The 57,254-nt window shown below is 60.7% G+C and carries 52 protein-coding genes (1 of these 52 running past the window's edge); 19 read left to right on the plus strand and 33 right to left on the minus strand.

The window, feature by feature from the left end:
* Positions 1-92: 92 nt before the first annotated feature.
* Positions 93-440 (minus strand): HNH endonuclease, encoded by a 348-nt coding sequence (locus EGN72_RS06460; protein ID WP_158623150.1) that lies wholly within the window; start codon positions 438-440, stop codon positions 93-95.
* Positions 441-795: 355 nt separating this feature from the next.
* Positions 796-2,226, minus strand: a complete 1,431-nt coding sequence (locus tag EGN72_RS06465) for an amidase (RefSeq protein ID WP_199743713.1) — start codon at positions 2,224-2,226, stop codon at positions 796-798.
* Between the two features lie 192 nt (positions 2,227-2,418).
* Here EGN72_RS06465 and EGN72_RS06470 point away from each other — a divergent pair, with 192 nt between their 5' ends.
* Positions 2,419-3,810 carry an IS1182 family transposase gene (locus tag EGN72_RS06470; protein ID WP_127045848.1) on the plus strand — a complete coding sequence of 464 codons (1,392 nt, stop codon included), beginning with the start codon at positions 2,419-2,421 and terminating at the stop codon, positions 3,808-3,810.
* Positions 3,811-4,227: 417 nt separating this feature from the next.
* Here EGN72_RS06470 and EGN72_RS06475 read toward each other — a convergent pair whose 3' ends face one another.
* Entirely contained in the window at positions 4,228-4,908 is a 681-nt protein-coding gene (locus tag EGN72_RS06475; protein WP_127045849.1) for a Crp/Fnr family transcriptional regulator, read from the minus strand.
* Between the two features lie 181 nt (positions 4,909-5,089).
* On the opposite strand from EGN72_RS06475, the gene EGN72_RS06480 reads away from it, so the two are divergent.
* Together EGN72_RS06480 and EGN72_RS06485 are read left to right on the plus strand one after the other, a co-directional pair.
* On the plus strand, positions 5,090-6,520 hold the full coding sequence (locus EGN72_RS06480) for a cytochrome P450 (protein WP_127045850.1): 1,431 nt from the start codon (positions 5,090-5,092) through the stop codon (positions 6,518-6,520).
* Positions 6,510-7,655 carry an alkane 1-monooxygenase gene (locus EGN72_RS06485; protein ID WP_127045851.1) on the plus strand — a complete coding sequence of 382 codons (1,146 nt, stop codon included), beginning with the start codon at positions 6,510-6,512 and terminating at the stop codon, positions 7,653-7,655. Before EGN72_RS06480 ends, EGN72_RS06485 begins: the two co-directional genes overlap by 11 nt.
* Before the next feature lie 46 nt (positions 7,656-7,701).
* On the opposite strand, the gene EGN72_RS06490 is transcribed toward EGN72_RS06485, so the two are convergent.
* From EGN72_RS06490 to EGN72_RS06520, 7 genes are all read right to left on the minus strand, one after another.
* Positions 7,702-8,604, minus strand: a complete 903-nt coding sequence (locus EGN72_RS06490) for a U32 family peptidase (protein WP_127045852.1) — start codon at positions 8,602-8,604, stop codon at positions 7,702-7,704.
* Positions 8,605-8,608: 4 nt separating this feature from the next.
* Positions 8,609-9,586 carry a peptidase U32 family protein gene (locus EGN72_RS06495; protein ID WP_127045853.1) on the minus strand — a complete coding sequence of 326 codons (978 nt, stop codon included), beginning with the start codon at positions 9,584-9,586 and terminating at the stop codon, positions 8,609-8,611.
* On the minus strand, positions 9,586-10,128 hold the full coding sequence (locus EGN72_RS06500) for an SCP2 domain-containing protein (protein ID WP_127045854.1): 543 nt from the start codon (positions 10,126-10,128) through the stop codon (positions 9,586-9,588). Before EGN72_RS06500 ends, EGN72_RS06495 begins: the two co-directional genes overlap by 1 nt.
* Before the next feature lie 67 nt (positions 10,129-10,195).
* Complete coding sequence (locus EGN72_RS06505) at positions 10,196-11,404, minus strand: NnrS family protein (protein WP_127045855.1); 1,209 nt, start codon at positions 11,402-11,404, stop codon at positions 10,196-10,198.
* A complete protein-coding gene (gene ric, locus EGN72_RS06510) occupies positions 11,334-12,005 on the minus strand; it encodes an iron-sulfur cluster repair di-iron protein (protein ID WP_199743714.1) in 672 nt (223 codons plus the stop codon). Before ric ends, EGN72_RS06505 begins: the two co-directional genes overlap by 71 nt.
* The gene (locus tag EGN72_RS06515; RefSeq protein ID WP_127045857.1) at positions 12,002-12,577 is read right to left on the minus strand and encodes a UbiX family flavin prenyltransferase; all 576 of its coding nucleotides are present in this window, start codon (positions 12,575-12,577) and stop codon (positions 12,002-12,004) included. The genes ric and EGN72_RS06515 overlap by 4 nt, the downstream gene beginning before the upstream one ends.
* Positions 12,574-14,070 (minus strand): UbiD family decarboxylase, encoded by a 1,497-nt coding sequence (locus EGN72_RS06520; RefSeq protein WP_127045966.1) that lies wholly within the window; start codon positions 14,068-14,070, stop codon positions 12,574-12,576. Before EGN72_RS06520 ends, EGN72_RS06515 begins: the two co-directional genes overlap by 4 nt.
* A 675-nt stretch (positions 14,071-14,745) precedes the next feature.
* Between EGN72_RS06520 and EGN72_RS06525 the strand changes: the two genes are divergently transcribed.
* Together EGN72_RS06525 and EGN72_RS06530 are read left to right on the plus strand one after the other, a co-directional pair.
* Entirely contained in the window at positions 14,746-15,144 is a 399-nt protein-coding gene (locus EGN72_RS06525) for a helix-turn-helix transcriptional regulator (protein WP_127045858.1), read from the plus strand.
* Between the two features lie 372 nt (positions 15,145-15,516).
* Complete coding sequence (locus EGN72_RS06530; RefSeq protein ID WP_127045859.1) at positions 15,517-16,548, plus strand: GSU2403 family nucleotidyltransferase fold protein; 1,032 nt, start codon at positions 15,517-15,519, stop codon at positions 16,546-16,548.
* A gap of 555 nt (positions 16,549-17,103) precedes the next feature.
* On the opposite strand, the gene EGN72_RS06535 is transcribed toward EGN72_RS06530, so the two are convergent.
* From EGN72_RS06535 to EGN72_RS19460, 7 genes are all read right to left on the minus strand, one after another.
* Positions 17,104-17,529, minus strand: a complete 426-nt coding sequence (locus EGN72_RS06535) for a phasin family protein (protein WP_127045860.1) — start codon at positions 17,527-17,529, stop codon at positions 17,104-17,106.
* Positions 17,530-17,534: 5 nt separating this feature from the next.
* Positions 17,535-17,948 (minus strand): cytochrome c, encoded by a 414-nt coding sequence (locus tag EGN72_RS06540; RefSeq protein ID WP_233587052.1) that lies wholly within the window; start codon positions 17,946-17,948, stop codon positions 17,535-17,537.
* Between the two features lie 116 nt (positions 17,949-18,064).
* Complete coding sequence (locus tag EGN72_RS06545) at positions 18,065-20,125, minus strand: TRAP transporter fused permease subunit (RefSeq protein WP_233587053.1); 2,061 nt, start codon at positions 20,123-20,125, stop codon at positions 18,065-18,067.
* A 54-nt stretch (positions 20,126-20,179) separates the two neighbouring features.
* Positions 20,180-21,184 (minus strand): TAXI family TRAP transporter solute-binding subunit, encoded by a 1,005-nt coding sequence (locus EGN72_RS06550; RefSeq protein ID WP_127045861.1) that lies wholly within the window; start codon positions 21,182-21,184, stop codon positions 20,180-20,182.
* A 186-nt stretch (positions 21,185-21,370) separates the two neighbouring features.
* The gene (locus EGN72_RS06555) at positions 21,371-21,925 is read right to left on the minus strand and encodes a CIA30 family protein (protein WP_127045862.1); all 555 of its coding nucleotides are present in this window, start codon (positions 21,923-21,925) and stop codon (positions 21,371-21,373) included.
* Positions 21,926-22,023: 98 nt separating this feature from the next.
* A complete protein-coding gene (locus tag EGN72_RS06560; protein WP_127045863.1) occupies positions 22,024-23,241 on the minus strand; it encodes an FAD-binding domain-containing protein in 1,218 nt (405 codons plus the stop codon).
* 273 nt (positions 23,242-23,514) lie between these two features.
* Positions 23,515-23,769: a hypothetical protein gene (locus EGN72_RS19460; protein ID WP_233587054.1), complete on the minus strand. Its 255-nt coding sequence runs from the start codon at positions 23,767-23,769 to the stop codon at positions 23,515-23,517.
* On the opposite strand from EGN72_RS19460, the gene EGN72_RS06565 reads away from it, so the two are divergent.
* Positions 23,770-24,351, plus strand: a complete 582-nt coding sequence (locus EGN72_RS06565; RefSeq protein WP_127045973.1) for a rhomboid family intramembrane serine protease — start codon at positions 23,770-23,772, stop codon at positions 24,349-24,351. It abuts the gene before it with no gap.
* Positions 24,352-24,542: 191 nt separating this feature from the next.
* Here EGN72_RS06565 and EGN72_RS06570 read toward each other — a convergent pair whose 3' ends face one another.
* The 8 genes from EGN72_RS06570 to EGN72_RS06605 form a co-directional block, all read right to left on the minus strand.
* Positions 24,543-24,938, minus strand: a complete 396-nt coding sequence (locus tag EGN72_RS06570; RefSeq protein ID WP_127045864.1) for a CBS domain-containing protein — start codon at positions 24,936-24,938, stop codon at positions 24,543-24,545.
* Between the two features lie 174 nt (positions 24,939-25,112).
* The gene (locus tag EGN72_RS06575; protein ID WP_127045975.1) at positions 25,113-26,090 is read right to left on the minus strand and encodes an FAD:protein FMN transferase; all 978 of its coding nucleotides are present in this window, start codon (positions 26,088-26,090) and stop codon (positions 25,113-25,115) included.
* 15 nt (positions 26,091-26,105) lie between these two features.
* On the minus strand, positions 26,106-27,326 hold the full coding sequence (gene nqrF, locus EGN72_RS06580) for an NADH:ubiquinone reductase (Na(+)-transporting) subunit F (protein WP_127045865.1): 1,221 nt from the start codon (positions 27,324-27,326) through the stop codon (positions 26,106-26,108).
* Positions 27,323-27,934 (minus strand): NADH:ubiquinone reductase (Na(+)-transporting) subunit E, encoded by a 612-nt coding sequence (gene nqrE, locus EGN72_RS06585; RefSeq protein ID WP_127045866.1) that lies wholly within the window; start codon positions 27,932-27,934, stop codon positions 27,323-27,325. The genes nqrF and nqrE overlap by 4 nt, the downstream gene beginning before the upstream one ends.
* The gene (locus EGN72_RS06590) at positions 27,931-28,596 is read right to left on the minus strand and encodes an NADH:ubiquinone reductase (Na(+)-transporting) subunit D (protein ID WP_127045867.1); all 666 of its coding nucleotides are present in this window, start codon (positions 28,594-28,596) and stop codon (positions 27,931-27,933) included. Before EGN72_RS06590 ends, nqrE begins: the two co-directional genes overlap by 4 nt.
* A gap of 3 nt (positions 28,597-28,599) precedes the next feature.
* The gene (locus EGN72_RS06595; protein WP_127045868.1) at positions 28,600-29,400 is read right to left on the minus strand and encodes a Na+-translocating NADH-quinone reductase subunit C; all 801 of its coding nucleotides are present in this window, start codon (positions 29,398-29,400) and stop codon (positions 28,600-28,602) included.
* Positions 29,393-30,169 carry an RnfABCDGE type electron transport complex subunit D gene (locus EGN72_RS06600; RefSeq protein ID WP_127045869.1) on the minus strand — a complete coding sequence of 259 codons (777 nt, stop codon included), beginning with the start codon at positions 30,167-30,169 and terminating at the stop codon, positions 29,393-29,395. The genes EGN72_RS06595 and EGN72_RS06600 overlap by 8 nt, the downstream gene beginning before the upstream one ends.
* On the minus strand, positions 30,166-31,440 hold the full coding sequence (locus EGN72_RS06605; protein ID WP_127045870.1) for a Na(+)-translocating NADH-quinone reductase subunit A: 1,275 nt from the start codon (positions 31,438-31,440) through the stop codon (positions 30,166-30,168). Before EGN72_RS06605 ends, EGN72_RS06600 begins: the two co-directional genes overlap by 4 nt.
* A 190-nt stretch (positions 31,441-31,630) precedes the next feature.
* On the opposite strand from EGN72_RS06605, the gene EGN72_RS06610 reads away from it, so the two are divergent.
* Positions 31,631-32,770, plus strand: a complete 1,140-nt coding sequence (locus tag EGN72_RS06610; RefSeq protein ID WP_233587055.1) for a cytochrome c3 family protein — start codon at positions 31,631-31,633, stop codon at positions 32,768-32,770.
* A gap of 588 nt (positions 32,771-33,358) precedes the next feature.
* Here EGN72_RS06610 and EGN72_RS06615 read toward each other — a convergent pair.
* The gene (locus EGN72_RS06615) at positions 33,359-36,322 is read right to left on the minus strand and encodes a hypothetical protein (protein WP_127045871.1); all 2,964 of its coding nucleotides are present in this window, start codon (positions 36,320-36,322) and stop codon (positions 33,359-33,361) included.
* Positions 36,323-36,478: 156 nt separating this feature from the next.
* Here EGN72_RS06615 and EGN72_RS06620 point away from each other — a divergent pair, with 156 nt between their 5' ends.
* Together EGN72_RS06620 and EGN72_RS06625 are read left to right on the plus strand one after the other, a co-directional pair.
* On the plus strand, positions 36,479-38,929 hold the full coding sequence (locus tag EGN72_RS06620; protein ID WP_127045872.1) for a hypothetical protein: 2,451 nt from the start codon (positions 36,479-36,481) through the stop codon (positions 38,927-38,929).
* Complete coding sequence (locus EGN72_RS06625; protein WP_127045873.1) at positions 38,926-41,079, plus strand: hypothetical protein; 2,154 nt, start codon at positions 38,926-38,928, stop codon at positions 41,077-41,079. The genes EGN72_RS06620 and EGN72_RS06625 overlap by 4 nt, the downstream gene beginning before the upstream one ends.
* 114 nt (positions 41,080-41,193) lie before the next feature.
* Here EGN72_RS06625 and EGN72_RS19145 read toward each other — a convergent pair whose 3' ends face one another.
* Both EGN72_RS19145 and EGN72_RS06630 read right to left on the minus strand, forming a co-directional pair.
* The gene (locus tag EGN72_RS19145; protein ID WP_158623152.1) at positions 41,194-41,451 is read right to left on the minus strand and encodes a hypothetical protein; all 258 of its coding nucleotides are present in this window, start codon (positions 41,449-41,451) and stop codon (positions 41,194-41,196) included.
* Between the two features lie 58 nt (positions 41,452-41,509).
* Complete coding sequence (locus EGN72_RS06630) at positions 41,510-42,403, minus strand: LysR family transcriptional regulator (protein WP_127045874.1); 894 nt, start codon at positions 42,401-42,403, stop codon at positions 41,510-41,512.
* Positions 42,404-42,506: 103 nt separating this feature from the next.
* Between EGN72_RS06630 and EGN72_RS06635 the strand changes: the two genes are divergently transcribed.
* The 6 genes from EGN72_RS06635 to EGN72_RS06660 all read left to right on the plus strand — a co-directional run bounded on the left by EGN72_RS06635 (position 42,507) and on the right by EGN72_RS06660 (position 48,003).
* Positions 42,507-42,758 carry a pirin-like C-terminal cupin domain-containing protein gene (locus EGN72_RS06635; RefSeq protein WP_127045875.1) on the plus strand — a complete coding sequence of 84 codons (252 nt, stop codon included), beginning with the start codon at positions 42,507-42,509 and terminating at the stop codon, positions 42,756-42,758.
* A 36-nt stretch (positions 42,759-42,794) separates the two neighbouring features.
* Complete coding sequence (locus EGN72_RS06640) at positions 42,795-43,883, plus strand: NAD(P)/FAD-dependent oxidoreductase (protein WP_127045876.1); 1,089 nt, start codon at positions 42,795-42,797, stop codon at positions 43,881-43,883.
* 63 nt (positions 43,884-43,946) lie between these two features.
* On the plus strand, positions 43,947-45,092 hold the full coding sequence (locus EGN72_RS06645) for a hypothetical protein (protein ID WP_233587056.1): 1,146 nt from the start codon (positions 43,947-43,949) through the stop codon (positions 45,090-45,092).
* Between the two features lie 48 nt (positions 45,093-45,140).
* Positions 45,141-45,761, plus strand: coding sequence for a hypothetical protein (locus EGN72_RS19465; RefSeq protein ID WP_127045878.1), 621 nt, complete (start codon positions 45,141-45,143; stop codon positions 45,759-45,761).
* Positions 45,762-45,839: 78 nt separating this feature from the next.
* Entirely contained in the window at positions 45,840-47,132 is a 1,293-nt protein-coding gene (locus EGN72_RS06655; RefSeq protein ID WP_127045879.1) for a sulfatase-like hydrolase/transferase, read from the plus strand.
* 25 nt (positions 47,133-47,157) lie between these two features.
* The gene (locus EGN72_RS06660) at positions 47,158-48,003 is read left to right on the plus strand and encodes a hypothetical protein (RefSeq protein ID WP_127045880.1); all 846 of its coding nucleotides are present in this window, start codon (positions 47,158-47,160) and stop codon (positions 48,001-48,003) included.
* Between the two features lie 815 nt (positions 48,004-48,818).
* Here EGN72_RS06660 and EGN72_RS06665 read toward each other — a convergent pair.
* On the minus strand, positions 48,819-51,080 hold the full coding sequence (locus tag EGN72_RS06665; protein ID WP_127045881.1) for an adenosylcobalamin-dependent ribonucleoside-diphosphate reductase: 2,262 nt from the start codon (positions 51,078-51,080) through the stop codon (positions 48,819-48,821).
* A gap of 154 nt (positions 51,081-51,234) precedes the next feature.
* Here EGN72_RS06665 and EGN72_RS06670 point away from each other — a divergent pair, with 154 nt between their 5' ends.
* Entirely contained in the window at positions 51,235-51,666 is a 432-nt protein-coding gene (locus EGN72_RS06670; protein WP_127045882.1) for a DUF1489 family protein, read from the plus strand.
* Between the two features lie 114 nt (positions 51,667-51,780).
* Here EGN72_RS06670 and hisG read toward each other — a convergent pair whose 3' ends face one another.
* The 3 genes from hisG to hisS are packed head-to-tail and all read right to left on the minus strand — an operon-like array spanning position 51,781 to position 55,066.
* Entirely contained in the window at positions 51,781-52,485 is a 705-nt protein-coding gene (hisG, locus tag EGN72_RS06675) for an ATP phosphoribosyltransferase (protein ID WP_127045883.1), read from the minus strand.
* The gene (locus EGN72_RS06680) at positions 52,482-53,582 is read right to left on the minus strand and encodes an ATP phosphoribosyltransferase regulatory subunit (RefSeq protein WP_127045884.1); all 1,101 of its coding nucleotides are present in this window, start codon (positions 53,580-53,582) and stop codon (positions 52,482-52,484) included. The genes hisG and EGN72_RS06680 overlap by 4 nt, the downstream gene beginning before the upstream one ends.
* On the minus strand, positions 53,579-55,066 hold the full coding sequence (gene hisS, locus EGN72_RS06685) for a histidine--tRNA ligase (RefSeq protein WP_127045885.1): 1,488 nt from the start codon (positions 55,064-55,066) through the stop codon (positions 53,579-53,581). The genes EGN72_RS06680 and hisS overlap by 4 nt, the downstream gene beginning before the upstream one ends.
* A gap of 71 nt (positions 55,067-55,137) precedes the next feature.
* Here hisS and EGN72_RS06690 point away from each other — a divergent pair, with 71 nt between their 5' ends.
* The 3 genes from EGN72_RS06690 to EGN72_RS06700 all read left to right on the plus strand — a co-directional run bounded on the left by EGN72_RS06690 (position 55,138) and on the right by EGN72_RS06700 (position 56,930).
* On the plus strand, positions 55,138-55,335 hold the full coding sequence (locus tag EGN72_RS06690) for a SlyX family protein (protein WP_199743715.1): 198 nt from the start codon (positions 55,138-55,140) through the stop codon (positions 55,333-55,335).
* A 6-nt stretch (positions 55,336-55,341) separates the two neighbouring features.
* A complete protein-coding gene (locus EGN72_RS06695; RefSeq protein ID WP_127045886.1) occupies positions 55,342-55,782 on the plus strand; it encodes a hypothetical protein in 441 nt (146 codons plus the stop codon).
* Positions 55,783-55,850: 68 nt separating this feature from the next.
* The gene (locus tag EGN72_RS06700; protein ID WP_127045887.1) at positions 55,851-56,930 is read left to right on the plus strand and encodes an AbrB family transcriptional regulator; all 1,080 of its coding nucleotides are present in this window, start codon (positions 55,851-55,853) and stop codon (positions 56,928-56,930) included.
* Between the two features lie 8 nt (positions 56,931-56,938).
* On the opposite strand, the gene dnaE is transcribed toward EGN72_RS06700, so the two are convergent.
* Positions 56,939-57,254: the final stretch of a DNA polymerase III subunit alpha gene (dnaE, locus tag EGN72_RS06705; RefSeq protein ID WP_127045888.1), read on the minus strand. 3,137 nt of this gene lie beyond the right edge of the window; only the last 316 of its 3,453 coding nucleotides appear in the window; the start codon falls outside the window, past its right edge; its stop codon occupies positions 56,939-56,941.

Here is a 57,254-nt window from a genome sequence, read left to right on the forward strand (position 1 = left end):
AACGGAAGGAAACACCAGCATTGACGCCATCATGACACGCAGAACATAACCACTGGGTGGGTCAGTTCTCGGTGACAATGCCGGGTCAATTCTCAGTGGCAATCAACAGCCCAAACGCCATCTAAGTTTGTTTCACGCCGCTGAGGACCACGATAGCCCGACTTTTGCATCCGATCGCTTGATCGCAGGTTGCACCAGCGGTTGTTTCTACGGTCCCCATCGATATGCTTGATATTTGTTTCCGGCATCGCGCCTGTCATCCACAACCATGCCAGCCGGTGCATGAGATAGCGCCGACCATCGATGCTGACTTTCAGAAACCCTCGATCATCGTGAAGCGTCCCTGCGACTGTTCCTTTCTTGGGATCTCGCGTCCAAGTGAAAATTCCCGTTTTGGGGTCATACTTCAGAACAGCGCGCAGGCGTTTTTGGGTCAGCATGTTTCGTCTCCGACAAGTATCAAGCATATACTGAGCTCTTAGGACGATAGGGCTGTTTTGTTTGTTGGGATGGACATATTTCGAGAATATTCAAATCGGCCAAGTTAACCGCGATGGATGGCCAGAAGACAAATCTAGTTTCTTCCCCGCCAATATGTGAAAACGGCCCTTACCGGCCATTGACTCTGTGTCGCGTCGCCGCGATGCAGCTTCCCCGAAACGGACATTGATCGTTCGCGCAGCATTTTGGCGGAGCCAAGGTCTGCTCAGTGGACGTAGCCGCCGTTCAGATTTTTGCAGACTTTGCGACTGATATCGGCATTCTGCCCTGATCAATCACGGTAGCTATTCTGGGTCAGACCGATGGCGTTGACCAACCGCTTTGCGGAAAAAGCTTCTCTACAATGGCGCTAAGACTAAGGACGCCCTTGTCGTCCAGGTGGCGTCCCATGATCTGCAGTCCAATCGGTCGGCCATCCTGGGAAAACCCAATCGGCACCGAGGCGGCAGGCAACCCGGTGAAGTTGGCGAGCGCGGAGAACGGAACCCATGACGACGGTGACACCATCTGCCCTGCGATCTTGTCAGGGCCGTAGGTATCAATCGGAAAGGCGGCGCTTGCGGTTGTGGGGGTCAACAGAAAATCAAAATCGCGCATGAAGGCCGCAGTGAGGTTTGCGATGCGCTTGCGTTCCATGATGGCGGCTGTGAACTGGTCGCCGGTCCAGGTTCGTTCCAAGATGCTTCCGATCCAGCCATCCAACTCGATACCCTGTTCCGCAGTCATGGCTTTCAGACCAGCCCGATCCGTCTCAAGCGCAACAAGCGTATCGAGCAATCCTTCAGTATTTCCAACGGCAGGATAAGCACACTCGACATGGCCGATTGTCGTCCTCAGGCGCTCGATCGCCCGCTCAAAAACAGAGCGCACTTCCGAATCCACAATCGCAAACCCGAGGTCGCCCGAATAGGCGATGCGGACGTTTACCATTGTGTCCAAGCCACCCAGAACCCAGTCACCACTCTCCGACGGAACAGAATGACGGTCGTAGGCCGAGGGACCAGATATCGCGGAAAACGCGAGAGCTGCATCGGCTGCGTTTCGGGTCATGGGGCCGATGTGTTCCAGGCTCTCCCAACCGGATTGTCCGGGGAAACGTGGGTCGCGGCAGCTTGGATATAACGGCACACGTCCCCACGATGGTTTCATGCCGAAGACGCCGCAAAGTGATGCCGGGATGCGTATCGAACCACCGCCATCGCTGCCCAGGGCCAATGGAACCATGCCAGTGGAAACAGCAACCGCCGAACCGGCGCTCGACCCCCCTGGCGTCAGTGCTACATTCCAGGGATTGCGAGTTGTGGGGAAAACATGATTGTGACCAACGCCACCATAGCCGAATTCAGACGTGTTTGTTTTTCCGATGATTGTCGCACCAGCTTTCCTCAGGCGTTCGACAACTATGTCATCCTGCTCAGGAACAAAATCCGCATAAAGGCGTGATCCAAAAGTTGTTCTCATACCTCGGGTGCAAATCAGGTCTTTCACGGCAACCGGAACGCCCGCCAGTGGTCCCACGGGTAAACAGGCGGAAAGGCGACGGTCGGTTTCATCGGCCTGCTCTAAGGCCGTATCATCCAATGTGCAAAAGGCATGCAAGCTGTGATCAAGGTCCTCGATCCGAGAAAGCGATGCTTCTGCAATCTCGCGAGCGGTCCACTGACGCTGTGTGACTGCGTGAGCCAACTCAAGCAGGTTCAGATTTAATGGCGTGTTCTTTGACAACCGATCAAGTCCCTTGTCTGGGCCAGAGCCATGGATTTCTCCACCTTCTTTCGGTCGGTATAAGCGAGAAGTGGATGAACTGCAGCCCCGAATATGAACGTCCGCAAGGGGCTTATTCTGTTGAAAAACTCTGCTTGATTGGCTTTTTAATCGCTGATTCACTTTCGGTAGGATTAGCGGAGGTGAACGGCGATGATGGGACCGCGGCAAGAGGCGCAAGGTGCGCTGTTCTACGAGTTCTCGATCGAAGGGCATGTCCCGCCAGATCACATCCTTCGCTCGGTCGAGAGGTTTGTTGATCTCGCCGGCCTGCGTCAGCACCTCGCACCCTTCTACAGCTCGACGGGACGGCCATCGATCGATCCGGAACTGATGATCAGGATGCTTCTTGTCGGCTATATTATGGGGATCCGGTCCGAGCGGCGGCTTTGCGAAGAGGTCCATCTCAATCTCGCGTATCGCTGGTTTTGTCGCCTGGATCTGAACAAGCAAGTTCCCGACCACTCGACCTTTTCAAAAAACCGGCACGGCCGTTTCCGCGACAGCGATCTTCTACGGCATTTGTTCGAGGCGGTCGTCGCACGCTGCATCGCTGAAGGGCTGGCGAGCGGCCAGCGTTTGGCGGCAGATGCTAGCCTGATCCAGGTCGATGCTAACCGCCAGAACTCAACACCACAGACGGATTGGCATCCTACGAGCATCAATCCCGAGGACGCGCCTCGGGCCGTCCGGGAGTATCTTGCCACCCTCGATGATGCGGCTTTTGGGGCGGCCAGCCCGGTCGAGCCAAAGTTCACCTCACATTCCGATCCGGCGTCGCAATGGACCGGGGCAAGGGGCGGCCCTGCCTATTTTGCCTATTCCACCAATTATTTGATCGACACCGATAACGGCGTGATCCTCGATGTGGAGGCCACACGTTCGATCCGTCAGGCCGAGGTTGGATCGGTGCGGACGATGATCGACCGGGTGAACGATACGTTTGGCATAAAGCCAGAACGCCTGATCGCGGACACAGCCTATGGTAAGGGCGAGATGCTCGACTGGCTGGTTCAGAAGCGCGGGATCGCGCCGCATATTCCGGTGATCGACAAATCAGCGCGCAAGGACGGCACATTCGAGCGCGCCGAGTTCGCTTATGATGCCGTGGAGGATATTTACACCTGTCCGGGCGGCAAAGAGCTGAAGCAAAGCCGCCGGGTATTTACAACGCCCAGAGAGACGAAACCCGATGAAGATGGCATGCTCCGTTACAGAGCCAGCAAGGGCAATTGTGATGGTTGTGCCTTGAAACCACGCTGCTGTCCGAAAGAACCTTCACGCAAAGTGACAAGGTCGATTTACGAGCCATCCCGCGATGTGGCTCGCGCGATAGCTCAAACGAAGCAATACGCAATCTCCTGCAAGCTCCGTAAGAAGGTCGAGATGCTGTTTGCTCACCTGAAGCGGATCCTTGGCCTGAACCGACTTCGATTGCGCGGACCATACGGCGCACATGATGAATTCCACCTCGCCGCCACCGCCCAGAACCTCAGGAAGCTCGCAAAGCTCCTCCCGACACCACCAGCCGCCCGACCAGCATAATCGAGAGAACGCGCGCCCGATGAAGAGGCCATGCCAGCCCGGCTGACACATCGAGTTTTTCAACAGAATAGGCTCAAACCGGACCTCGGATGCGGCGCAGCATCTGCCACTTCTCGATACGCTGTAGAAGCAAGGACGGCCCAAACCTGCCGTTTGACCCGCGTTCCTGATGCTGCGGTGCGGCCCGCAATTGCGGACATTCATGCGTCTTGCAGCATTCTTGCTGGTATAACGAACCGCGCATCAAGATGTCCATTGGTGGTCGAAGCCCAATCGAATACCATAAAAGCCTCGGCCTTATGCGTGAAAACACTCAAAGTTTTTGTCCGCGTCCCCATCGGCTCGGTTTTGCGTGAAAACCAACACCCCTTGCTAAGAGCACGACCGCCTGAAACGATTCCGCAGGATTGGCCGGCCTCACGCCTTTATCAAGACCTCGCGCCCGCTTATCGTGTAGGGGCCATCGCTGACCAATCGGGCGACGACGCGCGACAAGGTTTCGGGCCTGATGCCCAGCAAATCGGCAAGGTCGATGCGTGAGATTGGCAGCGTCATCCGCCTGCCCTCTGCGCTCTGCTCTCCATGGATCTGCATCAGGCGTTCCAGCAAGTCAGACAGCCTTTCGGTGTTGGACCGGGTTGCAGCGGCAATGATATGGGCGTGGCTGCGGTCGATTTCCTGAAGGCAGCGATCTGCCAAGCGGCCAAGCAATTCGGGCGTGCGGTCCATGATCTGCCGGACCGTGTGGCGCGGCACCATGCAAACCCGCGACGGCACCAGCGCTTGCGCCTCTGTTTGATGGGGCTGCCCCGCCATGAAGGACCGAAAGCCAATAACCTCCCCCGGATAGGCAAGCCGCAACAGCGTCGACTTACCGTCACCTTGGCGGCTCCGAATACCGATCAAACCTTTGGATACGCAATAAATCCCGGAATTCTCTTCGCCCTGCTCAAACAATACTTGTCCGCTGGAAAGTGGCAATCGGTCAAATCCGCGGGTGAGCATCGGCAAGGCAGCCCCGCTCACCGGTTGCCAAACACTTTGATCGCGGAAACCGCAGTTGCCACAGGGATGTTTCAGGTCGCTGTAATCACGCATGGGCGGGCCCTTTCCGATAGGGATGTATACGACAGCACACAAAGCTGCGCCACGCGGCAAGGCTGCGACCCATAGTATCAGCCAGCGACGAACAGGTTGTCTTGACGACCGTCAATGACTTTGCGCACCGCGCAAATCATTCTTGCAAAACCCGCCCCCTAGCCGAAAAGCCAAGCGCCCGATGCAAGACAATGCCGCGACGTCATGCCCCTACCGCGTGTCGGCCTTACCGCCAAAACCCAAAGGGCGCGAAGGGCGCGTGGGCGTGCTGGCCTATTTCCGAATGTTCCGGCACGATATTCTGTCGGCGCAGCCCCGGCATTTGTTCCGCGCCTGGATGGCCGAAATGCGCACGCCGTTCTTTCGGTCATATCTGTGCAATGACCCTGCGTTGGTCGATCTGGTGCTGAAACAGCGCCCGCTGGATTTCCCGAAATCCGAACGCTTGCGGGTGGGGTTAAAACCCTTGCTGGGGGAGTCGATCTTTATCAGCAATGGCGCGCTTTGGGCACGGCAGCGCCGCATCATTGACCCCGCGTTTGAAGGCGGGCGCCTGCGCTTCATCTTTCCCGCGATGTGGGACAGTGCAACCGCCGCCGTTGCCCGGTTGCTGCCCGTGGCAGATGGCCGTGCGGTCGAGGTTGAGGCAATAGCCAGCCATCTGGCGATGGATGTCATTTTCCGCACCTTGTTTTCGGTGCCGATTGAAAATGAAATTGCGAGTGCCGCCTTTGCCGCCTTTCGCGCGCATCAGCAGGCGCAACCGCTTGCCAATATCGCCGCTGTTTTGCCATTTCCGCGCTGGGTTCCGCGATTCCATTCGCGCAAGACCCGCCAGACCGCGCGCCTTATCCGCGATCTGATGGCGAAACTTGTGGGCCAGCGCGCGGCGCAGATTGCGACAGGCACCGCCCCAGATGATCTGGCGACCAAAATCATGACCACGCCCGATCCCGAAACCGGCAAGCGCTTCACCCGCGATGAAATGGTGGATCAGGTGGCGATCTTCTTTCTGGCCGGGCATGAAACATCGGCGGCGGCACTGTCCTGGGCGCTCTATCTGCTGGCGCTGTATCCTGACTGGCAAGAGAGCGTGGCCGATGAGGCCCGCGCCGAGATTGACCCCGACCGCATCTATTTCTCCGCCCTTTCAAAGCTGCGCCAGTCCCGTGCGGTGTTTCGCGAAACCTTGCGGCTGTATCCGCCTGTGCCGATGTATGTGCGCGAGGCGGCCCGGCCCGAGGTATTTCGCGCCCGCCCAATTCGGCGCGGTGCGCAGGTCATCCTTAGCCCTTGGCATCTACATCGGCATGAACGGCTTTGGGCCAACCCGGATGGGTTTGACCCGACCCGCTTTGACACAGCCGAAGGCAAGCAAAGCCAACGCGATGCCTATATTCCGTTTTCAGCAGGGGCGCGGGTTTGTCCCGGCTCGGCCTTTGCAATGGCCGAGGGCACTTTGTTGCTGTCGATGCTGGTGCGCGCCTTCCGGTTTGAACCAGTCCCGGACCGCGTGCCCGTGCCGGTGGCACAGCTCACTCTGCGGGCCAAGGATGGCATTCATCTGAAACTGACCCCCCGCGTGCAACAGGAAAGACCGCATGACAGCTAATACCTCACCCCCCGCCCAGCCTTTGCGGGCCTGGCCCTATTGGATAACGATCACCTTTGTGCCGCTGGTCTATTTGGCGGTGACGCAGGGCGGTTGGGCCGTGCTGTTGATCCCGGCCTATGGTTGGGTGTTGATGCCGCTGCTCGATACTGTTCTGGGGCGCAATCTGCGCAACCCCGACCCGAACACCCCCGAGGCGGCGCTCTTCTGGTTCCGCCTGCTGACATGGATATGGTTCCCGGTTCAGTTTGTTCTGGTGTTCGGCACGCTTTGGTATCTGACCCGGATCGGCACCTATGGCGCGGCAGAGAACCTTGCGATCATGTTTGGCATCGGGGTGACAACCGGCACCGTGGGCATCGTTTATGCCCACGAACTGATGCACAAACCGCAGAAGTTTGAACGCAATCTGGCCGATTTGCTGTTGGCTCCTGTGCTGTATGGCCATTTCCGCACCGAACATCTGCTGGTGCATCACCCCCATGTCGGCACACCGCGAGACACCGTGACGGCCCGCTATAACGAAGGGTTCTTGCACGCTTTTCTGCGGATTCTGGCAACCGGCCCTACGTCTGCGTGGCGGGCCGAGCGGGCAAAGCTGGCGCGGGCCGGGCGCAGCCCCTGGCATGGCTCCAACCCGATCTGGAAATATGCAGCACTGCAACTGGGGTTTCTGGCTTTGGCTTGGGCCATCGGTGGATGGCAGGCTGTTGGCCTGTTTGCGTTTCAGGCCTTTATCGCTGTCTGGCAGTTGGAGCTAACCAACTATGTTGAACATTATGGCCTGACCCGCCGCCATCTGGGGGGCGGTGAATATGAGCCGGTGCAGCCGCATCATTCCTGGGATTCGGCGCATCGGGTTTCGGGGGCGCTGTTGAGCAACCTGCAACGCCATGCCGATCATCACCTGCACCCGATGCGGCGCTTTCCGCTGTTACAGATTTATGATGCGACGCAAGTGCCGCAACTGCCAACCAGCTATCCGCCGATGACCGCGCTGGCGATGGTGCCTCCGCTGTGGCGGCGCATGTTCAACCCCAGGGTCCGTGCCTGGCGCAAGCAGTTCTACCCCGACATTACCGATTGGGCAGCCTATAAAAACGCCACAAATCCTGCCCCCAAAGGTGCTGGCTAGGCTGTTCATTCCCCTTTGCCCCAAAGCCGGGGCAAAGGGGAGAAGTTCAGGCAACAACCGCCCCCGACCAATCGGCCCCGCGCGCGCCGCGCACAAACCCATCCGACAGGCGCGGCCTTGGGGTTTGTGCCGTCAGGGCGGCGGCCACTTCGGCCCCGGCAATCCGCCCATCCAGCAGATCGCGGAACAGCAGGCAAACCTGCCCGAAATCGCCCGTATGCGGCGACAGGCGCAGCGTTGTGACCCCTGCTTGCGCCAAGGCGTCGGCCTGCAATGCCATGCAGGCATAGGAGTCTGCCAAGGTTTGCACGCCGTTCATCGCCAGAAACGGCTGGCCTTCGCGGGTCGCGATTGACAGGCCATCGGGATCATCCTCGCAGGCGAATTGGCAGTTATCCTTGGGGCGCGCATGCAGGCGGGCGTGATAGCAGCGCCCCGAAATCGCCAGCGGCACGCGGCCATAGCCCCAGACCTCTATTTCCACCCCCAGTTCTCTCGCGGTGGCGGCCAAGGTGGCAATCGGGTCCAGCGGCAGTTCCGGCGGCAAACACAGCCGCACAGCCCCGCGCCCGGCAAGCCAGCGCAGGGTGCTTTCATTATACACATTGACCAAAGGCCCAACGCTAAACGGGGTGCCTGCCGGAAGATGCGCCAACGCTGTCAGGTCATTCACCTCGATCTCTACGCCCATTTCGGCCAGCTCTGCCGTCATCTTGCGTTCGCGCTTCAGCGTGACCAGCGCCAGACTGCTAAGCGCGACCGTCTTGCCCGCCGCTTGCAGCACCGCGAGCGCGTCGGCAATCCGGTCCTGATAGAATGGCATGCGTTTGGAACACACCATCTCGCCCAGGCTGACGTGATCCACCGGGGCCTTGGCAACCCCGTCATAAAACGCAGCCCAGGCATCGGCTTTCCAAAAGAACTGGTTGGGGCCAACGGTCAGTTTCATAGGTTCACCTCCATGTTTTCTTGTAGGCACCGGTGGTGCTGGCCTGTCCCTCCGACAACCGCGCCAAAAGTCCCGCAGGCATCGGGCGCCCGGCGGCAAGGGCATCAACGGCGGCGCGGAAATTCTGCACCACCTGTGCCACATAAGAGGCAGAGCGTTGCCGCCCCTCAATCTTCAGCGCCGTCACCCCGGCTTTTTGCAGTTGCGGGATAAGCTGTTCGGCGTTCAGGCTGACCGGGTCTTCGAACAAATAGCCGCTTTGATCGCCTGCGGTAAAACAGCCCTTGCACAGGGTTGGATAGGGCGCGGGCTCCCCCTTTGCGGCGCTGTGGATCAGATAGCCACCCAGACGCGCCTTCAACTCTCCGGCTTCCTCGCGGTAATCGACATGGCTGGGAGGCGAACAGACGCCGTACATATTGGGCGATTTTCCGGTGGCATAGGACGACAGCGAACACCGCCCCTCGGCCATGACACACAGGCCGCCGAACACGAACACCTCTGTCTCCACCTTGGTTTCGGCATTGATCGCGGCGATTTCGGGCACCGAAAGCACCCGCGGTAAAACCACCCGTTTGACCCCAAATGTCGCAGCGTAAAAGTTGATCATATCGGCATTGGCCGCAGCCGCCTGCACCGACAGGTGCCGCCGCAGGCCGGGGTGCTTTTGGGCGGCATGGTCCAGCAAGCCCAGATCGGCCAGAATCACCGCATCGGCCTCCAAGGTGGCGGCGTCTGAAATGGCGCTGTGCCAGATGGCTTCGGCGCCTGCACGGGGAAAGGTGTTAATGGCGATCAGCACTTTTGCACCGTGCCGATGGGCAAAGGCGATGCCGTCCCGCATTTCCGCCCGGTCAAAATTCAGGCCCGGAAAGTTGCGCGCATTGGTTTCATCGGCAAAGCCGCAATAGATCGTATGCGCCCCGGCCTTGACCGCGGCCCGCAAAGACGCGGGGGTTCCCGCTGGGCAAACAATTTCCATCAGATCCACTCTCCTTGGTCTGGCCGGGTCAGGCACAACCCTGTGCGGGCCTGCGCCACGGAAATGGCCTGCCCCATCACCCCTGCAAAGGGGCCGGACAGCGCTTGCAGCTCTGCCCCGATGTCCAACTCGGCATCATCAATTGCATTGCGCAGCGCCAGCGCCGCCTCTGTATTGCCTTCGATCACCAGATCGCGCGAAAAGAACAGCGCATCGCCGTCAAAGGCCCCATGCACCAGCCCCAGCAAGGCCGCCAAGGGCCCGGCGATTTTGGTATCGCCCTGTTGTGCGCGGCGATGCAGGGCGACTTGCGGCTTGGCAGCATCTGGCAGCAGGCAGATCACGAAAGGCAGATCGGTCGGGTCCAAGACGAAACGCGCGGTTGAATAGGGGCCAAGCCTGCGAAACAGCGAGGGGTGCCGCGCCGCCACGCTGCGGGTCAGGGCCGTCAGCGCGGCCGAAAGCAGCGGCAGGGGCAAAGGGCGCAGGGCAATGGCCAAAAGCGGCGGGGCTGTTCTGATCGCCAAAGGCGCGGGCTGCATGGGGTGTCCTTTGCTCGGGTCTTGCGCCCCGTCTAGCAAAGCCGAAGCCGAAAGGAATTGACGCCCGTCAAGCCGATAGCCGCTTAGCCCCCAGAACCGGGTGCGGCGATGGCTGCGCCAAACCGCGCAGTAGCGGCAGAAGGTAGCAGGCCCAACCAAGGCTCCACGCCATAACCGACCAGTGCAGCCCCGTCAGCCCCATTGCCTCGGCGGTGGGGAACGCCAATCGCAACACCGCCGCGATTGAGATCAGTGCGATTGCGGCAGCATGGGCAGGGCTGGCAAGCAGCCGCCCCGGCGCGCGGGTCATGAAGGCGCGGGCGGTGACAGCCATGATCATGGCACCCATCGCACCCAGGGTCAGACCATGCAGCATCGTCGCTGGTGTGCCAGCATCCCCCAACCACAGCGCACGCCCCAGCAGCAACAATCCAAGGACAAGCCAACCCCAGGCCAGATAGAGCATCAACAGGTCAAACTGGGCGATCACGCCCCAGCGCGCCCAGACCATCATGCGCAGACCTTGCAATGCCCCAGCCAACAGCAACGCAGCCCCCGCCAGATCAGCCCGCTGCGCGATCACCGCGCCAAGTGACAGGGCAATGGCCCCGCTGGCCAGCACCCCGATGGCACGCAATTGCAACACCGGTTGGCCGCCCGCCGCAAAGCGGCTGTTGAAAAACGCGGGCAATGCACGCCCGCCAACCACGGATAGCAGCAGGGCAAAGCCCAGAACCAGCGCCAGCCCGATGGGGTGACCATTCCCGCCTTGTGTTGCCAACCAGACCACATCTGCCACGGCCAAAGCCACAGGCACCGCAGCCAAAGGCAGTTTGCGCCAAACGCGCGCGCGCCACAGCGGCGGCAGCATCAGCGCGGCCAATCCCAGCGGGTAAAGCACAACGCTGCCCCATAGACCCAACCCTTGCGCGCCCGACAGTATCGCGGCACGTCCAAGGCCCCAAGCCAAAAGCAAAAGGGCCAGTGACGGATACCCGATCCGGTGGCGATGGTTCGGCCCCGTCCAGCTTGGCAAGGCGATCAGCAAATAGCCGCCCAGCGCCGCGACTGCCACGCCAAAGATCAGCTCATGCGCGTGCCAAAAGGCAGGGTCCGGCACCAACTCCGGCCAGATCCAGACCCAAGGCACGAGCATTGCCCAGACCCCCATAGCCAAGAACAACGGCTTATGGGCGGCGGCGGGCCTAGGCGCTTTGCGGTTCAAAGCGCGGGAACAACACAGTTTCCTCCAGATGGATATGCGCAACAAGATCATCCCCCAATTTGCGCAGGCCGGTATACAGCGCGGTCCACGACCCACAGGCCTCTTCGGGCAGGGTCAATCCATGGCTGGCATGTTCAATCCCGCGCAACAGGTCGGTGGCGGCGTGATGATCGTCGCGCATCACCGCCAGTGGTGCAGCCAATGCGGCGGTATTACCAGCCCGCATCAAGGGGAACAGGACACGCTCTTCCTTCATCATATGGCTGTCCAACTCATCATGCAGGGCAATCAGCGCCGCCGTTAGCCCCAACGGGGCCTCCTCGTGGTCGCCATGCACGGTTTCAACCCTTTGGGCCAAGGGGATCAGGCTTTCCAGCTCGCGGCGATGGGTTTCGTGATAGCGATCCAACACATGGTCGATCAGCGCCAAAGTCTCGGTCGGGGCGTCGCGGTTCGCGGCCTCTTGCAGCGCGAAAAGCTGCGCCAGCACAGCGTCGGGGTCCAGCCCTTGCGCCTTTGCCGCCTCGGCCAAGGGCAGTTTGCCGCCACAACAAAAGCTGATACCGGCTTGGCGGAACAGTTCGGCCGCTCCGGGCATTTCGGCGGCAATATCGCGAACTTGGGTGTCCAAGGTCATAGTCATCATGGTCATTCTCCGATCGAAGAGGCCCAGGCCTTGGCTTGGGGCGGGGCAAGGTGCAACAGATCGACCGCACGCGCGGCAATCTGGGTGGTGATCTCTTGGGTGGTTTGCGGGCGCAGATAGAAGGCAGGCACCGGGGGCAGGATGATGCCCCCCATTTCCGTCACCGCCGTCATGTTGCGTAGATGTGCCAGCGTCAGCGGTGCCTCGCGTGCCAGCAAAACCAGCGGGCGGCGTTCTTTTAGCTGCACGCCTGCGGCGCGGGTCAGAAGATTGTCATCCAGCCCAGTGGCAATGGCGGCAAGGCTGCGCATGGAACAAGGGGCCACAATCATCCCCGCCACAGGGTAAGAGCCTGATGCAATGGTCGCGCCAAGATCGGTGACGGCGTAGACATTCTCGACCAATGCCACCAGATCGGCCTGCGCCCCGGGCCCGATTTCCAGCGTCAGGGTGCGTTCGGCCATGGGCGACAGCACCAGATCAACAGCAACACCCGCATCGCGCAGAACCCGCGCCGCCGCCAGCGCCAAGGCCGCACCTGACGCCCCCGAAACGCCCAAGATCACCCGCTTCGTCATCGCGCACCCCCCGGATGCCGCGCCATGATTTCGGCAGCTCGCGCCTCATGCGCCGGGTCAAGGGCCATCACCCGCCCCCATTCGCGGCTGGTTTCCGACCCGATCTTGTTGGTGGCATCAATGCCCAGCTTGCCCGCCAACCCATCACGCGGGCTGGAGAAATCCAGATAGTCCATCGGGGTGTTTTCCAGAACCATGACATCGCGCGACGGGTCCATCCGCGTGGCCATGGCCCAGACCACACCGTCCCAATCGCGCGGGTTGATGTCTTCATCCACCACGATAATGGTCTTGGTATAGGAAAACTGCGCCAACATTCCCCAAAGCGCCATCATTACGCGCCGCGCCTGCCCCGGATAACGCTTGGCAATCTGCACAACGGCCATCCGGTAGGAACAGGCGACAGGCGGCAACCACAGATCGCGGATTTCGGGGATTTGCGCGCGGATCACCGGCAGGGCCAGCGTGTTGAACACCTCGCCAATTACCGAAGGTTCATCCGGGGGGCGGCCCGTGACCGTGCTCAGATACAAAGGATCGCGGCGATGGGTGATTGCGGAGATCCGCATCACAGGGAAGTTTTCGACCGTGTTGTAATAGCCGGTATGGTCGCCAAACGGGCCTTCGGGGGCGGTGTCACCGGGATGCACCCAACCCTCGATCATAATCTCGGCATGGGCAGGCACCAGCAGCGGCACGCTGCGGGCGGCCACAAGCTGGGTGCGCGCCCCCCGCAACACGCCGGAAAACGCCAGTTCTGAAACGGATTCCGGCAAGGGCAGCGCTGCGGCCAGCAAGGTGGCCGGGTCTGCGCCAAGGGCAATGGCAACCGGCATCGGCGCGCTCGCTTGTGCCCAGCTGCGGGCGTGGGCTGCGCCGCCGCGATGCGCCAACCACCGCAGGATCAACCTGTCCAGCCCGATCACCTGCGCGCGGTAAACGCCCAGGTTATACTGCGCCACGGCATCGGGTGCCGAACCATAGGGCCGCGTGATAACAACCGGCCAGGTAATCAACGGGCCTGCATCTTCTGGCCAAGGGGTTTGCACTGGGATGCGGCCCATGTCGATGGGAGCCGCCACCTCTTGCACCGGGGCATGGCGCAAGCGTCTTGGCCGTGTCGCCAAGGCCGCCTTCAGCATCGGCCAGCGCGACAAGGCGTCGCGCATACCGTCCACCGGGGGCGGGCTGCGCAAGGCGGCAAGGAAGCCGCCAAAGGCCGGCACCTGATCCAGTGTCAGCCCAAGCCCGGCCGCAACCCGATCAGCCGTGCCGAACAGATTGCCGATCACGGGCATCAAAGGCCCTTCGCCCGGCCCGGCCACAGCGGCATCAAAGCGCAAAACCGGCCCATTGGCACGCAAAGAGGCCAATTGCAGCGCGGTCATTTCATGTTTCAGGCTGATCTTGTCGGGCAGGCACAGCACATCCCCCCGCTCGGAGGCCCAGGCCAGAAAGGCGCGCAGGTCAAGAAAGGCGGGCAGTGTCCGAATTTTGGGCCTCATGGATTAATACCGTTCTGCTATCAGCCTTGAAACGCAATGGATTTGACGAAAATCAATCGGACGGCAAATTTGGACATGAAAGGACAGTGCCAGAGAAGCTACCTTGTCGGCGAGGTTTCTTACTTAAACATGGTCGGATGATTTTATCGGTGAGTTTAGATGGTGTGCAAAAACTGACGACGAGTGGGCTCAAAAGCGGGTCCCATCAATTTCTCGAGTTTGACCGTTTCGAGAAGACGCTAACAAAAACTATTCCGTGAGAAGCTACTTGCAGCAAGAAAGTTTCGCAGTGTTGAACAGATTTCCGCCCAAGATTCAACTAACTGGCTCCTGACATGAACGACTGCTTCACACCCGACATTACTCCCCCTAGCATCTGCGGCGAATGTCGGGTTTCCGCCCTTGTTTGGACCGCTGTATCGCGCAACGTTCAACACGGTATTGGTTGCGCAAACCGACGACACACGTCCGCCACGCTCTTTGTTATGCCCCAAAGGCGGAGGGTTGAGCCGCCCCCGACCTGCCGACACCGGCAGCATTCCCATCACTAGGTCACATTTTTCCTAGGACTTCGCATGTCCCAAGCGACCACGAAAACTCCCACCCGACCGTTCTGATGCAACGCGGTAAAATAAGTCATGTAACCAACCACATGAGAAAAACATGACGAACCCATGCCAAAACACCGCGACCGCAAAAATTATCACAGACCGCATCCGCGACCTGTCACATCGCAAAACACAGGCAGAGATTGCATCCGAGGCGGGTTTCGCCAACGCCAACATGATGACCTTCCTCAAGAACGGAAAGAACAAGGTGCCACTGGACCGTGTTCCGTCCTTGGCCAAAGCTTTGGAGGTGGACCCCGCATACCTGATGCGCCTTGCTCTTGACCAATCCGTCGGTGCGACGGCTGCGAAAGCAATCACCGACATTTTCGGCACGCCTGCAACCGAAAATGAACGCGGTTGGCTGGATGAACTGCGTGATGCATCAGACAACACCGACCCCCGCCTTACGGCTCGGTCGCGCGCTGCACTTAGAGGGATTTTCAACAAATGAGCGAACCCATTTTCGCTTTACCCACGGCCCCAGCGGGACCATGGGACCAACTGACCGAAAACGAGAAGGCTTGGATTGAGTTCATCCGAGTCATCAGTGGCGGTCGTGACCCGCGCATTACACCCAAACGCGTTAAGGCACTTAGAGAGATGCTGGACCCTGTGGTTTCATCGGATCAAAAATAGGGAACCAATGTTTAGTTCCTGAGGACCGGGGAATATGGAATTGCTATCTTTTTCCCTCGGAAGGGACGTCGGCAAGATGGCAGAAACGCAAGGTATGGACACGGGCTTGCCACACAATATATTTTTTGTGTGGCAAGCGCAGTTCTTATAGGCTATACCACACGAAAGATACTTTGTGTGGTAAGCCATGCCTCAAGCCTCAATTAAACATCATACGCTCACCGGGCAATCCGCTTGGCAGGACCTGTTGCGTCTTCTGAAAGAGACTGCGATCTCTGACATCCGAGGCAAACCTACGCTGCGCCAACGCGACAACCGAGGATACTGGTATGACCGCTATCGTCTCGGAGATCAGATCATCGAGCGGTATATTGGTGAGGACAATGACGACCTGCGCCATCGCCTTGAACGTCACGAAACCTTGCAGTCCAGCGCACGCGACCAAAAATCAGAGGCTGCACGTCTCATCCGCCTGATGCGCAGCGAGGGTTATTTAACACCGGACCTCGCGACCGGCCAGATTCTCATGGCAATGTCGCGAGCAGGCGTCTTTAGGCTTGGTGGAACCGTCGTCGGGACGCAGGCATTTCGGCAATATGAAGGTGTTCTCGGAGTGCGCATTGGCGCAGATCAGGCAGCGCAGACAAATGACATCGACATTGCAAGTTTCGAACGCTTATCACTTGCGCTCCAAGATCAGGTAGACCCCGCCCTGGCCGATGTTTTCAAAAGCCTGGATTTCTCGGCAGCGCCGTCCCTTGACCAGCGTAGAGTTTGGCGCTGGCGGCAGACCCACCGCCAAACTATGGTGGAATTCTTGACACCATCTTTCAAGGATGACGAAGGCCTGCGTGACTTGCCTGCACTCGGCGTTTCCGCCCAGTCGCTCCACTTTCTAAACTACCTGATAGCAGAGCCACTGACGGTGCCACTTCTCTATCGGGACGGCGCCTTGATACAAATACCACGTCCGGAACGTTATGCGATCCACAAGCTAATAGTATCAGAACGGCGCAGGAAAGGCGATGACGGCCTGAAAGCTCGCAAAGATCGGGCGCAAGCTGGATTCCTCATAAATGTGCTGAGTGAAGAGGACCCCTACGCCCTTGCCGAGGCCTATCAAACGGCGATCTCAAAGGGAGCGGCATGGCGCGAAGCGATCGAACGCGCGTTAAGCAAACTTCCAGACACCGCAGGAAAACTTCAAGCCCTTCCCTGAGAGACAGCATGAGTTCGCGGACTGATTTACACAAAGTCACACACTTGCCAGAATGCCATTTACCATCGATAAGGGACGAATAAGATCGGCCCGCTTTGCTACAAAATCACGCTCAATACAGTGCTACAAAGATACTCGTAACCCATTGATTTCATTAATACAGTCGAGAGTTCAATCCTCTCTCACAGCACCATCCTAACTCTTTGATATTGGCAATCTTTTTTGATGCTTCACGCGTCGTGCCGCCTCTACCCGTGCAGAGAGGTGGTGCAGATGCGGTAAGCAGTGCCAAACCGGGAACCGACCGCTTGCCTGCGGCTTCAATGCTCCAAAAATGTTGCGCCGCGGCGTTATCGGGGCGCCGATGACCTGCGTGGGGCGGGCTGGTGCCTCGTGGTCAGCGTTTGCATTGGCTATGCAGAGTGATCCGTCCAGAGACCCTGCGCGCGCCATAGCCGTTCGGCACAGATTTGCCGGCGTCAGGCGCGGTGTGAACAGGGTAAACGCAGTTCGCAAAGCAGAGCCGGCGGCGGGTTCGCCACAAAGGTGCGCGATTTACAGCGGCACGTCGTCATAGGCGCGCTTTGACGGTTGGAACATGTCACCCATCGGATTTTTCGCGCCATCTGACCACACATCCATGCTGCGCTGCATCTGCGCCTGATAGTCCGCAATCGCCTGCGTGACATAGGCGGTTTGGACTTTTTGAATATCCGGCAGGCTCTTGCAGGCGAGCATGGCTTTTTGCGCCTCGAGGTCTTGCGCAAGGCGAGTGGTGAAGAATTGCAGCATCCCCGCACCCCAGGCGGAGAAAGCTTTCATCTGCGCGTCCATCACTGGATTGAGCAGGGAGAGGCCGGGTGTCGTGGAATGGTTTTCCGCTGCCTGCGTTTTGGATGGTTTTGTCATAGTCTTTCCTTTCCCGATTTTGCCGATTGCAGGGCCGCCTTCACCCCTCTGCCCGAAGGGCTGATCTGGCATCCCGCTTATTTCTGGATCGCCTCAAGATAGACAAGCAAACCGGCCAGCGCCCTTGGTGTCGGGGTCAGCACGCCGTCAAGCTCTACCGGCACAAGATCCTCGGACATTGCGCCGGCGAACTGGGGCATCACGCGCGCAAGATGGCTTTCCTTGGGGTCGCCCCAGATATAGGCAAGCGCCCGCGTGGCCGGGAAGGTTCCGCCGTTGCGACGGCTGAGCGCGGTCAGATCCGGCGGGGCTTTTGACAGGCCAGCGGCCAGCGGGCCATCACCGGCCCCGTCTGCTCCATGGCAGGAGGTGCAGTTCTGACTGAAAAACGCCCGCCCCTCTGACCGGTCTGGCATGGATACATCGCTGCACGCCACAAGCGCCGCGAAAGCCGTTCCAAGACAGAGCGAAAATGAGATGGAGGCGTTCATGGTTTCCCTTTTGTGTTGGCTATGCGTCAGTCTGCGCGCAATCCTGTGCCCGCGCCATGATCGAAATCAATGCACGCAAGCGCCGAATGTGGTGACGGCAAGCCGGGGTCCCGCGCCTATTTCGCCCCTTGCGTTATGGCGCTGCGCTTCGAGCGTTGCCATTGCAGCAAAAGCACCGGTGCTATCGCAGCGACGGCGATGGCCATCGTTGTCAGACCGGGCGCGACGAACAACAGGCCCACGAGGCCCACATACCACCGCTCTGTCTTGGTCATGGTGGTAAAGATATAGCCGGAAAACGCTGCCCCGATAGAGGCGATGCCCAGCATGGCCCCCAACAAGGTGACAAAGAAGGCAGGCCAAGTGAAACCATCGGCGACCAACAGCAAGGCAGGCGAATAGACGAACACAAACGGCACCAGCGCCTTGGCGATCCCCAGCCGGAACGCAGTGTTCCCGGTTTGGAACGGGTTTGACCCGGCGATCCCCGCAGCGGCATAAGCCGCAAGGGCCACGGGCGGCGTGATATCGGCCAGCACCCCGTAGTAGAACACAAAGAAATGCGACACCAAGGGCTGCACACCCAGTTGTGCCAAGGCCGGGGCCGCAACCGCAACAAGGATGATATAGGTTGCTGTTGTGGGGATGCCCGCCCCCATGATGATGCAGGAAAAAGCGATGAGTATCAAAGATACGAAGAGCGCCCATTGTGTCACGGTGAAATAGGCCAAGGGGCCGAAGGTCGACAGCATGGTGCCGATATCGGTGGCCGTTTGCACCACGACATAGCCCAAGCGGAACCCCACCCCGGTCAGCGTAACCACGCCGACCACAATGCCCACCGTGGCCGCCGCAGCCCCCACCGCAATCGTGTTGCGCGCGCCATTGGCAAGGGCAGTGATCAGATCAGCAATCGTCAACCGGTTCAGCGGGTTCAGAAAGCCGATCACCACGCAGGCGATGATGCCGTAAACTGCGGCGAAATCCGGTGTGCGCCCCGACAGGATGAAATAGACCAGAATAGCCAAGGGAATGATCGACATCCAGTTTTGCCGCAGCACCTGTTTGGCCTTGGGCATTTCATCCGCGCGCAATCCGCGCAGGCCAAGGCGCTTGGCCTCCAGATGGACCATGATGAAAATGCCGAAGTAATGCAGCAGGGCCGGGAACAGTGCCGCCGCCAGAATATCGCGCAGGGGCAGTTCCAGATATTCCACCATGATGAAGGCCGCAGCCCCAAGGATCGGCGGGGTGATCTGGCCCCCTGTCGACGATGTCGCCTCCACCGCCGCCGCGAACCGACCGGAATAACCGACCCGTTTCATCGCCGGAATGGTCAGCGCGCCGGTGGTCACCGTGTTGGCAATGGATGACCCCGAAATCGTGCCCATGAAAGCAGAGGAGAAAATCGCCACTTTGGCCGGACCGCCCGCATAGCGCCCCGCCAGAACCATCGCCAGATCAATGAACAATTGGCCCAAGCCGATGCGGGTTGCCAGAACACCGAACAGGATGAACAGAAAGACGTATTTCGCCATCACTCCGATTGCGATGCCGTAAATGCCCTGATTGGTCATATAGAGGTGATTGACCAGCCCGGACCAACTTGCGCCGCCATGCTTCAGCGCGCCGGGCATGAAGGGGCCGAACAAGGCGAACGCGATGAAGCCGATGCCGATCAGCGGCAGGGTGATCCCGACTGAGCGACGCGATGCCTCCAGCGTCAGCAGCAGCAGCGCCGAGCCCATGAACACATCGGTGGGCGATGGGTTTCCGACCCGCATCGCCAGCGCCGCAGACGGCAGCAGCGGCAGATACATCGCCGCGCCGACACCCAGGATCGCCAGCGCGATATCAAAATAGGGCACCCCGTCAAAACGATACCAAGCAGAGGGCGCGACATCCGTCGACAACGATTTGCGCCATGAAAACAGCAAGAACACAAGGCCCAGCACAAAGGACAGGTGAATGCCGCGATGCGTCAGTTCCTGAATCAGCGCAAAGCCCGAGGCATAGAAATGATAGACCGACATCGCGACAAGCCCTGCCGTGATCACCAGCCCCATGCGCTTGCCTGTCGCGCGAAAGGCGGATTCCGGGTCGAACTTGCGTTCAATCTCGGCAAGCTCTGCGGCGCTGAGTTTTGCTTCGGCCATCTCGATGTCTCGCATTACCATAAAGGACGACCCGCCGGAAAACTCCGGCGGGCCTTTGGACGTGTGACGGGGCTGTTACTTCAGCAAACCGGCTTCTTTATAGAAACGCTCGGCACCGGGGTGCAGCGGGATGCCGATGCCATCCAGCGCGGTTTCGGCAGTGATCGACTTGCCTTTCGCATGGCCAACATCCAGCAAGACGCGGGTCTTTTCGTTCCACAGCGCTTTGGTGATGTCATAGATCAGCGCCTCATCCTCTTTGGCAGAGGTGATCCACTGCGCGCCAACGGCGACGGTGGGGGTGGCCGGAACGCCTTCGTAAGCGCCTTCCGGAATGTCAGAGGCCGAGAAGAACCCGTATTTGGAGGTCAGCGCCTCGGCACCCGCGCCATCAATTGGCACCAGTTTGATTTTCACGGCCGAGGCCAGTTCCACAATCGCCCCGGTCGGGAAACCACCCACGAAGAAGAACGCATCAATCTGGCCGTTGCGCAGCGCATCGCCCGATGCATCCGGCTTGAGTGCTTCAGCGGTGAAGCTGCCTTCGGTCAGGCCGTTGGCTTCAAGGATCAGGTTGGCATCGACAAAGGTGCCCGAACCCGGCTCATCCAAGCTGACGCGCTTGCCTGCCAGATCAGCGACCGAGTTGATGCCGCTATCGGCCAGTGCCACAAGGTGAATATGTTCGGGGAACAGGGCTGCAATGGCGCGCAGGTCAGAGGCCGGTGGCTGGCCTTCCATCGTGCCGGTGCCGGTATAGGCCCAATAGGCAACATCCGATTGCGCAAAGCCCGAGTTACGCAGCCCCGACACAATTGCGTTCACGTTATCCACAGACCCGCGCGACGACACTGCCGAGGCGATCAGGCCGGGGACGCCGCAGCTTCCGCCTTCGTCACAGGGGCGCGATCCGGGCGGGTTGGAAATGGCGTTGGCGATAACGCCGCCAACGGGGTAATAGGTTGCAGCCGTGCCGCCTGTGCCAATGGTAAAGAATTTCAGTTCCTGTGCCGTCGCACCGCCAACAAGGCTGGTCGACACAATCGCCGCGATTGCAGCCGTTTTTATCAGATTGAACATCCTGATCTCCCTTTGATTTCAGTCTCGTTATCGTTGTCGCATGGTTATGCGAAGGTCACGCCTTGTGCATTTGTGGTGCAGGCGCAGCGCTTTTACAATCGCAGATCAACGTGTTCTGAAAACAATTCGGGCCAGACCGGGGGGCCACTGCCATAGCCCGGCACAGGGGGCAGGCTGCGCCGCGCGTCAGTAAACCCCGATGGCGCGCACAGAAAGATCGGCATCATGGTCCCGGCCAAAGGCGACAACGGCCACGCTGCGCACATCGGAAACCTTGAACGATTGGCGCAACAGCCCGCCATAGGGCGCAAAGGCCGAAAAGGGCACGCGTATCTCTTGCCAGGTCTGCGCGGTGTCAAACTTGGCCTGAAACAATTGCCAGGGCAGCACGGTCCATTTCGTTCGGATATGCAGGTAATAGGGTTGGCCGTTGCCGCGCACCGTCAAGATGATGCCTTGCGCCGTTTCTGGCAGCGGGGCCTCCAGCTTGGCGCGGGCCTGAATGAACCCACCGTTATTGGCGGTGCTGACCCGCCCGGACAGATGCAGAATAGGCTGGCCCTGCTCTGTTTCAAATGTCACCCGACCTTGGGAAACACCCCCCATGACCTGATCGCTGAAATAATCCCAGCGGCTGGGGTCATTGACAGGCAGATCAATCATGGCGTCCTCGGCAAAGCTGACGGTGGGGCAGATCAGGGCAACCGCAAGCGCCACCCGACGCAGGTTTACAAAGCGCATGGCGTTCTCCTTGTTCTACATGCAGGTGGGGGGGCGCGCGGCACAAACAACCCAAGCGGGCAATATGCCGCAAGCGCGGCCCGCGCCGGAACGGATCATCACGCGGGCAAAAGCACGTCGAGCAAGCGGGGAATTTGCTGTTTGACCTTAAAAAACCCTGCGGTGGCATGGGGCCAGATTGCCCGATCCCAATCGCGCTGCCATTCGCACAAGGTGATCCCCCGTGCCGCCAGCGCAGGCGCGGCCTCATCCAGCCAGTCGCGCAGCGGCCCCCGTGTCACATAGGCCGTTGCGATTTGCGTGGCCCCGACCGATGCGGCCCATTTCGCCAGATCATCTGCTGCGCCCGCCTGCATCTGTGTGGCCACGCCCCCCACCCGCGCCGCTGCATCTGCAAGCGCGCGCCCCTCAAACCGGGCCACCGCCGCTGCAACCGGCAAGGGGGATCGCAGGTGGGAGGTCGCGAGCGTGGCAGCACAACGGATATCGAGACCCGCCAGCCCGAAATCTTCGATCCGGCAATCCTCATCCGTGATCAGCAAGGCCGTGGGCTGGCCGGCTTGCGGCGGTGTGCAAGGGCGCAGGGGGCGCAAGGGGGGCAGGCCATCCGGCTCTGTCCCCTCCAGCCCTTTGGTCACTTTTGCCAGATCTTGCGGGCGGGGGATAAAGCGCCCGGCGGTGAAGGTTGCGATATTGCCCGCCTCTGCCGGATAGGGTTTGCCCCGCGTGTGCAGCCCCGCCACCCAGCGCCACCCCAAAGTGTTAGAGGCCGCATCGCCATCCAACAGATGCCGATAAAAGAAATCCGCGCCCAGCCGCCACGGCAGCCCCAGCGTGAATATCCAGATCGAGGCAAACCACATGCGGGCATGATTGTGCAGATAGCCCGTGTCTACCAGTTCCTCGACCCAGGCATCGAAGCAATCAAGGCCGGTTTGCCCGGCCATCGCGCGATCAACATCGCGGCGCAGGCGGCGGTCCCGGTCCAGCACGGCAAGATCGGCCTGCACCCCCTGCGCATAGCTGGCCCAGACCTGAGGGCGCTGTTCCAGCCAGCCTTTGAAATAGCCGCGCCAGACCACCTCTTGCACGAATTTTTCTGCATCCTCTGGCCCGTGTGCGGCAAGCGCTGCCGCCACGACATCGGATTCCAGCACCAACCTGCGCCGGATATAGGGCGACAAGACCGACACCGCCAAATGCGCGCCCGCCCCGTGGTCAGTGTTGCGCCCATTGGCATAGCGCCGCCCCATGCGCGGCACAAATGCCACCAGCCGGGCCTCCCCTTCGGCGCGGGTCGCTGTCAGATCGGTCATCGCGGTCATCCTCTTTGCACTTGCCGGTCAAATGGCGCAGCGCAAAGCGATTTCAAGGTGGGGCAATGACCAGCCCCCGGCACTTTTTGCGCGCCACTGTCTGGGGCCGCCAGCCCCGTGCCACAAGAAAAACCCATCGCGGTGAAAGCGCAGCCTATGCAGGACAAGCAAAGACAGACCCAACGGGCGACCTGTTTTCGATGCGCGCTTGACGATACCATGCGGCGAAATTTGGCCAGAACCTGCTTTCCCACCAGTTGCTGTTCACCTTCGTCAGTCATCCAAAGCGGCGCATAGCGCGAGATGGCGGGCCGCGTGATCCGCAGGTCTTGCTTGCGAAAGTGACGGCGCTGAGCCGCCGTCAGGACCGGGATGAGAAGCGGCATCGCAGGTCCTTGATAGCAGCGTATCGTTTTGCTTTTTCGCCCAGAAGTCCATCGGTTGAAACCACCACCTGTGCAGCGGACAAAAGCCGTTGAAGGCGCTGTAGAGGCCGCTATTGTCGCCAACATGGGAAAACGGGATCACATGCGCGCCTTCTTTCGGCGCGCCACGGCGCTTGCAGCCTTTGTTTCACTGCTCTGGGCGGTGCAGGTCGTCAATTGGCTTTTCGGCTACGGCTTCAATCCGGCCTTCGGCCTTATTCCCCGGCACGTCAGCGGGTTGGATGGCATCATCGCAATGCCGCTATTGCACGCAAGCTTCGCGCATTTAATGGCCAATACGCCGCCATTATTGGTGATGGGAGGGTTGCTGGTGGCCACTGCCACGCGGGCCTTGCTGGCTGTGAACGCCGTAGTGATTGGCCTCGGCGGTGGTCTGGTCTGGCTGTTTGGAAGCTCTGCCATCCATATTGGTGCCTCTGGGCTGATCTTTGGCTGGTTCGGTTTCCTCGTGGCCCGTGGCCTGGTGGATCGATCACCGATTACGCTCGGCGCAGCACTCTTGGTCGGGGTTCTGTATGGCTCCATTCTCTGGGGTGTGCTGCCGGGTCAACCCGGCGTCTCTTGGGAGGCCCATCTGTTCGGCGCTATCGCGGGCGCCGCGGCTGCGCTCCTCATCCGAACCCATGTGCACGCGCCGCGCCTCGGTGACGTCAATCGGGACTGAACCCGCACAAACGGCCCCTTGAAAACTTTGGTTGACAGTCGGAGTGCTGCGCGGCCCTTTTAGCGGTGGCTTCCCGAGCATCCGCCAAAAGCACCTCAGAAAAGCAACCCTCCTTGCTGTTTCAGGTGCGTGGCATGGCGTTTTCATCGATGTAGATGGAAACGATGAGAGGTCAGAGATACAAGCTTTCCCTAGCCCATTTCAACCAAGCGCTTCAGGACATCCGAACGCCGCAACAGCCCCAGGAATTGCGCGCCATCAAGGACGGGAAAGACCCGGTAGGAATGCGTAAGGAAGGCTTCGGCGGCATCGGTGATATCGGCGCTGACGGGCAGCGTCGCGACCTCGGCGGTCATAAAGTCGGCCACTGTGCCCTTCCATTCCTGATAATAGCTCGCGTTCAGTGTCGGGCGGAAGCAATCCTTCTGGCTCAGGATGCCGCGCAGCGCGCCGCTGTCATCAAGCACGGCTGCCGCTGCCGCACGCTCTTGCACAAGCGTGGCGACGGCGCGGCGGATAGGCATGTCTGGCGTCAGCACCGGCAGGTCGGTGCGCACCAGCCCGCGCAGGGTTTCATTCACGCTCATTCCGCGCCCCCGGTCTTGCGGTGCGGGCATCCTTCGCAGGCAATATCCTTAAGACAAGACATCCCCCCGCACGAGCCTTTGACCGGCCCCCGCCCGAGGGCCAGACCAAGCGCAAGCCCCCCCATGGCCAAGACAACGACGACAAGTCCGAGTAGCAGTTCCATCGCCCGCCCCTTACATCACATAGCGGTCAAAGCCGCCGGTGGTTATCACATCAAGTGCCGCGCCGTTGTTCAGCAAAAACAGCGCCGCGATGCTGTTGGCGCGGGCGATCTTCGGCCCTGCCTCACCAGCGGCGAGAAGTGCGGTGGCCCATCCGTCTGCCATCATCGCCGTCCCGCTCAGAACCGAGACAGAGGCGATACGCCCCTGCGCGGGGCGCGCGGATTTCGGGTCGATGATATGGCCATATCGATGCGCGCCAAAGTCATAGCTTTGCGCCCGCAGGCCAGAGGTCGCGACCGCCAGCCCCGAGGGCAAGACCAGCGCGGCGGCTGCGCCCTCCTGTCCGATGCGCGGGTCTTCCACTGCCACACGCCAGTCGCGGCCCAAGGGATGCAGGCCCGCGCTTTTCAACTCTCCGCCAAGATCAATCAGGAAATCCGTCGCCCCCGCTGTCAGCAGATGCTGTGCCATAAGGTCGAGCGCGCGCCCTTTGGCGATGCCGCACAAATCCATCGTCAGGCCCGGCTGATCCTTGTGCAGGCGATCGTCACCCACTGCCAGCCCTTGCCAACGCCCAGTCTCAAGGCCGGAAATGCGCCCGAACCCCCAACGCGCCACCAATGGCCCGACTGTTGGGTCAAACGCCCCGCCGCTGCTTTGCGCCAGACCCAGCGCGGCACGGGCGACCCGTGCCACATCGGGTGACACCGCGCATTCCTGCGGTGCGGCATTGAATCGGGACAGGTCGCTGTCGTCGCGCCAAGGCGACATTTCGCGGTCGACCCGGGCCAGCAGGCGTTCAATCCCGGCGCGATGGCGGGCGATGCGGGTTCCGGCGGGGGTGGTGATACGCCAGTGACTGGCAAAGGCGCGCCCCTCGATGGTTTCAACCGGGTTTGCCCCCGTCAGCGGCACCGGGGCCTCGGCCCTTGCGGCACCGGACCACAGCGCGGCGCCTGTCAGGGCGATTATCTGGCGTCGGGTCATATGGGTCGGCATGGCTTAGCCTCCAAAATCATCATTGTGGATTGATTGCGGTTCCACCCCCAGCTTTGCAAGCATGTGGAGCACGGCGGAAATCATCACCGGTGGGCCACACAGATAATACTCGCAATCCTCTGGGGCGGGGTGTTTTAAAAGCGCGGCGCGCACCGTGTCGTGGACAAATCCGGTGGCCCCTTGCCAACGATCGCCCGGCGCGGGGTCAGACAGGGTGGGTGTCCAGTCAAAATTCGGGTGGGCGGCGGCAATCGCCTCGAACTCTTCGACATAGAACAGATCGGCCGCCGAGCGCGCGCCATAGAAATAGCGCATCCGCCGGGGCGTGCCCTGCCCGATCTGTTCATGGATCATCGCGCGCAGCGGGGCCATGCCAACACCGCCGCCGATAAAGATCATCTCACGCTCTGTCGGCTGAACATGGAAATCACCGAAGGGGCCAGAGGCTTCGACCGTTTCACCGGGTTTCAGCGCAAACAGCCATGATGAGACAACACCCGGCGGCAGGTCCCGTTCTTGCCCTGCGGGGGGCACTGCCAGCCGGATGTTGAACACCGCATGCCCCACATCCTCGGGCCGGTTGGCAATGGAATAGGCGCGGGTAACACTTTCGGCCGAGACGGAGCGCATTTGCGGCCAGTCGGCCAGCATCCAGATATCCCGGAACGCGGGTTCCACGTCGATCTGGTGGAAACCGAGGTCATGAGGCGGCGCGGTCAGTTGCAAAAACCCACCGGCGCGGAAATCGAAGGGCTGTTCTGCGGGCAGTTTCAGCACCAGTTCGCGGATCAGCGGGGCCAATTGCCGATTGGACAGCACGGTGCAGGTAAATCCGGTGCTGCCCAGCAAGGCCTGCGGCACCGTGACAGCGCAGGGGCCACGCAGGGCCGCCTGACAGGCCAGCCGCACATGTGCCTTGCGTTCGGCCGCTGACAGGATGCCTTTTTCGGTGGCTTGCGCCTCGCCCGCGCCATCGCCTTCAACCACCACGCGGCACAGCCCGCAGGTGCCCGACCCGCCACAAGCGGCAGGGATGCCAATGCCCGCGCCATGCAGCACGCCCAGCAATCGGTCCCCCCTTGCGGCCTGAATGGTATGGGTTCCGTTGACCGTTACGGTCATCGCCTCGGCAGGGATCAGCCTGCGGCGTGTGACCAGCAGCGCCAAGGTCAGTGCGACCAGCAGCACAACGATGATAAGCGCACCCAGCAGGATCTCGGTCATGATGCTACCATCTGCGCAAAGGCGGAAAAGCCGAGCGACATCATGCCCGCCAGTATGAAGGTGATCCCAAGACCCCGCAGGCCCTGTGGCAGGTCAGCATAGGCCAGCCGCGCCCGGATAGCCCCCAGCATGACCACCGCCACGGCAAAACCAAAGCCCGCGCCAAGGCCAAAGACTGTGGATTGCGCTAGGCTGTAATTGCGTTCCACCATGAACAGGCTGCCGCCCAGAATGGCGCATTGCACGGTCAGCAGCGGCAAAAACACCCCGAATGAGGCATAGATCGCCGGAAAGAACCGGTCCAGCACCATTTCCAACAGTTGCACGGTGGCGGCAATGACACCGATAAACGCGATAAGTTTCAGATAGGACAGGTCAGTTTCGGGCAGGCCAGCCCAAGCCCATGCGCCGGGGGTCAGCAGCGCGGTATAGATCAGGTGGTTCAGCGGCACGGTCACGCCCATGACTGCGATCATGGCGATGCCAAGCCCCAGCGCCGATGCGGTTTTCCGCGACAGCGCGATGAAGGTGCACAGCCCAAGGAAGAAGGTCAGCGGCATATTCTCGACAAAGGCCGCGCGCAGAAAAAGGGACCAAAGCTCGGTCATGCCGCATTCTCCGGGTCATCGGGGCGCAGATAGTCCAGCGCCTCTGCCTGGTCCGGCAAGATGCTGCGGATCGCCCAGACCAGCCCCCCCAACAGGAAAAAGGCCGAAGGGGCCAGTAGCATCAGGTTCAGCGGCGTATACCAGCCCCCCTGATCGACCGTTGCAAACACTTGCCAACCCAGCAGCGACCCCGCCCCGAACAGCTCCCGTATCGCGCCGATCACGGTCAGCACCAGTGAATAGCCCAACCCATTGCCAAGCGCATCGACCATCGCGCGCAAGGGCGGGTTATGCCGCGAATAGGATTCGGTGCGCCCCAGCACAAGGCAGTTCGTCGTGATCAGGCTGACAAAAACCGACAGCCGCTGGCTGATCTCAAACAGATAGGCCTGCAAAAGCTGATCGATCACAATCACCAACGAGGCGACGATCACGATCTGAACGATCAGCCGGATCGAGTCCGGGATATGCCGCCGGATCAGGCTGATCACCCCGGCGGAAAGCACCACAACGGCCGTCAGCGCCCCGGACATGGTCAGCGCGGTGGCCACCGATGTTGTCACCGCCAGCGCCGAACAGATCCCAAGGATCTGGAGCGTCACCGGGTTTTGCCGGATCAACGGTTCGGTCAGGATCCCCCAAAGACCTGTGCGTGCGCTCATGGCCTAGAACTCCCCCCGCCTGATGGCTTGCAGAAGCGGGCCGTAACCGTCCGGCCCCAGCCAAAAGCGCATCATGCGGGTGATGGCGTTTGATGTGCGGGTGGCCCCGGTGATCCCATCGACCTCATATTCGCTGCCTGCCTGACCACGGGCAACGGCAAAGCGAATGGTGCCGCTGGCATCTGCGACCGTCTTGCTGCGGAACTGGTCCAGCCACGCCGCTTCCTCAATCCGGGCGCCAAGCCCCGGCGTTTCGGACTGGTTGGTGATGGCAAGCCCGGCGATGGTATTCGTGTCGGCCCGCAGTGCAAGGATTGCGTCTATCAACCCGTTATAGCCCGCGCCACTGATCGGCAGCAGCACCAAAGACAGATCACCGCCCGCATCGCGCAGAAAATACACTTGCGCGTAATTGGGGCGCTGGCCCAGCCCGGCAAGATCCTGCGCTGGGGTCAGGCCGGTCCAGTTGCCGCTGTCTTCCAGCGCGGCAGACAGGGTTTCGGGCTGCACCCCGGTCGCTGCCGCACCCCGGTTCAAATCAATAACAACGGTGGAAACGGTGCCCCCCGCTTGCGACAAAACCTCGGTCATGCCCGGAATACCCGAGATCAGCGCCTCCAGCCGGGCCTGTTGTTCCACAGCGCGGTTGGCGGCCTGAATGGGCCGCAGCATAACCGTGGCCCCGCTGACCATCAGCGCGCAGACGGCCGAGACGATAAAGGCCATGCCCAGCGTTTTGGGTCTGCTTTCATTGGGCAGCGCCAGAAATCTGCGCCACGCGGTAAGCGGGTTCAAGTCAACCATGACGTCGTCTCCTGCGTTCTGTCCAAAGCGCGAGCGCCGCCTCGTCCAGCAGCGGCGCGGCGAGAGAGGCCCAAAGCGCGGCGGATACCGCGATTTGGGCCGTGGCGGCCCCTTGCCAACCGGTGGCAAACAGCACAACCAGCGCGCCATAAAGCCCCCCGTTCAGCCAGCCGCCAAGCCGGGTGGACGCACTGGCCACCGGGTCGGTGACAAGCAGCGCCAACACAAGTGCCGCCACGGGCAGCGCCGCCGCGACAGGCACCCCAAAGGCAAGCGCCACCCCCGGCGCGACCATCGCCCCCAAAATCAACCGTAACGACATAACCCCGAAGACCACCCCCATCGCCAAGGCCGGCAACGCGGCCCAACCAACGGGGGCAACAAAATCCGGCCAAGCAGCCGTCGGAAAGCCAAAGCCCAGAAAGGCAATCGTCACAGTTGCCGGGTTCAAGACGTTGCGGCCCCAGCCGCCGAACACCAATTCCGCGAAGACCGACCCAAAGCTGATTCCCAAGATCAGTTGCAACAAACTCAGGTCCTGCGGGGCAAGCATCGCCACCCCCACTGCTGTAATCGCCCCGGCGAAAGAAGGCGGTTGCGCCCGCGCCAGCATGAAAACCAAATGCCAGATGCCCGATATCACCAGCGTAAAGACAAGCCGCCCCAACGCATCAAGGCCGCCGAACCACAGCCACGCGAAAACCATCGGCAGCATTGCCAGCAACAGCAACAGCGCAACCATCTCCCGGTCCCAGAGGCCCCGCTTCATGCTGCGTCCTCTTCTTTGGCGATCTGGTTCAGCATCGCGCGCAATTGGTCGGCCAGCCGTGGCCGAGCCCCGGTGACGTAATCGGCCAGCGCCACATCCTCTTCAACCAGCGACAACCCGCCCAGCTTGGTGAAAGCCTCGGTGTCTCTGGTGGCCAGCGCACGGATCATTGCAGCGACAGGAAACGCCGCGCCGCCCATGGCCTGTTCCAAGGCGGCGGTTGGGATGATCGGCATCGCAATCGCCGCCTGATCCAGCGCCGCCCCGAACCAGTGCCGCAGCTTGGGCTGCGCAGCGCGGGATAACACGGTGACCTGCCGGTCGCGCGGGGCCAACCAATGCGCGGCGCGGCCATCAAGGAACGCGCCCGACAGAATATCATGCGGGCCGGGCCGCACGAGGCTTTGGGTCAACCCCCGCAAATCCGCGCCCGGCTGGCAGCGAACAAGCCGCGTCTCGCGCAGCGCATCCCCCGCAATAGCGACCAGCCGAGTGGGGGGCAGATATCCGGTTTCCAGCACTGCGCCCAGATCGGCCACATCCTCGGCGGCGATATCCCAAACCGGGGCGGCAATCCGCGCCGGAAACTGACGGTGGATCAACAGCCCCGCCGCCCCTTGCGGATGCAGCGCACCCGCCTGTAGGCGCGTGATCTGTGACGGGACAGCCCCGCCATAGCGCGCCTTGCCGGGTTCACAAAAGAAGATCGGCCCCGCCGCAAACCCGGCCAGCGCGGCAAGACCGCGTTCAAAATCCGCCTCGCGCCCGGCCAGCGCCACTGCCGGGGCGGCGGCATTGGGCCGCGTGTCCACACCCATCACAAAGATCGCCGCCGCAACCTCTGCCACCTTGGGGGGGTGGCCGAAGGGGCGGCTGCGAAACATCCGCCACAACCCGCTTTGCTGAAGCAATGCGCGCAGACCATCGGGGCCGCGCGCAGCGGTGCTTGTATCGAACCGATAGCGGTCGCCACGGGCATCGTGAAACAGCACAGCCTGCAACAACTGGCGCCCCGGACGCAGTTCGATACGGGCAACCTGCCCGGCCATTGGCGCCACAAGGGCAATTCCGGGTGTATCGCGCAGCCGCATCACCGGTTGCCCCTGCGCTACACGCCCACCTTCGGGCACCAACAGTTCGATGCGCAACGCCTCACCGTGATCGGGGATCAGCGCGGCTTCGTCCGTGATATGCGTTTCAGGCGCGGCCTGCGCCGAGGGTAAAGTGGAAAAAGGCAAGACAAGCCCTGCGGAAAAAAGAGGACCGAACATATCTTCTCCGTTGGTCTGCATCTTGTTTCCCGCACCACCCTGCCCGCGCAAGCGATTGCGGAAATCACCCAGAAATGATACCAAGAAATTGCGCGAACGTATAGCCAAGACAGCTAAGGAGCGACAAAAGATGATTTATACAGGTTTGAAAATAAAAGATATTTTTAAGATATATGTTTCTTTTGTCATTTTGGCGACTGTTCCGGCGCAGTCTTTTGCGCAGGATGTGACCACCCCCACCTCACCCGAGATCGAGGCCATTGCGAAAGAGCTTGAGCTGTTTGTCATGCCCCGGTCAGGGCCGTTTCACCCGGATCAGATCAAGATCGAAAACCAGCTTGCCATTTCAAACTGGGCGCGGTCAGGGCACTCGGATGCAGCGTCTGAATCCTTTGCCCACTGGAATGCCGAAGGGGAGATTCCGCCTGCCTGTGCCACATGCCATTCCGGCGCAGGGTTTCGCATATTTCACGGATTGGACGGCAGCGAACGTGGCCCCTCCGCGACCCCCGTGCCGACAGGCGGTGTGGTGGATTGCGCGACATGCCACGATCCGGGTCTGACCAGCATCACAGAGGTGAAGTTTCCAAGCGGGCTTATGCACCCCGTCGCATCGACGGCAGAGGCGTCTTGCATGACCTGCCATCAGGGCCGTGCCTCGGGCGTGCAGATCACCGCAGCGGTCGGCACGCGCGATGCCGATACGCCTGACCCTGCGTTGAATTTCATTAACCCGCATTACGCTGTAGCCGCCGCCACTTGGCTTGGGGGCTATGGTGGGGCGGGTTATCACTATCCCGCGAAAACCTATTCGGGCCGCTTCTTCCATGCGCGACCGGTGGAAACCTGCGTTTCGTGTCACGAACCCCACAGCCTTGAAGTGGCGCAGCAAAGCTGTTCCACCTGCCACCAAGACGGCACGCCCGACAACATCCGCCTGTCCCGCATCAGCTATGACGGTAGCGGCAATCTTGCCAAGGGCATCCGTTCGGATATCGCGGCCAATGCAGAGCGTCTCCACGGGCTCGTGATCGAATATTCCAAATCCATCGCGGGGACGCCTATGGTCTATGACGGTCACAGCTTCCCGTATTTCTTTGCCGATGCGAATGGCGACGGGCGGATAGACCAAGCAGACGGAAAATCAGTTGCGTATAAGGCTTGGACACCGCGTCTCTTGAAGGCTGCCTACAACTGGAAACTGGTGACTTCAGACGCGGGTGCCTTCGCGCACAACCCACATTATGCCCTAGAACTTTTATACGACTCCATCGAAGACATTGCAGGCCCGCTCGGGCAGGATTTTGCGTCATGGAGCCTGTATCGTTAAGGGCCAGACCCACTGATTTCGGGCTTTTTGTTTCATTCAGGCTTCGCGAGGATACCTGATCAACAGGCAGTCTTTACTGGCTGACGGACGCCTGAATGGGGCGTCCGAAGCCGTTCTTTCCCGAGGCTTGGCAAAGGTGGTTTGCGCTTGATTGCGGTTGTGGTCCGTTTTCTGTGCTGGCCAACGGATCAAACTTCGCCTTCATTCCGGGGGGGCAGCGTGTTGCGGCGGCTGCGGGCAAAATCTGTTCCACTTAAACGAACGAATTCAAGCGGATGTTGATGCTAGGGTCGTGCAAATCAACCGCAACGCTGCGACGCGCAAGCGGCTGGGTTTTGTCATCGCGGCGATAAATCCGCGCCCGGCCCGTCCCGCCAAGGTGCTTCTGACAGTGGCACGCCGCTGATTTTACCGCGTCCCGCGCAGGTCCTTGACGATGAATATGCCCTTTGCCCGGAAACGCCGGGCTTTATGAAAATGCGCCGCGAGCAAGGGCATTCCTACCGGCCTGAACCGGCCCAAAGATCCCGCGTAAAGCCGAAGAAGATCTTGTATCTCTGGCCAAAGGCGGCATCAAATGTTGACCCATCAAGGGGCGAACAGATCCTCTGGCAATCCATAGATATCAAGCCAGTCATACCAGGCGACATCGGTGGGGCCGAAGGCGAGCATCATCATCACCCACTCTCCGTCGATATTCTGCATCAGTCCCATCACCGTATCGCTCATCACTCCTTTGGCGATGTCATTGGCATAGGGTGTGGCGGCCCAGTTGATTGCCTTTCCGTTTGGTTGAACCGGCCTGCCTTGCAAATATGCCCAAGTGCCATCGGTTTTCAGAACCGAGATCACAAAGATCACCGGTTGCTGCAAAAGGCCCTCGACAGGCACACGCAGCGTATCTGCCAGCGCAGTGCGCAAGGCGGTGCCACGAGCCGGGGTGAACAGCGCGGCGGTGTTCAGCGGCGGATACCCCTCGGCCACCGACATGTCGTCAGAACCAGCGTAGTCTCGGTCGGTATTCGCGGCGGGCTGGCCCCCCATCGGGCCAAAGCCATCGGCCATATAGCGGATCACCGGTTGGAAATTGGCGGCCAAGGCCGGCGGGTAGCTGATCTCAAACACCTGAACAAAGCCATCGGCACTGACCAAGACCTTGCGGTAAAAGGCTGCCCCCTCGGAAAAGCCTGCGATCTCATACCAGCCGGGGCCTTCGGTCGACTGCGTAATCTGATCGCTTCCGGACATCTCAAGGTCAAACTGCTTCAAACCCTCCTGCCCTAGCCCCATCGCGTCATATTGCGCAAAGACCATGAATTGCGCCGCGCCGTCGGCCGAAACAAAGCTGCGGCCATCACCACTGTCCGGAGGCGGTTGAGGACTGAAATAATCACTGGGGTAGCTGATCTGGGTGCCATATCGCCCATTGGTATAGCGCGAATAGCCCCCTTCTTCGGCCACAAAAACATCCGGGTCTGCAATGGGTGGCGCGGGAGGCACGGCCAGAACAGGTGGCGCAGGCGGGGCGAGTTGCGCCGCAGGTGGTGGTGCCACATCAGGCGCTGCCGCGACTTTCGGTTCGGATTGAACCTCTGGCACTGGCGGTGTTTCCGTGGGCGCGGACAAACCGGCGGACTCGACCATCGGGCCGATCACCATATCGGTCTGAGGATCCAGAATCAGACCGGCACTGCGCGGCCCGTCACACTCTGCCGACCCCTCGGGCAGATGAAAAGCCAGACTGGATGTCACCTGACCAAGCTCCTTGCCCTCGCGAAAGCTCTGGACACCACCAAAGGCGATGGCAAAAGCCTCGCCCCCCGGCAAGCAGGTTCTGGAAATCCACAAGCGATGATATCCCGGATCGGCAACGCCATTCTCCATGAATTCCGGAACCGTTCCGGGCCAAGCGTAGCCAGACAGCTCCAAACCCGGCAGGGTTTCGAAATTGCCATGGGCGCGCAGCGGCACCGATCCGGCCAACCCATCGGGTGCCAGCAACGCGGCACCGCGCAGGATCGTGAGATACCCCCGCCCCTCATCCTCCATCAGGGTCAAACTGTCGGGCATTTCGGTGACGGTCCAGCCGACCGGCAGCGTGTATTCAACCAGCCCCTCCAGACCCAGCGTCGGAACCGGTTGCGCCGCGGCGGTGTCGATCGTCATGGTCGCAAGGATGTCGATGAAGCCGGGGCCATCGGGCTGACCACCGCGAAGGCTGATCAACAAGTGCCCCTGCGCCCCGACTGGCGCCAATGAAACCAGCACCGCGCCATCTGGCTGACTCATTTCGACAAATCGTTGACCGTCAATCACGATTTCCCTGCGGTCAGCAGTCTGGGCCGGGGCATCCGGGGTGGTGCCGACGAACAGTTCGTATTGGCCTTGCGACGACATATAGGCAAGGCCGCTGTCAACCGGGCCACCCGTCCAGCTTTCCGGCACGCCAAAGCGAAGCCCGCCGAGGTTGAGCGCAGGCCAATCAGGCTGCGGCACCGGGCGCACCAACAGACTGTTGCCAGTCACACTGCGTCGCGCCCCCCCATCGCCTGTGGTTTCCGGCACCGGGAACACTGTTTCGGCACAGGGTGCGGCCCCGTCACCGGGCGTGAATTGCAGCCCGTCCAGCAGGTTCTGCACCGTGCCGGATGTTTGAAAAGACGGCATGCCTTCGATCAGCACACCGACAGGCGCACCATCGGGCAGACATGTCTCCATAACGTAGAGCCGCACAGATTCGGGGTCGTCGGAATTGTCACCATAGCTGTCTTGCGGCTTGTGCCAATCATAGAACCGCGCGGGCTGGCCCATGAAAGTCACGCTTTCTGCGGGGGTCCGGTTTTCGACGTGGTAGGTCCAGCTGTCCCAATCCTTGTCGGCCGCGTCATACCGGATCAGCGTGACCGCACCTCTCGGGTCGATCCGGGTGAACTCGATATAGCTGTGTTCCTCCGGGCGATAGTCTTTCCACGCGTCGGGCAATGGTGCTTGCAACACAGCGCCGAGAACCGGCTCCCGCCACGGTCCATCGGCCATGGGCAAGGCCAACGTCGCCATGATCCGGGCAAACAGATCTTCATGTTTGGCAAGGGCGTCCCCGTGGGCAGAACGGATGATGGCAATATGTTCGTTGCCCAAGACCGGTTCTGCCGAAATCAGAACATCGCCTTCGATCGTCACCTTGCCATCTGGTGCCTCTGATCCACGAAAGCGGTTGAAGACCCAACCGCCAATCACCTCTTCGCCCAATGGCTCTAGGCCGCTGACCATGGATTTCGGCATGGCGGTCAGTGTCATGCCAAAGCCGGGCCCGGTCTGTGCCTCGGCCGTGCCCGCGATATAGCCAAGGCCAGAGTCCGAGTCCTGCACCACAGTCCAATCCGAAGGCACGGCAAAACTGGCACCGCGAAAGTCATGGCGCTGCCAATCGGGTGGCAAGCTGTCAGTTTGCGCCATGGCCACACCTGCCAATACCCCCAACGCTGTGCTGGCCATGCACAGGTGGACATACCACCCCAAACCACGCTTTGTCGGGTCACGCATCGTCTTCATGGCACACTCCTCATGATCTGAACCATTCTACCGCAGATGTGCCTCGACTGCCTTGATCCACCTCAGATCGCAGACTCGGCCAAGGTGCTATTCTTGTCCTTGTCGCCGGTGATGCTTGGGCGGTTTCAGCCGCCAAAAGGCCAAAAGGGGCAAGCTATGTTTTTGACCGTTTGCAAAAGCGCTATCCTGTGTGGGACGCTCTCGGCGCAGGCGCTTTGGGCGAATACGCCAGAGCAGCCTTGGGTGCAGGCTTTCTCTGATGATCTAGGGGTCGCCTGCCAGCCCGGCACGGCCGCCCTGCCCGCTTGGGACAAACTGGAACGGTTGGGTATGGCGCCGGAATGGGCGCTGATTTGCGGCGACAAGCGGGTGGTTTCTGTCACGCTGGCCGCCGATCCCGCGCAGTCGCTGTCGCGGCTGCAACGCCCGCTTCTTGCGGCATTTCTGGCCGAGAGGGGCGTCTCGCTATTCCTGCTGGATCAAAGCCGTGGCACCATGATCAGCCTGACACCGCAGCCGCCCGCAGGCATGGCGATGGCGCTGGTGGCCCCCCCCGAATTACCGCAGGTGCTGTTTATGGGCCAGCCCGATCCGGCTTGGCTGCCCTACGCCCATCGTGGTGGCGATTTCGACGCTGGGGCCAGCTATTCGGACCAGTCCCTGCATTTGCGCGTTGGCCCCGACAACGGCACGGCAACTGCGGGTTTGACCAGTGTGGCCCCCGTTGTCTGGCTGCCGGAACCAGACAGTGGCCTGATCCGTCGGTTGACGTTCACTCTGGCGTCAGATCAGGCCGACGGCGCGCAGTTCACGCTTATGGCACCCGAAGTGGCGGGGCAGGAAGACTGGCCCGCGCATGACCTGATGATCCGGATCAGCAGCGAGAACGGCGGCCCGCCCCTTGTTGCTCTATACCTTGACGAAGGCCGCAAGGGGCAGGTGCCGCTGGAAGGTCTGGAGGATCCGTCATCCCTTGTGCTGGATCTGGACGAAAAAGGTTTGGCCGTGTTGCGCGATGCCTCGGGGCTTTGGCTTGCCGAAACGATGCTGCCGCCAGAGATGGGGCTGCAAGGCTGGCATCTGCAAGCGTCGGCCCGGCCGGGCACCCATCAGGGCAAGGCGGCAATGGATCTGGCGATGATCACCAGTCAAAGCCTGCGTGCGCCTGTGTCAAACCCACCCACAGCCCTGCCCGCCGCCTTTGCACCCCCCGGAACAGCTTTGCAAACCACCCTCTTCGACGCCAGCAGGATTGGCCCCTGGATGGAACCCTTTACCATCCGCAACCTGCCCTTTGCCGAAAGCGCCAGCTTGGCAGACGGCATGCTGGCGATTTCGGTCGGGGAAAGCCGCAACCATGCCAATGCCGGGCTTTTCTCGCCTGAACCGCTGATCTGGCTGGACAGGTTCACCGATACTGCCAACACCCGCTTGCGGATCGAGATTGACCCGGATTTTACCTCGGGCCTGCGGGTGGCGCTGATCCCTGACAAGGTGCTGGACGGGGGCGACCCCGGCAATGGCAGCTATGTGGTGACTTTGGTCAAGACGGCCGAAGGCGGTTTGCAACTGGGCCGGCTGCCCGGCAACGCGACCGACCTGCCGACGCTGGAATTTGCCGATATGGCCGATATGCCAAAGGTGCTAGAGCTGGTCTTGCGACCGGGCATGATCGACGTGATCGCCGATGGCGCTGCGCTGGAAACCGGGCTTGCATGGCCAACGCTGCGCGATGGGCGCGCCCTGCGCCTGATCGTCACCAGTCACACCGCCAAACCGAACTTGCCCGCCACACTGGGCTTGCGACGGATCGACCTGATCCGCGAGATCGGGCCCGTCCTGTCCGACCAAGATCAGGCACCATCCGGCTTCGCCCCGCTTGATCGTCAGGTTCTGATGGCTCCGGGGCGGCTGGCGGGCTGGACGGTCGTGACCCCCGCCTCACCCGAAATGGCAAAAGAGGTTAGCCTTGATGGCAATGGCCTGACCGTAAAGACTTCGGCCCGGTTTGACACTGCCGCCGCAGGGGCCATCACCACCGATCCGGTTGTCATTCTGGATGACCGACTTGATCTGGCAGGGCAACGGATTGCACTGCGCTTTGATCCGGCCAGCACATCGGGGCTTCATGTGCAACTGGCCGACTCAGCCAAGGCGGATCTGAACAAGGACCAATCCCTTTTGGTGGCGCTGATCAAGCAGGACGAGGGGCGCAATGCCGGCACATGGCAGTTGCAGCTTTATGGCGGCTATTATGCCAATTGGACCCGCCCCCTGACCGCCGCAGATATGGCGCTGTGGGATGGCAAGCTGTTCATTGACGTCACCGACACCACAGTGCGCGTCACCCTGCCCGGTATCACCGCGCTGGAGGCCCAGGGATTTTCAAGCCTGCGTCGGGGCACGCGCCATCACCTTTCTGTGCTGTCCTTTGCCGGGCACCGATATGGCCCGGCGCAGCTTCGCCTGACCGATGTCACCATCGGAACAGTGGCACCGCCCCTGATGGATCTGGGCACCCGGCTCTTGCTGGAGCCGAACGAGAGTTTTGATGCCGATGCCTATCTGGATTGGCTTGCCACGCAAATGACAAAGGATGGACCATGACCAATGCTTTCCGTCTGATCGGCCTTGCGGCTGTGATCGCGGCGCTGTCGGGTGCTGCGGCGCTTGCGCAAGACAACGGGCGCAGCCCGTCCGAAAAGAAGGTGCTGAAGGGCATCATCTTCCTGCCCTATGAAAAGCATATCGCCACGCTGGGGCGCCTTGGCGTCCAGCCCACTGAAGCCTTCTACAATTGCCTGTGCAAAAGCGCAGGCTACGGGGCGATCGGCACCTCTCAGTTCTATCATCCCGGCACGCTTGGCGAATATGACCCGCGCTACAGCTGTAACCAGCCCGGCGATCCTTGTGTCGTTTCGGGCTATGGGTGCTTTCGCAACCCCTTGCCGACGACGCAATCCATCTGGGACAGCTGTGCAATCACCAACCCGCTTGGTTCCGGAAATTCGGTTCTGGAGGAAATGCTGGGGGCGATTTCAGCCCGCTCCGGTCTGGAAAAGCGCAAGCTGAACGAGGACTTTCAGCGCTGCAAGGCGCGCCATGCCGAACTGTCAAAAGAACAGAATCTGCGGGACCGGTTTCGCGGGTATGACTACTTGGCGGCCAGCGGTGTTCCCGTTCTGCCGCCCCCCAAAAGACTGGCCGAAGCGCAAAAGGCGCAAGCCGACCGCTTCATTCTGGACGCAGGCAACCGTCTGCGACAGGCCGAGGTCGAGATTCAGAAGGCGCTGGATCAATCCGCGATGAAACAACTGTTGTCCGCGCTGGTGTCGGACCCGAACCATCAGCAGGAATTCTTCTCCACCATGAAGGAATTGACCGATCTTGCCCATGCAACCGAGGCGATGAACGTCTCTCGGGCCGAGTCGATCTACAATACCGCGGCCAAGAAGGCCCGCGCCGACGGCACCCCCGATTCCTATGCCATCGCCCGCGACGCCCACAACGCCCACAGCGCCGCCCGCGCACGGCTGGCAAGCCATGACGCCATGGCCAGGAATATCGACCGTCTGGGCAAGATCATCGGCGGCGTGCAGGACGTAAAGGCGTTTTCCGACGCCTTGGGCGCGACGAAGGGCGGCGGTTCGAAAGAGGCGATCGTGCTTTTGACGACGACGATGGACATGACACAAAAATATGTCGAAATGGCAACATCGGGACACGTCGACGATCTGGCCGCTCTGACCCAGAAGATGGAAAAGCTGGACCCGACCTTTCGCATGCCGCAAGGGCTGAACCTCGACAATCACGCGCAGTTGGAACGCTTGCGCAAAAAGACCCAGAACAGCAAATTCGTCGTCGACACGCTGAAAAAAGGGGTCGAGGTCGGCAACGCGGTCAAGGAAGTTTACGACCAATACACGCTATACGAAAGCAAGGTCGCTGCTGCCCGGACCCGCATGGCCTCCGGGCGCTACAGCGAGGCGCAGCAGGATCTGCTCTTTGCCATGAGCATCATGTCAGGGCTTGCAAAGAAGGGCGGAGATTTCCTGCCAGCAGGTCTGGGCGACATCGCAACCTATTTCTCCGAAGCGTTGATGATACCGGAAATGGCCGATACCGCCATGCGCAAGGCCGTCGATACCCAAGACAACTTTGCCCAGATCGCCGGGTCCCAGAAGGGATCAGAGGCAATGCAGAATTGGGTCAACATGAACGGTAATGACTTGATGCTCGACGACTATCTGTATCGTCAGGCAAAGCTCTCGGCTTATGTCGAGGACAATGCCGGCAAGGATCCCTTCGTGTTTCTTTCCGGCGGCACGTTGCACGGGGCGACGCGTCTTGGCTATGACAAGGTGGCGGAAATGGCCTATCTTTTCCCGATCGTGTATGGTCGGCGCATGACCGATGAAGATCTTCTGGATGTTTTTGGCAAATACGATCGGCTTGAGAAGATCGACCTGAACCCGATGCGCGAACAGGCGCAACTGGCCCTGTCCAAGGCTGCGGAAACAGGGCGGATCGCCGATCTGATGGGCAAGAAGACCATCACGCCAGAGGAAGAACGCGCCTACCGCTCTTTCAGCTTGGAAGTCCTCAAGGCGTTGCCGTTCGGTTGTGCGATGGACCCGGAACTGGAAAGCTCGCTTTTTGCGGGATGGATGAAGGGAAAGGAAGATCAGGCCAAGATTACCACCTGGCTGAAAGACTATGGGGCTGATCTGAACAGCCTTAAATCACAAGAGCAGTGATCGGATAATGATCGCTTTCTGCCAATTGCGTTTTGAGTTTTCAGGGGAATAGCCTTGGCTTTCGGGGGCACCGTGACCCAGTGGGATCAATAATTCCATATATTTTACAAAAGATTATCTTGTTTTTAAGGGGGCAGCGCCATGCCAGTCGCATGAGTTGGAAAGCCTGGCCTGCTTCCTGCGCGTCGCTGGTCGAACCTTTTTGCGACCAGCCGCTTCGCCTTTGCGGGCACATTCGACCGAAATGGGGGCAAGCGCATGGATCGCCCTGCGAACAGCCTTCAAGCTTGGAATATTTAGGGCGTCCAAGCAAGGTTTCGCCCGTTCTTCATTGTGCTCCTTCAAGGCCAAATGGTTTTCTTCGTGGATCATTTTGATCGTCGGCCGATCTGTTCAAAATATCAAAGCCGACTGTCACGATGCACATGCCTTACGCAGCATGAGCTTTAAATTCTCTCCAAAGCAATTCCGCTACGGCGCGGACGATTGGCTTTGGCTGGCGAAACGCATAGATTGTGACGTCAAAGGCAAGATGCGTGTGTGGCAGGTCGATCTCGCACAGCCGCCCTTGCTTTAATTCGTTGGCGATCATGTGGTCCGGCAGGCGGCCCCAGCCAAGGCCCGCGATCAGAAGGTGCTTCTTTGTGTGCAGGTCGCTGACATACCAGCGTCGCTGACCTTTCTGGACGCCAATTTCGCGGTCGAACAGCCCTCCGGCTTGCCCGCTGTCGCTTGCGATGACCTGATGAAAGCGCCGCAGGTCCGAGAGCCGCCTGGGATTGTCCATCTCGGCCCAAAGGGAGGGTGACGTGACATTGCGCAACGTCGAAATCCCGAGGGGGATGTAGTCGAAACCCTCTTCCTCGAGCATGATCGAGGACATTGGCGAAATCGCGATTGCCGCTGTGCCTGATTTTACGGCCTCGATGGCACCGGACAGAACCTCGGGGCGCAAGACCACGCGGGTCTCGGGAAAGTCCGTTTGCAGTTTGCACAAGACGGGGGTCAGCGCGTTGAGGTTGGTGCTGGTATCCACCGCGATCGTGATCGTTTCTTCCTGCCCTTTCTCAAAATGCTGGATCAACTGACCCAGATCCTCCGCCTCCGTTAAAACGCGCAAGGATTGAAGATAGACCCGTTTGCCGACGGGGGTGAGTTCAAGCCGATACCCCGACCGGTCAAACAATTCGGTTCCGGTCTGGAATTCTAGGGCCTTCAACGCCTGGCTGATCGCTGGCTGCGTCCGGTTGAGGCGGTCAGCGGCCGCTTTGACCGAGCCGGTTTCAACAACGGCGCGCAAGACGTTCAGGTGATCGAGTTTCATCAGGCACCAGAGGTTAAGCAATACTTATGTAGATACTAAAAAAGTATAAATATTAATCAAGTTCCGTTTCGCCTATCACCGGATCAACAACCGGAGCAACTCAATGAAACACGTTTCTTTCCAAGAGCCAGCGCAGCCCGATCGGGTCGGCACATTTACAATCGCACGGGCCCTTGCGAACCGGGCTGTTGAACCGTTCGCCCGGCTGCTGTTTGGGGGCGAGGCGATCACCGACCCCGTCGCGATGCGCGGCCCGTTGGTCATGAACAGCGACGGCGATCTTGCGCAAGCGTATCGCGCCGGGAAAGTCGGGCAGATCACCTATCCCGCCGATCACGCTGCCCACAAAACATAGAACAACGCCGCAAGGCCCCCAAGAAGGTTAGAAATCATGCCACAGAAAATTGCCATTGTCGGCGGCGGTTACATAGGCGCCGAACTTGCAAAGTCTCTCGACGACACCGCGGAGGTCACATTGATCGAGCCGCGCAGTCATTTTGTTCACGCACCGGCCATGATCCGCGCGGTTGTCGACCCTACGCTGCTGGATCGCGCGCTTATTCCTTACGGAGGGCTGCTCAGGAATGGCCGGATTGTCGCGGCCAAGGCGACAGGCATCGACGCAAACGGCGTGACCCTGGACAACGGCACGCGGGTAGAGGCGGATCAAATCGTTGTTGCAACCGGATCTGGCAATGCCATGCCCTTCAAGCCAAAAGGCGCCGATATTGCGGGCCTTAGGGCGGACAACCAGCGCATTCACCAGCAACTCAAAACGGCGCGGAGCATCGGCATTGTCGGGGCTGGTGCCGTTGGCACCGAGCTTGCGGGCGAGATCGCCTATGCCATGCCGGACAAGAAGGTGACGTTGATCTCAAGCGACAAGGCGTTGTTCCCGACGATGCCGTCAAAGCTGGGCACCTCTTTGGCTGCGAAGCTGCGCAAGGCTGGTGTGACGCTCATTCTCGGCCAGCGGGCGGAGAACCTGAAAAGCTTGACCGAGCCTTATGCGGGAACCCTGCAACTTTCCGATGGGTCACAGCACGGTTTCGACCTGATCTTTCCGGTTATCGGATCGCGCGCGAATTCCGAGGTGCTTGAAACGCTTGCCGGTGTCCAGAAAACGACGGCAAACCGGATCAAGGTCGACCCGTGGATGCGCCCATCGTCGCTGCCCAATGTTTTCGCGGCGGGCGATGTCGCGGATGCAGGCGACGGGATGACCATTGTGGCCATCAGCCGCCAACTGCCTTGGCTCAAGGCCACATTGTCCGCGTTGGCGAAGGGCAAAAGCATCGAGGACATCAAGCCTTACAAGCCTTGGGGCAGCAAGGCGCCGATCCTTGTGCCACTGGGCCCCAAACAGGGGAATTCCTTCCTCGGCTTCTTCACCGCTGGGGACTTCCTGACCCGCAAGATGAAGGGCGCGGACCTGTTTCTCAAGAAATACGCGAAGCTGCTGAACCGGCCTGAACGCTGATCAGAGCACGACTGAATCAAACTTCCAAAAGGAAAGACCATGGCAATCTCCCGAAGATCCCTTTTGACGTCAACGGCGTTCGGCGCGGGGCTCCTGCTTGTGCCGGGCTTGCGGTCTGTGGCCAGTGCCCAGACCCCGAAACGCGTCATCGGCAACTACGAGGCACCGGGCCTGTATGACCAGGCCGCCCAGGAAGTCGTGACAGACCGCGACGATGGCTATCACAATGACGGAAACCCGCGCCACTACGAGTGGTGGTATTTCGATCTGTTCACCCAGTCAGGGCTCAAGGCCGCGGTGATCCTGATGGACCGCCCGTTGATCATGTTGGACAACCCTGATCTACCGCCGATGTTGATGTTGAACGTCGAACTGCCTGACGGCACCAACCGCGATTTCCAGGTGCCGTTCCCCGGTGTAAACTTCATCGCGGCCGAGGAGCATTGCGACGTAAAGCTGGGCAACAACTGGTGCAAAGGCCGCTACCCGAATTGGCAGCTTCACGCCGAGCATGATGATGTGGTCGTCGACCTTGAGCTTGTCGCCACAGTCGAATCCTGGCGGGCCGGATCTGGTGCGATGTATTTCGACGAGGCGCTGACGGTGTTTAACGCGCATGTCGTGCCAGCCCCGCGCGCAGTTGTGAACGGCACCATTCAGGTCGCGGGCGAAACAATCGCCATCGAGGACGGTCACGGCTATCACGACCACAATTGGGGCAATGCCGGTATCGAAGGTGTTCTCAAGGCGTGGCACTGGGGCCGTGCCGAATGCGGAGATTTCACGCTGAACTTCTCTTATATTCAACACAACGCGGATTACGGCAACAAGGTCGTTTGCAAGTTCATGTTGGCAAAAGACAGTGAAATCCTGCTCAGCACGGGTGAGTTCGAGGACAGTTTCGTTGGCGAAATCCATGTCGGCCCGCAGTCCGGCAACGGCTGGCCTGACGGCTTCCTGATCGAAGCACCCTACAACGGCGACGTGATCCGTATCGAGATTTCGGGCAATCACCTTCTAAGCGATGCGCTCAATTCCGACCAGCAACCGGATGACGAAACCGCACGGCCGGGCTATATCCGTCTTGGCGGCGACATCAGGGTGACGGTGCCACTCGCAGGTGGCACCGAGGTCGCAACCGGCAACATCATCCACGAAATGTCCTTTTCGGAAAGTATCCCCAAAGCGGAAGCAAACTGGCTTTTGTAGGCCCAGGCTCGCCCCCCTTGCGCGCATTCGCCGCAGGGGGGCGTCGGATTGGTGCCGCAACGCGGCGGGAACAGCGGCCACTTGCGCGATGCGCGGGACAAAACGGTTGTGCCGAATGCAAGCGCTGATTGTTGTCTGGCCCTGCTTGTTGGAACGAGCCTTCGTCCGGTGGGGCTGAACTTTTTATCTGCATCAAAGCCTTTACACACGCCGCTTCCCCAAGAGGAGAAGAATTGGAAGATCACCGCAAGAACTGCCAAAGCCAAGTCCAAAGCTGTACCAACCCCGTGTGATCGCGACTGGTGCAATAAAACTCGCTGCACCACGACGGAACGGCGCCATGCCTGCGTATCATACGTAGACTTTGCAGAACTGGCTCAAAACTATGCGTTCACGACTCCTTGTTGCACTATTGCCGTTTGGAACAACCTCTGTCGCCGTTCGGAATTCCCTATGACGGATACCGGTCAGACAGCCTGTTTCAATTTGGACTGCGAAATCGAATGTGCCGCAGCAGGCACGGGATTTGTCGGCAAAGGCGGTCAGCTTTCGGGCACGCCTGCCTGTTTTGCCGTCGATACCGACGGCTTGGTGACCGGCGAAGGTGACACTGCCCAAGCGCCGGCGCCGAAAGCCGCTTGGTCGGGCGGGTCATGTCTCGGACGCTGATGCCGAGTGCTTGCGAAACGACCGATCCCGCGCTGCGCCGCTGTGGCGTGCGCCAATGAAACATTATCGGAGAGCTACATGAAAATCCGCACCGTCCTTTTGACCACTTGCCTTACCGCCTTGCCCGCCTTGGCTCTGGCGGCGGACCGACCCAACATCCTCTTGATCATCGCCGATGACATGGGGCTGGATGCTTCTACCTGCTACGCGGTCGGCCATCAGCAAGCAAGGATGCCCAATATCCAAGCGATGTGCGATAGCGGACTGGTGTTTGACAACGCCTATAGCGCGCCGGTCTGCACGCCTACCCGCGCAACGATCATGACGGGGCAATACAGTTTCCGCACCGGCACGGGCGGGGCCATTCCGCGGGATGGCACCAACGGCTTGTCACCGGATGTAACCAGCCTGTTTGATGTGCTGAAAGATACGGATTACAGCGCGAACCTGATCGGCAAATGGCATTTGGCCGGATCGGATGCAGGCACGAACCACCCGGCCGAGCTGGGCGTTCCGAACTATTGGGGGCTTTACAAAGGCGGTGCCAGCCCCAGCTATTGGGAATGGAGCGGCGTTGACAACGGCACCCCAGTCAATGTTACCGAATACGCCACCACCGCCTTTACCGACCGCGCGATCGGCTGGATCGAGGCGCAGGATACAGAAAAGCCGTGGTTCCTGTGGCTGGCCTATAACGCGCCGCATTCTCCGTTCCACCTGCCGCCCGCGCATTTGCACACGGCGGGCGATCTGCCCACAGATGAAGCCAGCATCGCGGCCGATCCTCTGCCCTATTTCAACGCCATGCTAGAGGCATTGGATACCGAAATCGGTCGTCTGCTCGCCACGCTGGATGACGATACGATTGTCATGTTTATCGGTGACAACGGCTCTCCCAATCAGGTGACGCGTGGGTTTTATGGCGACCACGGTGCCAAGGGCACCATCTATGAAGGCGGCACCCATGTGCCTTTCGTCGTATCCGGGCCGGGTATCCAGCAAGGACGCACGGATGCCCTGTTCCAGACACCGGACCTGTTCACCACCATCGCCGGCATGACCGGGGCCAAGGCCCCTGCCACCGACGGCGTTGACTTCGCGCCGGTTCTGACCGGTGGGACCAGCCAGCGCGACCATTTCTATGTCGAGCATTTCTCGGACTACGAACCCATGCGCAGCGATGTTTATGGCTGGGCGCTTCGGATGGGCGACCACAAGCTGGTCGCTGTCGAAGGGGCCGAACCGGTGCTTTATGACCTTGCCACCGACCCGATGGAGGCCGTCGACCTTCTGGCGGACGGCGTTTCGGATGACGAGGCCGCCATCCGTGACCGCCTGCAATCACGCGTCGATGCGATCCGCGCCAAATAATCCAATCCAACCAAAGGAATTTCGCATGACACGCAAACAAATCCTCATCGCGTTCGCGGCATCGACCTCGATGCTGGCCGCGCAGGCGATGGCGCAAGACTATACCCCTGCGCAAAATTTCTATGACCTGAGCGATCAACCCGAAACCGGGATGTTTGTGCAAGGCGGCTCCAAGCCCGGCGAGGGCGGTGCCCCTCCTCCCAAGGGGGAGGTGCAGATGCAAGAGGTCGTCGTCGGTCCGGCCACGTTCTCGATCAACTATCCCGTGTTCGACAGCTTTGACGCCTTGCCCGACGATGTCGAATACATCCGCGAACCGATCCAAAGCTTCACCCGGCCCGAAGGCGACACCCATTATTACGAGGTTGTGCTGGTCGACAGCATGAACGTCAGCTGGGTGCAGGCCGCCATTCTGGCGCAGGCCGAGGGTGGCTATCTGGCCTCCATCACCACGCCTGAAGAAAACGCCTTTCTGTTCGGTCTGGTGGATGACGACAAATACTATTGGCAGTTCCCCGATGATTATACGTCTGACAGTCACTATCGCATCAAGATCGGCCCGTTCCTTGGCGGCGTGCGCGTGTCGGACACCGAGGACAGTCTCGACGGCTGGCAATGGCTGTCAGGGGAGGAATGGACCTATAGCAACTGGGCGCAAAACCTGAATGACGGCGTCATCGACCGCGATCCCCGCGACAACACCCAGCCGAATGGCAAGGGCAACCAGAACGTCATGGGCTTTGGCGAATTGAACGTGCCTGTGCCCACATGGGGCGACTATTGGGATACCGTCGCCCAATACGGCAAGCGCGGAATGCCCAGCGGATATAACAGGGGCTTCGTCATCGAATATGATGCAATGCCCAATTAGGCGGCATCCAAGCAACGGCGGCCTTCAGCGTTTCAGGTTCCGAGTAGGGCTTTCACTTCAGAAAAGAAGCACTGTCCTGGGGGGCAATCCCCAATGATAACCCATGAGAACCTGTGCGCCTGACGACACTGGTAGCGGGCAGCGGTGACGCTGCCCCCGACTTTTACCCAGCGTGCGGAAAGACGGCTACTTCGTTCCAGCGCTCAAGGACAGGAATCATAAACCGCTTTGGGATCGCGTCGCCTGCCAGAAACGCTTTGATGCACTGATCCGTGGTGCCGAGCCGATCTGTGTCGCAATGCATGACTGGTGCGGACTATCATCGGCAGCGCACCGACTTATGATAAGCCCCGGCGATATCCTTGCCATGACAAAGGACGGCCGACTGACCCGCATCGGAAAATATCGGGGATATGAAGGCTTTGTATCCCCTTTGTTAAAATTGTAAGACGCGGAGCGGTCTTTTGAACGCCCTTAAGCCAAAGGTCAAAGCATCTTTGGAAGACTTGGCAGCAGTTGAACGCCGAACTTGCCAAAGCCCAGATTGCGCCATTCGCCCCGGAAGGTCGCGACCTTGGCGCAGTTTTGGAATGGGAAAGCCTCGAACCGCTTTGGATTAGACGCCCGATCGACGGAGCCCTTCAAAAAACACCCATATAGACCGCCAATCTGGCTATCTTTATGGCTATTTCCGATAGAGCGCCGGCGATCCGATCATGGGTGGTAGAACCCTTCACGACACCGCTTCTAAAAACCGACTTCTGTCGAAAAGTCGGTCTTTAGAAGTCGAACCTCAAACAACCGCGCAGCCGTCCCTAGCCACATTTCGAAAAGCCGCAATCGGCGCAGGTCATGCAGCCTTCGACCATCCGCAGCTCATAGCTGCCACAAGAGGAGCAGGATTTGCCTTTGGGTGTGCCGATGGACACGACATCCGCTTGCGGGTCGGATTTCAGGCCCATGCCTTCGCCTTCGATAAAGCCGATCGCGATCAGGTGGCGTTCGATCACGCCACCGATGGCTGCCAAGATGGACGGGATGTAACGCCCTTCGACCCAGGCACCGCCGCGCGGGTCGAACACGGCTTTCAACTCCTCCACCACGAAAGACACATCGCCCCCGCGCCGGAACACCGCCGAAATCATCCGGGTCAGCGCCACGGTCCATGCAAAATGCTCCATGTTCTTGGAGTTGATGAACACTTCGAACGGGCGGCGGTGGCCGGAAATGATGATGTCATTGATGGTGATATACAGCGCATGCTCCGAGCCGGGCCATTTCACCTTGTAGGTCGACCCTTCCAGCGCCGCCGGGCGATCCAGCGGTTCGGTCAGATAGACGACTTCGGCACCCTGATCGGCCTCGGGCGCCGCCTCGGTGGTTTCGTTGACCGACAGCACCGACCCTGTCACCGCATTGGGGCGATAAGTGGTGCAGCCTTTGCAGCCTTGGTCCCAAGCGGCCATATAGACCTCTTTGAAAGCATCAAAGCTGATATCCTCCGGGCAGTTGATGGTTTTGGAGATGGAACTGTCCACCCATTTCTGCGCAGCGGCCTGCATGCGCACATGGTCCAGCGGCGGCAGCGTTTGCGCATTGACGAAATGGTCGGGCAAAGGCGCATCGCCATGCAGGTCGCGCCACATGCGGACGGCGTAATCCACCACTTCCTCTTCGGTCCGTGACCCGTCCTTTTGCAGCACCTTGCGGGTATAGGCATAGGCAAAGACCGGTTCGATTCCGCTGGAAACATTGCCCGCGTAAAGGCTGATCGTCCCAGTCGGCGCGATGGATGTCAGCAGCGCGTTGCGGATGCCATGGGTGCGGATGGCGTCGCGCACGTCCTCATCCATCGCCTGCATGGTGCCAGAGGCGAGGTATTTTTCGGCGTCAAACAGCGGGAAGGCGCCTTTTTCCTTGGCCAGATCGACCGAGGCCAGATAGGCCGCGCGGGCGATGGCCTTCATCCAGGCTTCGGTCTGTGCGGCGGCAGCTTCGTCGCCATAGCGCAGGCCCAGCATCAGCAAAGCATCGGCCAACCCGGTGACCCCAAGGCCTATACGGCGCTTGGCCTTCGCCTCGGCCTGCTGCTGCGGCAAGGGAAAGCGGCTGACATCGACGACGTTATCCATCATCCGCACCGCCGTCGCGACCAAGGCTTTCAGCGCCTCGGGGTCTAGTTGCGCCTTCGGACCGAACGGATCCGTGACCAGCGTTGCAAGGTTGATCGACCCAAGCAGGCAGGCCCCATAGGGCGGCAAGGGTTGTTCACCGCAGGGGTTGGTGGCAGCGATGGTTTCGCAATAGGACAGGTTGTTGGCCGCATTGATCCGGTCGATGAAAATCACCCCCGGCTCCGCGAAATCATAAGTGTTGCGCATGATCTTGTTCCACAGATCGCGCGCGTTGACGGTGTGATAGACCTTGTTGCCGAACACCAGCTCCCACGGGCCATCCGCCTTGACGGCGGCCATGAACGCATCTGTCACCAGCACCGACAGGTTGAACATCCGCAACCGCGCAGGGTCTTTCTTGGCCTCGATAAAGGCTTCGATATCCGGGTGGTCGCAGCGCATGGTGGCCATCATCGCGCCCCGGCGGCTGCCTGCCGACATGATGGTGCGGCACATCGCATCCCAGACATCCATGAAGGACAAGGGGCCCGAGGCATCTGCGGCCACGCCTTTCACCTCGGCCCCGCGCGGGCGGATGGTGCTGAAATCATAGCCGATGCCGCCGCCTTGCTGCATGGTCAGCGCGGCCTCTTTCAACATATCGAAAATGCCGCCCATATCATCGGGCACCGTGCCCATGACAAAGCAATTGAACAGCGTGACCGACCGCTCGGTCCCCGCCCCTGCCGTGATGCGGCCTGCGGGCAGATATTTGAAATCCTCCAAGGCGGCGTAGAATTTGGATTCCCACTGCGCCGGGTCTGCTTCCCCCGCCGCCAAAGCCCGCGCAATCCGCCGCCATGTATCTTCGACACTGCCGTCAATCGGGGTGCCATCCTGTTGTTTCAGGCGATATTTCATATCCCAGATGGCCTCGGCGATAGGGGCGGAAAAACGGGACATGGGTCGGTCCTTTTGGGTAGATTGGTGGGTATTTAGGGGGTGCTTGCGCGCGAACACACAAAATAGGCCGCAGGGACGAAAAGGTCAAACAATCACTTCACCCTTGCCGCTGCGTCTATCGGGATTATGTTGGGGGCAACCGTGGGGGTGACTTTTGACCGGAACCGTTAATCTGCTGAAACTTTGCGTCGGAACCGAAACGGTAGAGGAGCTTGCCGCGTGGCAAGACCTGCGGCGCAAGCATTGGCCTGATGGCAAGCCGCGCCACATCACCCGCATGTGGCCCAAGCGTGAGGCTGAGGTGCTGAACGGTGGCTCGCTGTATTGGGTGTTCAAAGGTGTGATCCTTGCGCGCCAGCACATCACCGCGCTTGAGGAAGTGCGCGGCGAAGATGGCATCCTGCGCTGTGCCTTGGTGCTGAACCCTGCGCTGCACCGCACCGAAGCCGCCCCCCGCCGCCCGTTTCAAGGCTGGCGCTATCTTTCCCCCGAGGATGCACCGCGCGATCTGCCAAAAGGCCGCAGCGTCGAAGACCCGCTTCCCGCAGACCTGGCCCGCGCGTTGGCCGATATCGGGTTGCGCTGACCGCTTGGCACGCCAGCCAAGGGCGCGACCGCAGCGGGGCCCGCGCCCCGCTGCCCGGCCCAACATTGAGGCGATGGGCGCAGCCCGTCAACGAATGGCGGGAGTGCCCGCCGCTCAGATCTCGGCAGAGACGCCCAGCTTTTGCGCCAAGGCCTGCAAGCTGGCGCGGGTGGTCGCATCCCAATCCGCCGCCTTGGCCGCGAACAACGTGGCTTGGCTGGCATGGATCAACCCATCCGACAGAATTTTCAGGTGGTTCGCGCGCAGCGTTTCCCCCGAGGAGGTGATATCGGCAATTGCCTCGGCAGTCAGGTTTTTCACCGTGCCTTCGGTGGCACCCTGACTGTCGACCAGTTGATAATCCGCCACCTCTTGCGCGGTCAGGAACTCGCGCACCAGCCGGTGATATTTCGTCGCAATCCGCAACCGGAACCCATGCGCCGCGCGAAACGCGGCAGCCGCCGCGTCCAGATCATCCACCGTATCCACGTCAATCCAGGCCACAGGCACCGCGATGATCAGGTCCGCATGGCCAAAGCCAAGCGCGGCCAGTTCCGTCACCTGCATCTGCCAATCGGCCAGTTTGTCGCGCACAAGGTCCGACCCGGTGACGCCCAGATGAATACGCCCCGCCGCCAGTTCACGCGGGATTTCCCCAGCTGAGAGCAGCACAAGCTCTACCCCCGCCACGCCTTCCACTGCGCCTGCATATTCCCGGTCCGACCCGGTGCGCGCCATGGTCACACCGCGCGCGCCGAACCAGTCAAAGGTCTTTTCCATCAGCCGCCCCTTGGACGGCACGCCGATTTTCAGGCTCATGCGATGCCCTCCCGCAGGCTGGCCACCATGGCAGGCCGGATCACCCCGCCCACCGCAGGGATAGAGCGCCCCTGCCCCAGCACCGCCGTGAGCGCGTCATAGCGCCCGCCCGAGGCGACGGGTGGCAGATCGCCCGTGGCGTGAAAACTGAACACGAACCCATCGTAATATTCCATCGACGACCGCCCGTGGCTGGCCGCAAAGGGCAGGTCCGACGGGTTGATGCCATGGCGTTCCAGCGCGTCCAGCCGGGTGGCGAAACGGTCCACGGCGGGTTCAATCGCGGGCAGCATCCCCGTAATCCCACGCAAATGCGACAGAGCCGACCGCGCCGGGGCCTGAAGCGTCAGCAGATCATAGAGCAAGGCCGCCTCGGGGGCTTTCAAGGCTGGCGTTTCGGCATCTTCGATCAAGGCTTCGGCGCGGCTGGCAATCTCGGCCTCGGACCGCAGGCCGGTCATCGGGCCTGCCGCCGCGATCAGATCGGCCACCGCCGCACTGCCCAGCCGCGCCAGCAGGTCGGCGCGGGCTTGAGGCAGCGCCGCGCGGCCCGAAAACCGGTCCAGCAATTTGCGAAAGCGCGCGGGCCGCCAGATATGGCGCAGCAGGGCTGCCTTGCGGCGCGCGCTGGTGGAAAGCCCATGCACCGCCGCCATCAAGATGCCGATATCCCCAGTCGCAGGGCGCAGGCCCAATGGCGCCAGAAGCCCATGAAACAGCGCGAATAATTCGGCATCCGCCGCCTCGGGCGCGGTGCGATCAAACAGCTCGAACCCGACTTGCAAATATTCGCTGGCGCGCGGGCCAAGGTGATCTTGCTTGCGATACACCTCGCCGATGTAGCAATAGCGCGCGGGTTCTGCGCCGTCTTTCATATGCGCCTGGACCACTGGCACCGTGAAATCCGGCCGCAGCATCATTTCGCCGCGCAAAGGGTCATTGGTCACATAGGCACGGGCGCGGATATCCTCGCCGTAAAGGTCCAGCAGGGTTTCGGCGGGCAGCAGCGTGTCTGCCTCTACCGCCACGGCCCCTGCGGCTTTGAAAGCGGCGAACAGCGTTTCCGCCTCGGCGCGGATGGCGGCGCGGCTGGTCATGGGGCCAACATCTTTTTGACTTCGGCCACCAGATCGCGCAGCGGCACCTCGACCTGCGCGGGGCGGTCTTTCCACTCCTCCAGCGTGGCATTTTCGGCGATTTTCGCGCCAAGGATCAGGTCTTTCAGCACCACCACGCCTTTTGCCGCCTCATCCCCGCCTTGGATAATGGCAATGGGGCTGCCGCGTTTATCGGCGTATTTCAACTGGTTGCCGAAACTCTTGGGGTTGCCCAGATACATTTCCGCGCGAATACCCGCGCGGCGCAATTCGCCCACCATGGCCATGTAATCGGCCATACGGTCGCGGTCCATCACCGTGACCACCACGGGGCCTTGGGCGGTGGTTTCCGCCTCCCCCCGCTCCAGCTTTTTCGCGCGAAGGGCGGCGAGCAACCGGTCCACCCCAATGGAGACGCCCGTGGCCGGAACCGCTTGCCCGGTAAACCGCTTCACCAGATCATCATAGCGCCCACCCCCGGCAACAGACCCGAACTGCCGCTTGCGGCCCTTCTCGTCGAGGATTTCAAAGGTGAGTTCAGCTTCATAAACCGGGCCTGTGTAGTAGCCGAGGCCGCGCACGACCGACGGGTCGATGACGATGCGGTCGGGGCCGTAGCCTTGGGCTGCGAGCAGATCGGCGATCATCTCCAACTCCGCAACGCCTTCAGCGCCAATTACCGAAGTTCCAACCAGTGCGCGCAACCGCGCCACGGTTTCTGCCCCATTGGCGCGCTTGGCATCCATAAAGCCCATGATGACCTCAGCGGCATCTGCCCCCAAGCCCGCGCCTTTGGTGAAATCGCCGCTTTCGTCCTTGCGCCCCGCACCCAACAGCGCGCGCACGCCGTCCGGCCCAAGGCGGTCCAGCTTGTCAATCGCGCGCAGCACGATGCCGCGTTCGGCTTCTTTGTCGTCGCCCGACAGGCCCGCAACCTCCAGAACACCATTCAGCACTTTGCGGTTGTTCACCCGGACGATGTAATCGCCCCGCTCAATCCCGACCTCTTCCAAAGCATCGGCCAGCATCGCGCAAATCTCGGCGTCTGCGGCCACGCTCGGTGCGCCCACGGTATCGGCATCGCATTGATAGAATTGACGGAAACGGCCGGGGCCGGGCTTTTCATTGCGCCAGACGGGGCCATAGGCATAGCGGCGATAAGGGGTGGGCAGATCATTGCGGAACTGGGCTGCAACGCGCGCAAGCGGAGCTGTCAGGTCATAGCGCAGGGCCATCCAATCGCCATCTTCATCCTGCCAGCCGAACACGCCTTCATTCGGGCGGTCCACATCGGGCAGGAATTTGCCCAGCGCCTCCACCGTTTCCACGGCGCTGGTTTCCAAGGGGTCAAAGCCATACCGCTCATACACTTGCGAGATTTTGTCCAGCATCGCGCGGCGTTCCACCACATCGGCACCGAAGTAATCGCGAAAGCCTTTCGGCGTTTCGGCGCGTGGTTTGCGGGGTTGTTTGTCTTTGGCCATGGGGAAACCCTTTGCAGCTTATGCGTGGGCGGTGTAGCGGAAGGGGCACGGCGCTTCAAGCGAGGGATGACATGACAGACAGGATTGACGCTTTGGAAGAGCGGGTCGCGCATCTGATCCATACGGTGGACGAGCTTTCGGATGTCGTGGCGCGGCAAGCCGATGAGATTGACCGCCTGACGCGGCGCATGGCCTTGGTGCTGGACCGGATGTCGGGGCCGGATGAAAATGGCGCGGTATTCACCGACCAACGCCCCCCGCATTGGTAGGCCCACATGGCGCGGTTCCGGGTTTGGCTGTGGCGGCTGGCCATGCTGGCAAGCATGGGGATGGCGCTGTTTTTCGCGTGGTTCAGCATCGCCCCGTTTGAGACAGTGGGCGATCCGACATTCGACACGGTGATATGGCGGGCGCGGGCATGGGAAGGCGGGCCTGTGTTTGCCCAGCTTGCCGGGGTGGTCGCGTGGCTGCTTTCTGCGCTGATGGCGGGGCGCTGGGGCCGTGGCCTGCTGTGCCTAAGCGCGGGGGGGATGCAGTTTCTGTGCCTGCTGGCCATGGCCAATGAATATGGCAGCCTGATCCAATACGGCGATCTGCGCGATGCCTATGACATCGCCGCGCATAAGCTGATGGTCAGCCGAGTGCTGACACTTGGCCTTGCGCTTGGCAGCCTTGCCTTGGGGGCCTTGGCCCGCAGCGGGCACGTGCGGGGCTGACGCCCAAGACGCGCGGTCTTGCCATTGCCGCGCCGTGGTGGTCATTTGGCGCAGGAAAGCGCAGGCATATGACCCCCATTCGCATCGGCAAAACCCGGATTGACCCCGCCGCCCTGTTGGCGACATTGGCACTTGGCACCCTTGGTGGCGGGGTCGGGCATCTGCTGGGCCTGCCCTTGGGGTATCTGATGGGGTCTTTGCTGCTGGTGGCGATCTGGTCGGTGCGGGGCTGGCGCGTGCTGGGCCAGCCGATCCACCTGCCGCAACCGCTGCGCATGTGTTTCATCCCGATTGTGGGCGTGGGCATCGGTGGCGCCTTTACCCCCGGCCTGTTCCAAGAGGCGGCGGGGTGGTGGCCCAGCGTGCTTGGCCTGTTCCTCTTTATCCCTTTGGCGCATTTCATCAGCTACCGGATTTACCGCGCGGGCGGTCTGAGCCCGGTGACGGCCTATTTCGGCGGCGTTCCCGGCGGGTTGATTGAAAGCGTGGTGATGGGCGAGGAAGCCGGGGCCGATGTCGCCTTGCTGACGCTGATCCAGTTTCTGCGGCTGATCCTGACCATCGTTTCGGTGCCGCTGATCTTTCTGGCGCTGACGGGGCATAGCGTCGGGTCATCGGCGGGGGTGGCGATGGCAGGGGCGGAAAACCCGTTGGAGGCGCTGGATATTCTGGTGCTGCTGGTTGCGGCGGCGGGTGGCTATGCGCTTGGCCGCGTCTTGCACTTTCCCGCCCCCATCCTGACGGGGCCGCTGGCCGCTTCGGCCCTCGCGCATCTGTTGGGGCTGACGGATGCCGTGCCGCCGGGCTGGACGCTGATCGTTACGCAAATCGTGGTCGGCACGGGGTTGGGTGCGCGGTTTACCGGCATGGGCGGGGCGATGCTGCGGCGCGGGGTGGCGCTGGGGCTGGTGTCGGTAGGGGCCTCGCTGATATTGGCTTTTGCCTTTGCCGAAGTGCTGCATCTGACGGTGGATATGCCCATCGCCGCCGTATTTCTGGCCTTTGCCCCCGGCGGCGTCACGGAAATGAGCCTGATCGCGTTAAGCCTGCATATCAGCGTGGTCTTTGTGTCGCTGCACCATGTCTTACGGATTTTGCTGGCGATCAGCTTTGCCCGGCTCTTTGCCAGCCGCGTGACCAAGGGCTAGGGCCGGGGCTACAGCTCTTCGACCATCACCACGCCTGACATGGCCTTCAGCGCCCCTTTGACCTGCGGCGTCACCGGGTATTCGCTGGGCAGATCGAGATCAATCTCTTGCCCGGTTTCCGCATCCGGCACGCAGATCGTGACCGCCGCGCGGTTGCGCCCGCCATCCTTGGCCACCCGCGCCAGCAGCGCCGCGACCGAGGCCGCCGCATCCGTCTTGTCGATATGAATACGAATAGCCGAACCGCCCGCCTCGGCGGCCACGCTGTCAATCGGTTGCGCCCCGCGGGCCAGCAGTTTCAACGTCTCGCCTTCGAGCGTCGCC

Origin of the sequence: Pseudorhodobacter sp. E13 (genome assembly GCF_003991405.1) — a bacterium.
Lineage (GTDB): Bacteria > Pseudomonadota > Alphaproteobacteria > Rhodobacterales > Rhodobacteraceae > Pseudorhodobacter.

What these genes read in the sequence shown, in the direction of transcription:
- EGN72_RS06600 (WP_127045869.1), bottom strand. Translation starts at nt 30,169, where the DNA reads ATGAAGCGGGGCCTCTGGGACCGGGAGATGGTTGCGCTGTTGCTGTTG.
- EGN72_RS06525 (WP_127045858.1), top strand. Translation starts at nt 14,746, where the DNA reads ATGACGAACCCATGCCAAAACACCGCGACCGCAAAAATTATCACAGAC.
- EGN72_RS06700 (WP_127045887.1), top strand. Translation starts at nt 55,851, where the DNA reads ATGACCCCCATTCGCATCGGCAAAACCCGGATTGACCCCGCCGCCCTG.
- EGN72_RS06540 (WP_233587052.1), bottom strand. Translation starts at nt 17,948, where the DNA reads ATGAACGCCTCCATCTCATTTTCGCTCTGTCTTGGAACGGCTTTCGCG.
- EGN72_RS06660 (WP_127045880.1), top strand. Translation starts at nt 47,158, where the DNA reads ATGACACGCAAACAAATCCTCATCGCGTTCGCGGCATCGACCTCGATG.
- EGN72_RS06690 (WP_199743715.1), top strand. Translation starts at nt 55,138, where the DNA reads ATGACAGACAGGATTGACGCTTTGGAAGAGCGGGTCGCGCATCTGATC.
- EGN72_RS06635 (WP_127045875.1), top strand. Translation starts at nt 42,507, where the DNA reads ATGAAACACGTTTCTTTCCAAGAGCCAGCGCAGCCCGATCGGGTCGGC.
- EGN72_RS06630 (WP_127045874.1), bottom strand. Translation starts at nt 42,403, where the DNA reads ATGAAACTCGATCACCTGAACGTCTTGCGCGCCGTTGTTGAAACCGGC.
- EGN72_RS06500 (WP_127045854.1), bottom strand. Translation starts at nt 10,128, where the DNA reads ATGCAGCCCGCGCCTTTGGCGATCAGAACAGCCCCGCCGCTTTTGGCC.
- EGN72_RS06625 (WP_127045873.1), top strand. Translation starts at nt 38,926, where the DNA reads ATGACCAATGCTTTCCGTCTGATCGGCCTTGCGGCTGTGATCGCGGCG.
- EGN72_RS06620 (WP_127045872.1), top strand. Translation starts at nt 36,479, where the DNA reads ATGTTTTTGACCGTTTGCAAAAGCGCTATCCTGTGTGGGACGCTCTCG.
- EGN72_RS06575 (WP_127045975.1), bottom strand. Translation starts at nt 26,090, where the DNA reads ATGACCCGACGCCAGATAATCGCCCTGACAGGCGCCGCGCTGTGGTCC.
- EGN72_RS06535 (WP_127045860.1), bottom strand. Translation starts at nt 17,529, where the DNA reads ATGCCAGATCAGCCCTTCGGGCAGAGGGGTGAAGGCGGCCCTGCAATC.
- EGN72_RS19145 (WP_158623152.1), bottom strand. Translation starts at nt 41,451, where the DNA reads ATGATCCACGAAGAAAACCATTTGGCCTTGAAGGAGCACAATGAAGAA.
- EGN72_RS06595 (WP_127045868.1), bottom strand. Translation starts at nt 29,400, where the DNA reads ATGGTTGACTTGAACCCGCTTACCGCGTGGCGCAGATTTCTGGCGCTG.
- EGN72_RS06490 (WP_127045852.1), bottom strand. Translation starts at nt 8,604, where the DNA reads ATGAAACTGACCGTTGGCCCCAACCAGTTCTTTTGGAAAGCCGATGCC.
- EGN72_RS06545 (WP_233587053.1), bottom strand. Translation starts at nt 20,125, where the DNA reads ATGGTAATGCGAGACATCGAGATGGCCGAAGCAAAACTCAGCGCCGCA.
- EGN72_RS06570 (WP_127045864.1), bottom strand. Translation starts at nt 24,938, where the DNA reads ATGAGCGTGAATGAAACCCTGCGCGGGCTGGTGCGCACCGACCTGCCG.
- EGN72_RS06605 (WP_127045870.1), bottom strand. Translation starts at nt 31,440, where the DNA reads ATGTTCGGTCCTCTTTTTTCCGCAGGGCTTGTCTTGCCTTTTTCCACT.
- EGN72_RS06590 (WP_127045867.1), bottom strand. Translation starts at nt 28,596, where the DNA reads ATGAGCGCACGCACAGGTCTTTGGGGGATCCTGACCGAACCGTTGATC.
- EGN72_RS06480 (WP_127045850.1), top strand. Translation starts at nt 5,090, where the DNA reads ATGCAAGACAATGCCGCGACGTCATGCCCCTACCGCGTGTCGGCCTTA.
- EGN72_RS06615 (WP_127045871.1), bottom strand. Translation starts at nt 36,322, where the DNA reads ATGAAGACGATGCGTGACCCGACAAAGCGTGGTTTGGGGTGGTATGTC.
- EGN72_RS06640 (WP_127045876.1), top strand. Translation starts at nt 42,795, where the DNA reads ATGCCACAGAAAATTGCCATTGTCGGCGGCGGTTACATAGGCGCCGAA.
- hisG (WP_127045883.1), bottom strand. Translation starts at nt 52,485, where the DNA reads ATGAGCCTGAAAATCGGCGTGCCGTCCAAGGGGCGGCTGATGGAAAAG.
- EGN72_RS06530 (WP_127045859.1), top strand. Translation starts at nt 15,517, where the DNA reads ATGCCTCAAGCCTCAATTAAACATCATACGCTCACCGGGCAATCCGCT.
- hisS (WP_127045885.1), bottom strand. Translation starts at nt 55,066, where the DNA reads ATGGCCAAAGACAAACAACCCCGCAAACCACGCGCCGAAACGCCGAAA.
- EGN72_RS06470 (WP_127045848.1), top strand. Translation starts at nt 2,419, where the DNA reads ATGATGGGACCGCGGCAAGAGGCGCAAGGTGCGCTGTTCTACGAGTTC.
- EGN72_RS06550 (WP_127045861.1), bottom strand. Translation starts at nt 21,184, where the DNA reads ATGTTCAATCTGATAAAAACGGCTGCAATCGCGGCGATTGTGTCGACC.
- EGN72_RS06505 (WP_127045855.1), bottom strand. Translation starts at nt 11,404, where the DNA reads ATGATCTTGTTGCGCATATCCATCTGGAGGAAACTGTGTTGTTCCCGC.
- EGN72_RS06475 (WP_127045849.1), bottom strand. Translation starts at nt 4,908, where the DNA reads ATGCGTGATTACAGCGACCTGAAACATCCCTGTGGCAACTGCGGTTTC.
- ric (WP_199743714.1), bottom strand. Translation starts at nt 12,005, where the DNA reads ATGACCATGATGACTATGACCTTGGACACCCAAGTTCGCGATATTGCC.
- EGN72_RS06680 (WP_127045884.1), bottom strand. Translation starts at nt 53,582, where the DNA reads ATGACCAGCCGCGCCGCCATCCGCGCCGAGGCGGAAACGCTGTTCGCC.
- EGN72_RS06485 (WP_127045851.1), top strand. Translation starts at nt 6,510, where the DNA reads ATGACAGCTAATACCTCACCCCCCGCCCAGCCTTTGCGGGCCTGGCCC.
- EGN72_RS06495 (WP_127045853.1), bottom strand. Translation starts at nt 9,586, where the DNA reads ATGGAAATTGTTTGCCCAGCGGGAACCCCCGCGTCTTTGCGGGCCGCG.
- nqrF (WP_127045865.1), bottom strand. Translation starts at nt 27,326, where the DNA reads ATGACCGAGATCCTGCTGGGTGCGCTTATCATCGTTGTGCTGCTGGTC.
- EGN72_RS06515 (WP_127045857.1), bottom strand. Translation starts at nt 12,577, where the DNA reads ATGACGAAGCGGGTGATCTTGGGCGTTTCGGGGGCGTCAGGTGCGGCC.
- EGN72_RS06460 (WP_158623150.1), bottom strand. Translation starts at nt 440, where the DNA reads ATGCTGACCCAAAAACGCCTGCGCGCTGTTCTGAAGTATGACCCCAAA.
- EGN72_RS06695 (WP_127045886.1), top strand. Translation starts at nt 55,342, where the DNA reads ATGGCGCGGTTCCGGGTTTGGCTGTGGCGGCTGGCCATGCTGGCAAGC.
- nqrE (WP_127045866.1), bottom strand. Translation starts at nt 27,934, where the DNA reads ATGACCGAGCTTTGGTCCCTTTTTCTGCGCGCGGCCTTTGTCGAGAAT.
- EGN72_RS06655 (WP_127045879.1), top strand. Translation starts at nt 45,840, where the DNA reads ATGAAAATCCGCACCGTCCTTTTGACCACTTGCCTTACCGCCTTGCCC.
- EGN72_RS06565 (WP_127045973.1), top strand. Translation starts at nt 23,770, where the DNA reads ATGCGCGCCTTCTTTCGGCGCGCCACGGCGCTTGCAGCCTTTGTTTCA.
- EGN72_RS06665 (WP_127045881.1), bottom strand. Translation starts at nt 51,080, where the DNA reads ATGTCCCGTTTTTCCGCCCCTATCGCCGAGGCCATCTGGGATATGAAA.
- EGN72_RS06555 (WP_127045862.1), bottom strand. Translation starts at nt 21,925, where the DNA reads ATGCGCTTTGTAAACCTGCGTCGGGTGGCGCTTGCGGTTGCCCTGATC.
- EGN72_RS06560 (WP_127045863.1), bottom strand. Translation starts at nt 23,241, where the DNA reads ATGACCGATCTGACAGCGACCCGCGCCGAAGGGGAGGCCCGGCTGGTG.